This is a genomic window from Agrilactobacillus composti DSM 18527 = JCM 14202 (assembly GCF_001436375.1).
Lineage (GTDB): Bacteria > Bacillota > Bacilli > Lactobacillales > Lactobacillaceae > Agrilactobacillus > Agrilactobacillus composti.
Genome location: NZ_AZGA01000054.1, coordinates 585 through 58,255, shown reverse-complemented (window position 1 = coordinate 58,255; position 57,671 = coordinate 585). Strand labels below are relative to the sequence as shown.

59 protein-coding genes (1 of these 59 only partly in view) are annotated in these 57,671 nt (G+C 48.1%); 43 read left to right on the top strand and 16 right to left on the bottom strand.

Annotation, left to right across the window (positions count from 1 at the left end):
- Window positions 1–257 carry the final stretch of a dihydrofolate reductase family protein gene (locus FC83_RS08540; RefSeq protein ID WP_035454005.1) on the top strand. The gene continues 268 nt to the left of window position 1, outside the view, so the window shows 257 of its 525 coding nt (coding positions 269–525); its start codon lies beyond the left edge, outside the window; it ends in the stop codon at window positions 255–257.
- Between the two features lie 167 nt (window positions 258–424).
- Here FC83_RS08540 and FC83_RS08535 read toward each other — a convergent pair whose 3' ends face one another.
- The 4 genes from FC83_RS08535 to FC83_RS08520 form a co-directional block, all read right to left on the bottom strand.
- Window positions 425–775: a hypothetical protein gene (locus FC83_RS08535; protein WP_057002644.1), complete on the bottom strand. Its 351-nt coding sequence runs from the start codon at window positions 773–775 to the stop codon at window positions 425–427.
- A gap of 153 nt (window positions 776–928) precedes the next feature.
- Window positions 929–1,318, bottom strand: a complete 390-nt coding sequence (locus FC83_RS08530) for a hypothetical protein (RefSeq protein ID WP_035454006.1) — start codon at window positions 1,316–1,318, stop codon at window positions 929–931.
- A 305-nt stretch (window positions 1,319–1,623) separates the two neighbouring features.
- Window positions 1,624–2,589, bottom strand: a complete 966-nt coding sequence (locus FC83_RS08525; protein ID WP_057002643.1) for a 3'-5' exoribonuclease YhaM family protein — start codon at window positions 2,587–2,589, stop codon at window positions 1,624–1,626.
- A 79-nt stretch (window positions 2,590–2,668) separates the two neighbouring features.
- Window positions 2,669–3,202 (bottom strand): VanZ family protein, encoded by a 534-nt coding sequence (locus FC83_RS08520; RefSeq protein WP_035454014.1) that lies wholly within the window; start codon window positions 3,200–3,202, stop codon window positions 2,669–2,671.
- 268 nt (window positions 3,203–3,470) lie between these two features.
- Here FC83_RS08520 and purE point away from each other — a divergent pair, with 268 nt between their 5' ends.
- From purE to purD, 11 genes are read left to right on the top strand one after another with little or no spacing between them, the layout of a single operon-like run.
- Window positions 3,471–3,956, top strand: a complete 486-nt coding sequence (purE, locus tag FC83_RS08515; protein WP_304503435.1) for a 5-(carboxyamino)imidazole ribonucleotide mutase — start codon at window positions 3,471–3,473, stop codon at window positions 3,954–3,956.
- Complete coding sequence (purK, locus tag FC83_RS08510; protein ID WP_152537759.1) at window positions 3,949–5,103, top strand: 5-(carboxyamino)imidazole ribonucleotide synthase; 1,155 nt, start codon at window positions 3,949–3,951, stop codon at window positions 5,101–5,103. Before purE ends, purK begins: the two co-directional genes overlap by 8 nt.
- Window positions 5,078–5,812: a phosphoribosylaminoimidazolesuccinocarboxamide synthase gene (gene purC / locus FC83_RS08505; RefSeq protein WP_057002642.1), complete on the top strand. Its 735-nt coding sequence runs from the start codon at window positions 5,078–5,080 to the stop codon at window positions 5,810–5,812. The genes purK and purC overlap by 26 nt, the downstream gene beginning before the upstream one ends.
- Entirely contained in the window at window positions 5,799–6,056 is a 258-nt protein-coding gene (gene purS / locus FC83_RS08500) for a phosphoribosylformylglycinamidine synthase subunit PurS (RefSeq protein ID WP_035454020.1), read from the top strand. The genes purC and purS overlap by 14 nt, the downstream gene beginning before the upstream one ends.
- Complete coding sequence (purQ, locus tag FC83_RS08495) at window positions 6,056–6,724, top strand: phosphoribosylformylglycinamidine synthase subunit PurQ (RefSeq protein WP_035454025.1); 669 nt, start codon at window positions 6,056–6,058, stop codon at window positions 6,722–6,724. The genes purS and purQ overlap by 1 nt, the downstream gene beginning before the upstream one ends.
- Window positions 6,725–6,749: 25 nt before the next feature.
- Window positions 6,750–8,978: a phosphoribosylformylglycinamidine synthase subunit PurL gene (gene purL, locus FC83_RS08490; RefSeq protein WP_035454028.1), complete on the top strand. Its 2,229-nt coding sequence runs from the start codon at window positions 6,750–6,752 to the stop codon at window positions 8,976–8,978.
- Window positions 8,963–10,423 carry an amidophosphoribosyltransferase gene (gene purF / locus FC83_RS08485; protein WP_035454030.1) on the top strand — a complete coding sequence of 487 codons (1,461 nt, stop codon included), beginning with the start codon at window positions 8,963–8,965 and terminating at the stop codon, window positions 10,421–10,423. The genes purL and purF overlap by 16 nt, the downstream gene beginning before the upstream one ends.
- 5 nt (window positions 10,424–10,428) lie before the next feature.
- Complete coding sequence (gene purM, locus FC83_RS08480; protein ID WP_035454032.1) at window positions 10,429–11,475, top strand: phosphoribosylformylglycinamidine cyclo-ligase; 1,047 nt, start codon at window positions 10,429–10,431, stop codon at window positions 11,473–11,475.
- Complete coding sequence (gene purN / locus FC83_RS08475) at window positions 11,472–12,050, top strand: phosphoribosylglycinamide formyltransferase (RefSeq protein WP_200868865.1); 579 nt, start codon at window positions 11,472–11,474, stop codon at window positions 12,048–12,050. The genes purM and purN overlap by 4 nt, the downstream gene beginning before the upstream one ends.
- A gap of 5 nt (window positions 12,051–12,055) precedes the next feature.
- Complete coding sequence (purH, locus tag FC83_RS08470; protein WP_201782549.1) at window positions 12,056–13,588, top strand: bifunctional phosphoribosylaminoimidazolecarboxamide formyltransferase/IMP cyclohydrolase; 1,533 nt, start codon at window positions 12,056–12,058, stop codon at window positions 13,586–13,588.
- A gap of 15 nt (window positions 13,589–13,603) precedes the next feature.
- A complete protein-coding gene (purD, locus tag FC83_RS08465) occupies window positions 13,604–14,854 on the top strand; it encodes a phosphoribosylamine--glycine ligase (protein WP_035454036.1) in 1,251 nt (416 codons plus the stop codon).
- 99 nt (window positions 14,855–14,953) lie between these two features.
- Here the strand turns inward: purD and FC83_RS08460 are convergent, their stop codons facing one another.
- The 5 genes from FC83_RS08460 to FC83_RS08440 all read right to left on the bottom strand — a co-directional run bounded on the left by FC83_RS08460 (window position 14,954) and on the right by FC83_RS08440 (window position 21,818).
- Window positions 14,954–16,321, bottom strand: coding sequence for a hypothetical protein (locus tag FC83_RS08460; RefSeq protein WP_057002640.1), 1,368 nt, complete (start codon window positions 16,319–16,321; stop codon window positions 14,954–14,956).
- A 71-nt stretch (window positions 16,322–16,392) separates the two neighbouring features.
- Window positions 16,393–17,769: a hypothetical protein gene (locus FC83_RS08455; RefSeq protein WP_057002639.1), complete on the bottom strand. Its 1,377-nt coding sequence runs from the start codon at window positions 17,767–17,769 to the stop codon at window positions 16,393–16,395.
- A gap of 46 nt (window positions 17,770–17,815) precedes the next feature.
- On the bottom strand, window positions 17,816–19,033 hold the full coding sequence (locus FC83_RS08450; protein ID WP_057002638.1) for an MFS transporter: 1,218 nt from the start codon (window positions 19,031–19,033) through the stop codon (window positions 17,816–17,818).
- A gap of 24 nt (window positions 19,034–19,057) precedes the next feature.
- On the bottom strand, window positions 19,058–19,789 hold the full coding sequence (locus FC83_RS08445; protein WP_201782564.1) for a DUF2087 domain-containing protein: 732 nt from the start codon (window positions 19,787–19,789) through the stop codon (window positions 19,058–19,060).
- A gap of 100 nt (window positions 19,790–19,889) precedes the next feature.
- A complete protein-coding gene (locus FC83_RS08440) occupies window positions 19,890–21,818 on the bottom strand; it encodes a fructose-1,6-bisphosphatase (protein ID WP_236700825.1) in 1,929 nt (642 codons plus the stop codon).
- Between the two features lie 224 nt (window positions 21,819–22,042).
- Here FC83_RS08440 and aroC point away from each other — a divergent pair, with 224 nt between their 5' ends.
- The 6 genes from aroC (at window position 22,043) to FC83_RS08410 (ending at window position 27,570) form a co-directional block, all read left to right on the top strand.
- On the top strand, window positions 22,043–23,218 hold the full coding sequence (gene aroC / locus FC83_RS08435) for a chorismate synthase (protein ID WP_035454049.1): 1,176 nt from the start codon (window positions 22,043–22,045) through the stop codon (window positions 23,216–23,218).
- Window positions 23,219–23,232: 14 nt separating this feature from the next.
- Window positions 23,233–24,519, top strand: a complete 1,287-nt coding sequence (aroA, locus tag FC83_RS08430; protein ID WP_035454051.1) for a 3-phosphoshikimate 1-carboxyvinyltransferase — start codon at window positions 23,233–23,235, stop codon at window positions 24,517–24,519.
- A gap of 114 nt (window positions 24,520–24,633) precedes the next feature.
- Window positions 24,634–25,488, top strand: coding sequence for an ABC transporter ATP-binding protein (locus tag FC83_RS08425; RefSeq protein WP_035454054.1), 855 nt, complete (start codon window positions 24,634–24,636; stop codon window positions 25,486–25,488).
- Entirely contained in the window at window positions 25,485–26,135 is a 651-nt protein-coding gene (locus FC83_RS08420; protein WP_035454057.1) for an ABC-2 transporter permease, read from the top strand. Before FC83_RS08425 ends, FC83_RS08420 begins: the two co-directional genes overlap by 4 nt.
- Before the next feature lie 276 nt (window positions 26,136–26,411).
- On the top strand, window positions 26,412–26,966 hold the full coding sequence (locus FC83_RS08415) for a TetR/AcrR family transcriptional regulator (protein WP_052004801.1): 555 nt from the start codon (window positions 26,412–26,414) through the stop codon (window positions 26,964–26,966).
- 1 nt (window position 26,967) lies between these two features.
- Window positions 26,968–27,570 (top strand): NAD(P)H-dependent oxidoreductase, encoded by a 603-nt coding sequence (locus FC83_RS08410; protein WP_035454060.1) that lies wholly within the window; start codon window positions 26,968–26,970, stop codon window positions 27,568–27,570.
- Between the two features lie 48 nt (window positions 27,571–27,618).
- Here FC83_RS08410 and FC83_RS08405 read toward each other — a convergent pair whose 3' ends face one another.
- From FC83_RS08405 to FC83_RS08395, 3 genes are read right to left on the bottom strand one after another with little or no spacing between them, the layout of a single operon-like run.
- Window positions 27,619–27,828 carry a hypothetical protein gene (locus FC83_RS08405; RefSeq protein WP_035454063.1) on the bottom strand — a complete coding sequence of 70 codons (210 nt, stop codon included), beginning with the start codon at window positions 27,826–27,828 and terminating at the stop codon, window positions 27,619–27,621.
- Between the two features lie 13 nt (window positions 27,829–27,841).
- A complete protein-coding gene (cydB, locus tag FC83_RS08400) occupies window positions 27,842–28,855 on the bottom strand; it encodes a cytochrome d ubiquinol oxidase subunit II (protein ID WP_057002636.1) in 1,014 nt (337 codons plus the stop codon).
- Window positions 28,848–30,338: a cytochrome ubiquinol oxidase subunit I gene (locus FC83_RS08395; protein ID WP_057002635.1), complete on the bottom strand. Its 1,491-nt coding sequence runs from the start codon at window positions 30,336–30,338 to the stop codon at window positions 28,848–28,850. Before FC83_RS08395 ends, cydB begins: the two co-directional genes overlap by 8 nt.
- A gap of 720 nt (window positions 30,339–31,058) precedes the next feature.
- Here FC83_RS08395 and FC83_RS08390 point away from each other — a divergent pair.
- From FC83_RS08390 to FC83_RS08345, 10 genes are all read left to right on the top strand, one after another.
- On the top strand, window positions 31,059–32,177 hold the full coding sequence (locus FC83_RS08390) for a citrate/2-methylcitrate synthase (protein WP_235184313.1): 1,119 nt from the start codon (window positions 31,059–31,061) through the stop codon (window positions 32,175–32,177).
- 144 nt (window positions 32,178–32,321) lie between these two features.
- Window positions 32,322–33,044, top strand: coding sequence for an alpha/beta hydrolase (locus FC83_RS08385; RefSeq protein ID WP_057002634.1), 723 nt, complete (start codon window positions 32,322–32,324; stop codon window positions 33,042–33,044).
- 628 nt (window positions 33,045–33,672) lie between these two features.
- Complete coding sequence (locus tag FC83_RS08380; protein WP_035454066.1) at window positions 33,673–34,476, top strand: pyrroline-5-carboxylate reductase family protein; 804 nt, start codon at window positions 33,673–33,675, stop codon at window positions 34,474–34,476.
- The gene (locus FC83_RS08375) at window positions 34,476–35,243 is read left to right on the top strand and encodes a VOC family protein (protein WP_035454069.1); all 768 of its coding nucleotides are present in this window, start codon (window positions 34,476–34,478) and stop codon (window positions 35,241–35,243) included. The genes FC83_RS08380 and FC83_RS08375 overlap by 1 nt, the downstream gene beginning before the upstream one ends.
- Before the next feature lie 33 nt (window positions 35,244–35,276).
- Window positions 35,277–36,131: a transporter substrate-binding domain-containing protein gene (locus FC83_RS08370; RefSeq protein ID WP_035454072.1), complete on the top strand. Its 855-nt coding sequence runs from the start codon at window positions 35,277–35,279 to the stop codon at window positions 36,129–36,131.
- A gap of 32 nt (window positions 36,132–36,163) precedes the next feature.
- Entirely contained in the window at window positions 36,164–36,862 is a 699-nt protein-coding gene (locus tag FC83_RS08365) for an amino acid ABC transporter permease (protein WP_035454075.1), read from the top strand.
- An 18-nt stretch (window positions 36,863–36,880) separates the two neighbouring features.
- Window positions 36,881–37,678, top strand: a complete 798-nt coding sequence (locus FC83_RS08360; protein ID WP_052004803.1) for an amino acid ABC transporter permease — start codon at window positions 36,881–36,883, stop codon at window positions 37,676–37,678.
- Window positions 37,665–38,405, top strand: coding sequence for an amino acid ABC transporter ATP-binding protein (locus FC83_RS08355; protein WP_057002633.1), 741 nt, complete (start codon window positions 37,665–37,667; stop codon window positions 38,403–38,405). Before FC83_RS08360 ends, FC83_RS08355 begins: the two co-directional genes overlap by 14 nt.
- 18 nt (window positions 38,406–38,423) lie before the next feature.
- On the top strand, window positions 38,424–39,167 hold the full coding sequence (locus FC83_RS08350; protein WP_057002632.1) for an SDR family NAD(P)-dependent oxidoreductase: 744 nt from the start codon (window positions 38,424–38,426) through the stop codon (window positions 39,165–39,167).
- Window positions 39,168–39,182: 15 nt separating this feature from the next.
- The gene (locus FC83_RS08345; protein WP_035454081.1) at window positions 39,183–40,190 is read left to right on the top strand and encodes a uroporphyrinogen decarboxylase/cobalamine-independent methonine synthase family protein; all 1,008 of its coding nucleotides are present in this window, start codon (window positions 39,183–39,185) and stop codon (window positions 40,188–40,190) included.
- A 65-nt stretch (window positions 40,191–40,255) separates the two neighbouring features.
- Here FC83_RS08345 and FC83_RS08340 read toward each other — a convergent pair whose 3' ends face one another.
- Window positions 40,256–41,743, bottom strand: coding sequence for an MFS transporter (locus FC83_RS08340; RefSeq protein ID WP_082622581.1), 1,488 nt, complete (start codon window positions 41,741–41,743; stop codon window positions 40,256–40,258).
- A gap of 332 nt (window positions 41,744–42,075) precedes the next feature.
- Here FC83_RS08340 and FC83_RS08335 point away from each other — a divergent pair, with 332 nt between their 5' ends.
- Both FC83_RS08335 and FC83_RS08330 read left to right on the top strand, forming a co-directional pair.
- Window positions 42,076–42,357: a hypothetical protein gene (locus FC83_RS08335; RefSeq protein WP_035454084.1), complete on the top strand. Its 282-nt coding sequence runs from the start codon at window positions 42,076–42,078 to the stop codon at window positions 42,355–42,357.
- Window positions 42,358–42,449: 92 nt separating this feature from the next.
- Entirely contained in the window at window positions 42,450–42,896 is a 447-nt protein-coding gene (locus FC83_RS08330) for a hypothetical protein (RefSeq protein WP_035454086.1), read from the top strand.
- Between the two features lie 39 nt (window positions 42,897–42,935).
- Here the strand turns inward: FC83_RS08330 and FC83_RS08325 are convergent, their stop codons facing one another.
- On the bottom strand, window positions 42,936–43,334 hold the full coding sequence (locus tag FC83_RS08325) for a hypothetical protein (protein WP_035454088.1): 399 nt from the start codon (window positions 43,332–43,334) through the stop codon (window positions 42,936–42,938).
- A 753-nt stretch (window positions 43,335–44,087) separates the two neighbouring features.
- Here FC83_RS08325 and FC83_RS08320 point away from each other — a divergent pair.
- From FC83_RS08320 to FC83_RS08290, 8 genes are all read left to right on the top strand, one after another.
- Complete coding sequence (locus tag FC83_RS08320; protein ID WP_035454090.1) at window positions 44,088–44,651, top strand: nucleoside-triphosphatase; 564 nt, start codon at window positions 44,088–44,090, stop codon at window positions 44,649–44,651.
- 13 nt (window positions 44,652–44,664) lie between these two features.
- The gene (locus tag FC83_RS08315) at window positions 44,665–45,690 is read left to right on the top strand and encodes a FecCD family ABC transporter permease (protein WP_035454094.1); all 1,026 of its coding nucleotides are present in this window, start codon (window positions 44,665–44,667) and stop codon (window positions 45,688–45,690) included.
- Window positions 45,691–46,485 carry an ABC transporter ATP-binding protein gene (locus FC83_RS08310; RefSeq protein ID WP_035454097.1) on the top strand — a complete coding sequence of 265 codons (795 nt, stop codon included), beginning with the start codon at window positions 45,691–45,693 and terminating at the stop codon, window positions 46,483–46,485.
- Entirely contained in the window at window positions 46,469–47,176 is a 708-nt protein-coding gene (locus FC83_RS08305; RefSeq protein WP_052004804.1) for a Rossmann-like domain-containing protein, read from the top strand. Before FC83_RS08310 ends, FC83_RS08305 begins: the two co-directional genes overlap by 17 nt.
- Before the next feature lie 18 nt (window positions 47,177–47,194).
- Entirely contained in the window at window positions 47,195–47,401 is a 207-nt protein-coding gene (locus tag FC83_RS17425) for a hypothetical protein (protein WP_235184314.1), read from the top strand.
- 58 nt (window positions 47,402–47,459) lie between these two features.
- Entirely contained in the window at window positions 47,460–48,272 is an 813-nt protein-coding gene (locus FC83_RS08300) for an ABC transporter substrate-binding protein (RefSeq protein WP_236700824.1), read from the top strand.
- 319 nt (window positions 48,273–48,591) lie between these two features.
- Window positions 48,592–49,680: a prephenate dehydrogenase gene (locus FC83_RS08295; RefSeq protein ID WP_057002631.1), complete on the top strand. Its 1,089-nt coding sequence runs from the start codon at window positions 48,592–48,594 to the stop codon at window positions 49,678–49,680.
- The gene (locus tag FC83_RS08290) at window positions 49,677–50,186 is read left to right on the top strand and encodes a shikimate kinase (protein ID WP_082622580.1); all 510 of its coding nucleotides are present in this window, start codon (window positions 49,677–49,679) and stop codon (window positions 50,184–50,186) included. The genes FC83_RS08295 and FC83_RS08290 overlap by 4 nt, the downstream gene beginning before the upstream one ends.
- A gap of 70 nt (window positions 50,187–50,256) precedes the next feature.
- Here FC83_RS08290 and FC83_RS08285 read toward each other — a convergent pair whose 3' ends face one another.
- The gene (locus FC83_RS08285; RefSeq protein WP_035454100.1) at window positions 50,257–51,192 is read right to left on the bottom strand and encodes a hypothetical protein; all 936 of its coding nucleotides are present in this window, start codon (window positions 51,190–51,192) and stop codon (window positions 50,257–50,259) included.
- Between the two features lie 79 nt (window positions 51,193–51,271).
- Here FC83_RS08285 and FC83_RS08280 point away from each other — a divergent pair, with 79 nt between their 5' ends.
- From FC83_RS08280 to FC83_RS08270, 3 genes are read left to right on the top strand one after another with little or no spacing between them, the layout of a single operon-like run.
- A complete protein-coding gene (locus FC83_RS08280; protein WP_035454103.1) occupies window positions 51,272–52,603 on the top strand; it encodes a hypothetical protein in 1,332 nt (443 codons plus the stop codon).
- A 16-nt stretch (window positions 52,604–52,619) separates the two neighbouring features.
- Window positions 52,620–55,355, top strand: a complete 2,736-nt coding sequence (locus tag FC83_RS08275; protein WP_235184318.1) for a transglycosylase domain-containing protein — start codon at window positions 52,620–52,622, stop codon at window positions 55,353–55,355.
- 33 nt (window positions 55,356–55,388) lie between these two features.
- The gene (locus tag FC83_RS08270) at window positions 55,389–55,907 is read left to right on the top strand and encodes an O-acetyl-ADP-ribose deacetylase (protein WP_035454106.1); all 519 of its coding nucleotides are present in this window, start codon (window positions 55,389–55,391) and stop codon (window positions 55,905–55,907) included.
- Here the strand turns inward: FC83_RS08270 and FC83_RS08265 are convergent.
- Window positions 55,893–56,378, bottom strand: coding sequence for an HNH endonuclease (locus FC83_RS08265; protein WP_035454109.1), 486 nt, complete (start codon window positions 56,376–56,378; stop codon window positions 55,893–55,895). The two genes, FC83_RS08270 and FC83_RS08265, sit on opposite strands and share 15 nt — an antisense overlap.
- 152 nt (window positions 56,379–56,530) lie before the next feature.
- On the opposite strand from FC83_RS08265, the gene FC83_RS08260 reads away from it, so the two are divergent.
- The gene (locus tag FC83_RS08260; protein ID WP_035454112.1) at window positions 56,531–57,307 is read left to right on the top strand and encodes a DUF4931 domain-containing protein; all 777 of its coding nucleotides are present in this window, start codon (window positions 56,531–56,533) and stop codon (window positions 57,305–57,307) included.
- Between the two features lie 67 nt (window positions 57,308–57,374).
- The coding region (locus FC83_RS08255; protein ID WP_201782562.1) for a transposase at window positions 57,375–57,671 on the top strand (297 nt) is incomplete at its 3' end.

Sequence of the window (57,671 nt, the reverse complement as noted above, 5' to 3'; positions counted from 1 at the left end):
ATGACGATCCGGCGGTATTTCTCACCCAGCTAAAAGCCACTCGATCTGAGGCGATTTGGTTGGTGGGCGGCGGACAATTGCTTAAAGTCGCCACCCAAGCCAATTTGGTGGACCAGTGGATCATTCAAATCGCCCCAGTCCTGTTGGGCCAAGGTATCCCGTTGTTCCAGGATACCAGCTACCAACAGCGGCTAAAACTAACGGCGGTGAGCCGTTTTGGGGAATTCGCTGAATTGCGTTATACAGTGCCCAAATAAAGAAGCCCCTTGCCAACAGCATGGATAGGTTGCTGGCAAGGGGCTTTTTGGATGGGTAATTTATTGAGATGATACAGATGAATTCGTAATGCAATCAAAAAGCCTGTAAACCATTGATACTCTAGGCTCACAGGTTCTTATATGGTATAATTTCAGCAGCAAAGAAGTTAGAGACGGTTGGCAAATCTAATTAAGAGGGTGGTTCTTATGGGTATATAGCTCATAGTACCCAGCATTCCGATGAAAGGAGGCGCCATTTTGTTCACATTTGGGCTATTAACCATTGCCTTGATTGGTGCATTTACGGCATTCAATTTAGCAGTTGCAAAGCTGCTGAATTCAGTGACGCAGCTGATCAAAGCATGGCGAAGACTCAAAAAAAGGATAAAATAAAAGACCGCCTTCATAACTTTTGCAGAGTTAAAGCGGTCTTTTAACGCAAAATCTGTCACCGTCTTAAACGGCTTTGTGATTGGCGCTGGGTTGTTGATGCAACCTGGCGCTTTTTGTATAGCCATATTATAGCATACTATGGCTAAGATTTGTTTCTAGCAATCAAAAATCAATTCGCTTTTGGGAATTTTCTGAATGACGTTATATCGTGCCCAAATAAAGAAGCCCGACATCAGGACCCGCTGGGCTGGGTGATGTAGAGCTTTGGTTAAGTACAATTATTGAAATGATGGCGTCGGCCGGGTGGAGATCAAGGCATTTAGGCCAAAGGCGACGATAAAACCGATGGTCGTCAATAAGATGCCGAAAGTTACAAAAGTGGCGCCACGAAGGAAAAGATACGCTGCAAAGGTACTCAAAGCACCAAAGCCCAGCAGGATGTTAATGATGATGCCCGCAATTTTAGCGGCTTTGTTGGAGAATCTCAGCAATAGTAAGTTGATGAGTTGCAGACCAAGCATAAAGCTTAAGGTAACGAAGAAATTTTCGTTAAACAACTGACTAGCGCTACTGCCAATTGGGTCTAGGGATGGTAGAAAAATGAATAGGATAGCGGCTAAAGACGAGATACCAATGGCTATTTTTAAAAACCGAGTGGTACGGGACACTTTTCTCACCTCTTTCTTAATAATAATTATATCATGAGAAAATGATTAAAACTACCGTTATTTATGCTGATATAACAGTTAGAAAATGCGTTGACCTGTACTAGTACAGGGTGCGAAAATTCAGCCAAACTAAAAAATCGCCCTGCTAGTTTAGGCGAGTTAGGGACGATTTTGTGGTATTAACCAATGCCACCGTTAAATGAATGGCGTTGAGCTTAGCGCGGGGTTGTTGACGCAACCGGGCGCTTTTTATATAGCCAGATGATAGCATAACAGAGCTGAAATCTGTTGTTAGAAATCAAACATCAATCTCCATGGCGATACAGGTGAATGTTATCTAATCCAAAGATCCGGTCACTGAAGCTATCGGGTTGTTGGTCATCATAGACTTCCCGCATCATTTCCAGGCGGGAATCCATCAGGTCTAATTGGTGGAGCAAGATAGCTTCGGGAATGGCGGGTTTAATGGCCGCGCCCCATTCTAGGCGGCCGTGGTGGGACAAGACCATGTGGCGTAACAATAAGAACTTCTCATTGGCCAGCAATTGGCCATAGCTTAAGTTGAAGACTTTGACGCCCTCAGCCACCAATAAGCCGTCGACGATGGCCACGTGTTCTAAGAGCTGGCCGGCTTTACTTTCGGCGTGGTCATGGCTATTGGTGTAGGCATAGGCTTTGCCCAGGTCGTGGAGCAAGACGCCGGCATACAGAAGGCTGGGGTTGATCTGGTCTTGATAAATGGTGTTTTTCAAAATACCCTCGGCTTCAAAACACATGGATAGGGTATGGGTGTATAAACCGCCGATGAAGGCATGATGCATGCGGATGGCCGCAGGCATGTCAAACAACGGATCCACAATATCTTGAGCCACTTGTTTGTACAGGTCACTGACGATTTTTTGATAGTCCGGGTCGGTGATCTTTTTAATGAAGTAACGCATGTCTTCTTTTAAAGTATTTTTATCCCAATAGGAACTGGGCAGGTAGTTGGCCAGGGTTTGGTCGGCGGCTAACTTTAAATTTTTTTCATCTAAGACAAATTGCAGATTGTCCTGATAATCATTACGTTTGCCGCTGAAAGTCACGATTTTGTTATTGAAATGGCGCATATTTTCCGACGCATCCCAAACTTTAAAGGGGATGCGTTTTGCTTTGGTGGTCAAAAAGCCGCTGGCATAGGGCTTGCCACTACTGCCGGCCCGCAAGTCAACTTCTTGAAACAACGCCGTGCCCTGGGTCGTTTGACCATTATCGATATCATAAAAAGCCATCTTATCACCTCATTGCAACCGATTGAAGTACTTTCTTCAAAGTTACCAGTCTTTGGGGCGAGATGCAATGTGTGTTGGGTCACAGCTCAAAACTGCGGACCAATTTCGGGCTGAGTTTGGTGATGGCCACGTAGGTCCCATACCCTAAAAGCACCCCGAGACAGTTGGTGATCACGTCGTTGATATCCACCCAGCGCTTAATGTCAAAAAGGGCACCGAAGAGCAGTTGGCTGCTTTCAATGGTCACACCGCAGATTAGGCCGGCTTTGAGGCTGAGGGCTAAACTAGGTTGTTTAACCAGCAGGCTTAAATAAATCCCCAGGGGAATCGTCATCAAGATGTTTAGGAAAAAGCCCAGGTCGATTTTGTAAAAGGGGATGAAGTTGGCGGGGACCCGGCCCAGCAACCAGGTGGGCTGCAGGTCATTTAAGGCTGCCCAGCTGATTTGACTGGGGGTAAAACATAACAGGTCTAAGGCCGCCAAGTAGACCACCACCGTTGTCAAAACAAAGCGCTGAGTCCCAGTGAAGTGGGCAGTCTTCAAGCGAGTGATGGCCAAGGAGATCAATGCAAAAATCAAAATAACGGGAAAATATTGCCAAGCACTTGTCATGAAAACACAGCCTTTCCATTAGAAAATTACTAAAATATTCGGGAACTAAGTCTAATAATTAGTATATTAGGCTTTTTTAGCATTTCTGTTATGTTTTTACCGATTCAATGTGATTTTTGCGTGAATATTTATTAAGAATATGACCAAATTAGGTAAAACACGAACATTAAAATTAGAAAACGGGTAATTATATGGATTTATCATTGACATATCAGTTTGACACCGTTAAACTAAAAATACCAAATATTCAAAAGGGGAGTCGTCTACAGTGGAAAAAGTTGCCCTAGTGATGGGCTCAAAATCTGATTGGGAAACCATGAAAAATGCGGCGGACCAGTTAACCGATTTCGGAATAGCCTTTAACAAACAAGTGATTTCAGCCCATCGTATGCCAGATGAGATGTTTGATTTTGCCAAGAATGCCCGGGGAAAAGGGATTCAAGTGATTATTGCCGGTGCCGGTGGGGCTGCCCACTTGCCGGGGATGATCGCCGCCAAAACCACCCTACCTGTAATTGGGGTTCCGGTTAAAACACGAACATTAAATGGCGTCGATTCGTTACTTTCAATTGTCCAAATGCCCGGGGGGGTGCCCGTGGCCACCGTGGCCATCGGCGCTGCCGGTGCCAAGAACGCCGCCATCCTAGCCGCAGAAATATTGAGCCTCCAAGATGAGCACTTGCAACAGGTCCTAGTTGATTTCAGAGAAAAACAGGCCCAAGCCAGCCGAGAAAGTAGTGACCAACTTGTTTAAACAGCAGGCAATTTTACCACCGGCCACCATCGGGATCATCGGTGGAGGCCAATTAGGCCAAATGATGGCGCTCAGTGCCAAGAGCATGGGCTACAAGGTGGGGGTTTTAGACCCCACGCCAGATTGTCCCACCGCCCAAGTTTGCGACTTTCAAATCGTCGCCGACTACGATGACCAAGGGGCCATCAATGACCTAATCGCTAAAAGTGACGTGTTAACTTATGAATTCGAGAATGTCTCCACTGAAACGTTAAGCCAACTTTCTAAGCAACAATTACCCCAAGGCGTGGAACTCTTAGCCATCACCGGGGATCGTTGGCAGGAAAAGAACTTCTTGCACCAACAGGGCATTCCCACCGTCCCCTTTGCCAAAGTCACCGATGCCGCCAGCTTCCAAGACGCTGTGGCCACCATCGGCCTGCCGGCCATTTTAAAAACCAGTGAAGGGGGCTATGACGGCCACGGCCAACAAGACATCAACAGTGCCGCCGACTATGACGCTGCCGCCAAGCTCTACCAACAAGTTCCTTGCATCCTGGAGGGCCGCATCAGCTTTGACAAAGAAGTCTCCGTCATGGTGACCCAAACCAATGCCGGCGTGATCCGCACCTTCCCCGTGGCTGAAAATCAGCACCGCGACCACATTCTCCACACTAGCATCATCCCCGCCCGAATCCCCGACAGCGTGGTGGCCCAAATAAAAACCTACGCCACCAAGGTGGCCCAAGGCTTAGAGCTGGCCGGGGTTTTAGGCATCGAGTGCTTTGTGACCAAGGACCAACAAGTGGTGGTCAATGAATTGGCCCCTCGGCCCCATAATTCCGGGCACTACAGCATTGAAGCCTGCAATGTTTCCCAATTTGAAGCCCATATCCGCAGTATTTGTGGCTTACCGATCCCCGAGATCCACCAACTCAAACCCGCGGTGATGTTCAACTTATTAGGGGACGAATTGATTCGCGCCCGTCAGGCGTTGGTAACCCGGCCGGATTGGCATTTCCATGATTATGGGAAAGCTGAGATTCGCCCTAAACGAAAATTGGGGCATGTGACCTTAGTGGGTAATAACTTAGAGACGTTAATTCAAGAAGCACAGGATTTCGAAAATCAGGAGGGTAATTTTGAAAAAAGCAGCATTACTTTATGAAGGCAAAGCTAAGAAAATGTACGCCACCGACGATGAACAAGTTGTTTGGGCCGAATATATCGACCAGGCCACTGCCTTGAACGGGGCTAAAAAAGTCGCCATCGCCCACAAAGGTACGTTAAACAACCAAATCTCCGGTCATATCTTCAACTACTTAAAGACCCAGGGCATTGAATCAGCCTTTATCCAACAAATGTCTGAAACCGAACAGATCATGAAAAAAGTCCAAATCATTCCCCTGGAAACTGTCGTCCGCAACTTAGCATCTGGTCATTTTGAAACCAAGTTTAACGTGGCCCACCTCATGAAATTCAAACAACCCATCGTGGAATTCTATTATAAGAGTGACGCCTTAGACGACCCCTTCATCAACGATGCCCAGATCGTGGCTCTAGACATCGCCACCCCGGCCCAAATCGCGGAATTGAAACAAAAGGCTTTGACCGTCAATACCGCCTTAAAGCAATTCTTTGCTGATATTGATATCACCTTAGTGGACTTCAAGTTGGAATTTGGCCTGGACTTTGAAGGCAACATTTTACTGGCTGACGAAATTTCCCCAGACACCGCCCGACTCATTGACCAGAAGACGGGCAAGTCCTTAGACAAAGATGTTTTCCGCAAGGGCTTAGGGGACTTACGCCCAGGTTATGAAGAAGTTTTGAAACGCATTGAAGATAAGGAGCGTGCGATCAATGTACTTGGCTAAAATCTATGTGACTTATAAACCCTCGATCCTGGATCCTAAAGGCGAATCCATCAAATCCGCTTTACATCGCCTAGCTTATGAAAATGTGGCCGACGTCACCATGGGGAAATATTTCGAATTGAAATTGACCGGTGTGGACCAAGACGACGTGGCGGCCCAAGTCAAAGATATCTGTGACAAGTTATTGGTGAACGTCAACATGGAAACTTATCGCTTTGAAATTGAAGCATTGGAGGCGGTCTAATGCGCTTTGCCGTGATCGTATTCCCAGGTTCTAACTGTGACGAAGATATGTATCATGCCGTGGTGGACCAATTGGGTGAAAGTGCCCAATTATTGCCCCACACCGCCACTAGCCTTGCTGGTTTTGACGGGGTCTTGATCCCCGGGGGCTTTTCCTACGGGGATTACCTGCGCTGTGGCGCCATTGCCCGTTTCTCTCCCATCATGCCTGCCATCATCGACTTTGCCAACCAAGGCGGCCTGGTCTTAGGCGTCTGCAATGGCTTTCAAGTCCTCACCGAAGCTGGCCTCTTACCTGGGGCTTTACATGAAAACACCAGCTTAGAATTCATTTGTAAAGATACCGAATTAAAGATCACCAATCCTAACACCCGCTTTACCAGTGCCTATACCACGGACACCATTACCCTGCCCATCGCCCATGGGGAAGGCAATTACTATTGTGACCCCGACACCTTAGCCCAAATGCAGGCCAATGGCCAAATCGTGTTCACTTATACGGATAATCCCAATGGCAGTGTGGCCGACATCGCCGGTATCACCAACGCTCAGGGCAATGTGTTAGGCATGATGCCCCATCCTGAACGGGCCGTGGAAGCTTTGTTAGGCTTAACGGATGGTTTAGGACTGTTTGAAAGTATGGCCCAAGCAACTAAAACCGCTTTGTAATTTATATAAGGAGACCAATAAAACAATGATTAATCCCACAAAACTGGAACTGACACCTGAAGAAATCAAGGCTCAAAAACCTTATTTAGCTTGGAGCATGACCGATAGTGAATATGAGTTGGCTTGTACCATGTTAGGGCGCCTGCCCAACTACACAGAAACGGGTTTGTTCGCCGTGATGTGGAGTGAACATTGTTCTTATAAAAATTCCAAACCGGTTTTAAAACAATTCCATACCACCGGCAAACAAGTCCTCCAAGGGCCTGGGGAAGGGGCTGGGATCGTGGAAATTGGCGATGGCCAAGCCGTGGTCTTTAAAGCCGAAAGCCACAACCACCCGTCTGCTGTGGAACCCTATGAAGGGGCCGCCACTGGTGTGGGGGGAATCATCCGGGATATCTTCTCCATGGGGGCCCAACCCATTGCCGTGTTAGACAGCCTGCGCTTTGGGGAATTAGACAATCCCCGGACCAAGTATTTGATGTCCCAAGTGGTCAAAGGCATTGCCGATTATGGCAACTGCATCGGCCTGCCCACTGTAGGCGGGGAAACCAGTTTTGATGCCACCTACGAAGGCAATCCCTTGGTCAACGCTATGTGTGTGGGTATCCTAGACCAAAAAGACATGCAAGTGGGTCAGGCTAAAGGCAGTGACAACAGCATCATTTATGTGGGGGCTAAAACTGGCCGGGATGGCATTCACGGGGCTACTTTTGCCAGTGAAGAATTCAGTGACGACACGGAAAGTGACCGCTCTGCTGTCCAAGTGGGGGATCCCTTCATGGAAAAACTCTTGATGGATGCTTGCGTAGAAGTGGTGCGCCACCACAAGGAAGCTTTAGTGGGGATCCAAGACATGGGCGCTGCTGGGTTAGTGTCATCTTCGGCGGAAATGGCTTCTAAAGCCGGCACCGGCATGGTCTTGAACTTAGACCTGGTCCCCGTGCGGGAAAGCGGCATGACCCCTTATGAAATGATGTTATCCGAATCCCAAGAACGCATGCTGTTGTGTGTGAATCAAGGGTATGAACAAGAAATTTTAGACGTGTTCGACCGGTTTGGCCTGGATGCGGTGAAGATTGGCCATGTGACCACGGATAAAGCTTACCGCCTGTATCATCAAGGGGCGTTGGTTTGTGATGTCCCAGTGGATGACTTAGTGTCTAACGCGCCGGTTTACCATCGGCCTAAGCAAGTCCCTGCCCGCTTGGTGGCCCCAGAACCTACCCAATTCCAACCGGACGTAACTGATTTAGCGAAGACCTTCTACCAATTACTCGCTCAACCCACCATTGCCTCTAAGGCCTCGATTTATGGGACTTATGATACCCAAGTCCGGACCAATACCGTAGTGAAACCTGGTAGTGATGCGGCAGTTTTGCGGATCCGGGGCACGAAAAAAGCCCTGGCCATGGATATGGACGGTAACGCCCGTTATATCTACTTGGACCCTAAAGTCGGCGGCGCCATCGCCGTGGCGGAAGCGGCCCGCAACTTAGTGGCTGCAGGGGCTAAACCCCTAGCCATGACCGATTGCTTGAACTATGGCAATCCGGAAAAACCAGAACACTTTTATGAATTAGCAACCAGTGCCCAGGGGATGACTGAGGCTTGCAAAATGCTGGACACCCCGGTGATTTCTGGGAACGTTTCTTTATATAACGAAACCAACGGCCAAGCCATTTACCCAACACCGGTGGTGGGCATGGTGGGCTTGATCAAAGATACTAAAGATATTCAAACCTTAGCTTTCAAGGCTGCTGGAGATCTGGTTTACCTGGTGGGCCAAACCACCGCCGGCTTTAACGGCTCTGAAATCCAGAAACTACAAACTGGCAAAATTAGTGGGGCACTCTTTGACTTCGACCTCCAGGCTGAAGCCGACAACCAAGCCGTGATGTTACAGGCGATTCAAGCTGGTTTAACCCAAGGGGTCCATGATATTTCTAAGGGGGGCTTATTGACAGCCTTAGCTGAAAGCAGCTTCCAAAGTCAAGGTCATTTAGGGGCGACCATCGATTGGGATCTTGATCCCGCTTGGTTGTTTTCTGAAAGCCAATCCCGCTTCTTAGTCACCGTTAAACCCGCCCAAGCTGCTGCATTTGAAGCTTTATTGGGGGCTAAAGCCCAATTATTGGGTGAAGTAACCGCTGCGCCAACCTTAACCATTCACACCGGCAACGCAACCGAAATTATTGATTTGAACCAGGCCAAAGCCATTTGGGAGGATGCTATTCCATGCCTTATGAAGTAAAGAGTTTAAATGAAGAATGTGGTGTTTTCGGTATCTGGGGGCAACCCCAAGCCAGTGATGTGACCTATTATGGCCTCCACGCCCTGCAACATCGGGGCCAAGAAGGTGCGGGGATCACGTCTAAGGATGGGCATGAATTAAAGAACGTCCGAGGACTTGGGTTACTCAGCGAAGTCTTCAGAGACCCGGAACGCTTAGCCAGTCTCACTGGGGATGCGGCCATTGGCCACGTGCGTTACACCACTTCTGGCAGTAAGAGTTTGGATAACATTCAACCGTTGATGTTTCATTTTACCGATGGGGATATGTCCTTGGCCCACAATGGCAATCTCACCAATGCCTTTAGTTTGAAAAAACGCCTGGAAAATGAGGGGGCTATTTTCCATACCACCTCGGACACAGAAATTTTGATCCACTTATTGCGCCGCTCTTCCCATACCAATTTTTTAGATAAGCTCAAGGAATCTTTGCGCACCGTGCGGGGGGGCTTTGCCTTCTTATTGATGACCGAGACCCATTTATACGCAGCGGTGGATCCCAACGGTTTGCGGCCATTGGTGTTAGGCCAGATGAAAACCGGCGCCTTTGTGGTGGCCAGTGAGACCTGTGCCTTGGATTCAGTGGGGGCCACGTTCATCCGGGATATCCAACCCGGTGAATTGATCATCATTGATGACGGGGGCTACAAGGTGGATTACTACACCAAAGACACCCAGTTGGCGATTTGTTCCATGGAATATGTGTATTTCGCCCGGCCGGATTCCGATATTCACGGGGTCAATGTCCATACCGCCCGCAAGGAAATGGGGCGCCTGTTGGCCCAAGAACAACCTGTGGATGCCGACATTGTGGTGGGGGTCCCTAATTCCTCCTTATCCGCAGCTTCTGGGTATGCGGAAGCCAGTGGCATCCCCTATGAAATGGGTTTGGTGAAAAACCAATATATCGCCCGGACCTTTATTCAACCCAATCAAGACATGCGGGAACGCAGCGTGCGCATGAAGCTATCCCCCGTCAAAGGGGTGGTGGCTGGTAAAAAGGTGGCCTTGATCGATGATTCCATCGTCCGGGGCACCACCAGTAAATATATCGTGCGCCTGTTGTTAGAAGCTGGGGCCAAGGAAGTCCATTTGCGCATTGCCTCCCCCGCTTTGAAATTCCCTTGTTACTATGGCATCGATATTCAAAGCACCGATGAATTGATCGCCGCCCATAAGAATGTGGCTGAAATGAATGCCTTCTTTGGCTCAGACTCTTTAGGTTTCTTGAGCGTGGAAAGCTTGATCAAGGCCATTGGCTTGAAGACTGATGCGCCTAACGGTGGGCTATGCGTGGCTTATTTCAACGGGGATTATCCCACGCCACTTTACGATTTTGAAGATGAATTACAAACGGAATTAAAACGCTTGAACTTAGAAAATCACGTGACCATTAAGGAGGGCTAATTTAAATGAGCCAAGATGCTTATAAGGCTGCTGGGGTAGATATTGCCGCCGGGGATGCGGCGGTGGCTAAGATCGCCGCCTTGACCAAGGATCAAAAGGACCCCCATGTATTAGGGGGCATCGGCGGTTTTGGAGCGCTGTACGAATTGCCCACTGATGTAAAACAGCCCGTCTTAGTTTCTGGCAGTGATGGGGTGGGCACCAAGCTTTTGGTGGCCATTGCCGCCCACAAGCACGATACCATCGGCGAAGACCTGGTGGCCATGTGTGTCAACGACATTTTGGCCCAGGGGGCAAAACCTTTATACTTCCTAGATTATTTAGGGATCCACGGGGTAGACCCGGCGGCGGTGGCCGAAATCGTGGCCGGAGTACAAGCCGGCTGTGCCAAGGGGCAACTGGCCTTAATTGGCGGTGAAACCGCAGAAATGCCCGACATGTACGCCCCAGATCATTACGATTTGGCGGGCTTTGCCGTGGGGTTGGTGGCCAAGGCCAAAATGCTGACACCGGACAAGGTGGCGGCCGGCGACGTCCTCCTTGGTCTGCCAAGTTCTGGCTTACATTCCAATGGCTTCTCCTTGATCCGCCAATTGTTGTTTAAAGACCATGATTTTAAATTAGATGCCCTTATCCCAGCATTAGGCCAAGATTTAGCCAGTGTTTTATTGACCCCAACTCGGATTTACACGCCGGACTTATTGCCCTTATTGCAACAGGACCTGATTGCGGCGGCTGCCCATATCACCGGCGGTGGCTTGGTGGAAAACCTGCCCCGGGCGATCCCGGCTGACTTAGCCGTGACCATTGACTGGGATGCTTGGCAAGTGCCAGCGGTCTTTACTTGGTTACAAGCTTTAGGTCAACTGACGGCCCAAGATATGTTGCAGACCTTTAATTTAGGGATCGGCATGACCTTAATGGTCCATCCTAAAAATTTAGCAGCGGTGACCCAATGCTTCAAACAGGCCGGTACCACTTACTTTGAACTAGGTCAGGTGACGGCTCGAAATAAGTCAGCGGTTGAATTCACAGGAAAGGCTCAGGTATAATGAGAAAAATTGCCATTTTTGCTTCCGGTACCGGGACTAACTTTGTAGCCCTGGTCCAGGCAATCAAAGCCCGCCAATTACCCGCACAGGTGGTATTATTGGTATGTGACCACCAAGATGCCCCGGTGTTACAGCGGGCCCAAGCATTTAATATTCCCAGTTTTGTCATTAATTTCAAAGATTACGCTAATAAAGCCGCCGCCGAAACGGCTATTTTGGCCGCCCTGCAAGCCCGGGACGTCCAGGCCATCTTATTGGCAGGCTACATGCGCATCATTGGCCCCACTTTATTAGCTGCTTATCCCAACAAAATCATCAATATCCACCCGGCCCTGCTGCCCAAGTTTCCTGGGGCCCACGGCATTGAAGATGCTTTTCAGGCCGGGGTCAAGGAAACTGGGGTGACCATTCATTTCATCGATGCGGGGGTAGATTCTGGCCCCATCATCGCCCAAAAAGCTGTCCCCGTGTTACCCACGGATGACTTAGACAGCTTAGAAACCCGGATCCATGCCACCGAACACGTTTTATATCCTGATGTCCTGGCAGATTTACTTAAAAAAGGAGCGCTATAACGATAATGAGAAGAGCTTTGCTGAGTGTTTCAGACAAAAGTAATTTGGTTGATTTCGCCAAACAATTAGTTGCCTTGGATTTTGAATTGATTTCCACTGGGGGCACCATGAAGGCCTTGGAGGCCGCGGGGGTGCCAGTTCAAAGTGTCGAAACCATCACCCATTTTCCGGAAATGCTGGACGGCCGGGTCAAGACCTTACATCCAGCGGTCCACGGTGGCTTGTTGGCCAAAAGAGATGATCCGGAACACATGGCCATGCTAGAAAAAGAAGACATTAAGCCTATTGATTTGGTCTGCGTGAACCTATATCCCTTCAAAGCAACCATTGAAAAACCAGACGTGACTCAAGCCCAAGCCATTGAAAATATTGACATTGGCGGCCCTTCGATGTTGCGCTCCGCGGCTAAAAACTACATATCTGTTTTACCCGTGGTGGATCCAAAAGACTATCCTGGTGTGATTAAAGCGTTACAACAGCAAACGGACACGCCAGAATATCGCCTAGGTTTAGCAGCCAAGGTCTTCCGGCATACCGCCGCTTATGACGCCTTGATCGCCCAATACTTCACCACGGAACCAGAACCGGAAAAATTGACCCTGACTTATGAAAAACGACAAAGCTTGCGTTATGGGGAAAATTCCCATCAAAAAGCCGCGTTTTACGTGGAACCTTTGGCTCAAAAGTATTCCTTAGCCAATGCCACTCAAGTCCACGGCAAAGAACTGTCTTATAACAACCTGCGGGATGCCAATGCGGCCTTGCAAATCATATCTGACTTCAATGATCAACCCGCTGTGGTGGCTTTAAAACATATGAATCCTTGCGGCATTGGTGTGGCAACGCAGTTAGTAGATGCTTGGCAAAAAGCCTATGAGTCTGATCCCATCTCGATTTTTGGGGGCATCATTGCCTTGAACCGGGAAGTGGACGCGGCTACGGCCACCGAAATGCATAAATTATTCTTAGAAATCATCATCGCCCCAAGTTTTTCCAGCGAAGCCTTAACCATTTTGGAAAAGAAGAAGAACTTACGGCTGTTGACCTTAGACTTTGAAGGGGCCAAATCTGCCGCCGACCGGGAAATCACCGGGATCATGGGGGGGATTTTGATCCAATCTGGGGACCAAGTGACTGAAAGTGCCAACGACTTTGAAGTGGTCAGCCAAAAACAGCCCACACCTGAACAACTGAAGGCCCTAGCCTTTGGGCAAACCACCGTTAAACACGTGAAGAGTAACGCCATTGTAGTGACCACCGCCGACCGGACATTAGGGATCGGGGCCGGTCAACAAAATCGGATCGATTCCGTGAAGATCGCGGTGGATAAGGCCAAAACGAAACCCCAATTTAAAGATGCAATTTTAGCCTCAGACGCCTTCTTCCCCATGGACGATAGCGTGGAATATGCGGCCAAACATGGCATTAGTGCCATCGTAGAACCTGGGGGCAGTATCAAAGATAAAGATTCCATCAAAAAAGCCGACGAACTGGGCGTGGCCCTAGTGTTCACCGGCGTACGTCATTTCAAACATTAGTTTGGGGAGGCTATTATGGCAACAGTTTTAGTGATTGGTTCTGGCGGCCGGGAACACGCCATCAGCCAACAATTTCAAAAGAGTCCACAAGTGGACACGGTTTATTGTGCCCCAGGCAATCCCGGGATGTCTTTGGATGATATTCAAATTGTGGGGATCGATGAAAACGACTTTGACAGCTTGATTCAGTTTGCCCAAGACAAACAAGTGGACCTGACTTTTGTGGGCCCTGAAGTGCCTTTGAGTAAGGGAATCGTGGATGCCTTTACCCAAGCCAATTTGGCGGTATTTGGTCCCAAACAAGCCAGCGCCCGACTGGAAGGTTCCAAGTCCTTTGCCAAAGATTTCATGAAACGCCATCACATTCCTACGGCCCAATCGGAAACTTTTACCCAATTACAACCGGCTCTGGCCTATGTGGCCCAACAAGAAGCCCCCATCGTCATCAAGGTGGACGGCTTGGCGGCGGGCAAGGGCGTGACCATTGCCCAAACGATAGCTGAAGCCCAATCCGTGTTGCGGGCGCTGTACGCCCACGATGCCCAACAGGCGGTGGTGATTGAGGATTATTTGGTGGGCCAGGAATTTTCCTGCATGAGCTTCATCAATGGGGATTTGATTGTGCCACTGCCCTTGTCCCAAGACCACAAGCGCCTGTTAGATGGGGATAAGGGGCCTAACACTGGCGGCATGGGGGCGTATAGTCCGCTGCCCCAGATGCCGGCGGATTTGAGCCAGCAGGCCTATGACCAAATCGTCATTCCCACGATTCAAGGGATGGTGGCCGATGGCTTGGCTTTTTCGGGCATTTTATATGCCGGTTTGATTTTGACCGACACAGGGATCAAAGTGATCGAATACAACATGCGCTTGGGGGATCCGGAGACCCAGGTGTTGTTGCCCCGCCTGCAAAGTGATTTTTACACATTGATCACGGACCTGTTGGCTAAACGTCAGCCTGAAGTGACTTGGCGCCAAGGGGATTACACCTTGGGCGTGGTCGTTGGGGCTTCCGGGTATCCTAAACAGCCAATCAAAGGCATTGTCTTGCCAGACCTACAAAACCTCCCCGCAGCGATTCAGGTGACCTATGCGGGGGTAGAAGAAGTCGGCGGCCACTTGGTCAGCGCCGGGGGTCGGGTCTTTATGTTGACCACCACCCAGGCCAGCATCCAAGCTTGCCAAACAGTGTTATATCCTGCTTTGACGGAAAATGTCGCTGAACCCTTTATTTATCGTCATGATATTGGCAGTAAAGCCTTATAAACACAACAAGAGACAGCCCTATTTTGGGGTTGTCTCTTTTTTTGCAGATATTATGGCCGGTTTGCTGGTAATCAATGGGCCTAACAAAAGCCATAAGGGTTATTTGTACAACGGCTGTTCATCAACCTTTGGCGCCACCAAAAAGACAGCCAGGGCATCTAAAGTGATGATCAAAGCCAAGATACAGCCCATGATCAAGACCGCTGCTTGGTTGTTAGTGGTCGCTAGTCGATGCACCGTGGTCAAGGGTGCCAGAAAATGACCTTGTAACGCTAGGGCGGTGATGCCCAGGGTCAACAACATGAGAAACTGGGCGAGAATGCTGCCCAAGTAAACGTTGCGATACTTGACCATCAGCCGGTTTTGCTGGGCCCCGATGGGGAGTTGAAAGGCTGCGTGATTTAGCAAAATACTATTGGCAGTCCCCACAAAGCCAATGATGAATAGGCCTAGGGGCAACGTGAAGTGGCTCACCAACAGCCAGCTACCCAGTGTAAAACCCAAAAGCTGCAGGGTCAAGTCGGACAGGGGTTTTAACCACTTTTGCAGAGGCTTGCGCAGGACTTGCCCGGCTAAAAATCCCAGGGCGTAATAAAGATAGCCTAGGGGGATGGCCCATTTATTATCAGGGTCAGCCACGAATAAGATGTACAACATGGCAAAGGTTTCCGTGGCGCCATTTAGAAACGAGGCTAAAATATGCCACCAAGGAAAGTGGATTTTAACCTGATTTTTGAAAAGAATTCGGGCTAAAAAGGCGAAGAAGCCCAGTAAGACGATGCCCAGAAATAACAGGGCCAGCTGATTGGCAAATTGGCGTACATCCCGCAGCCCCAAGACTAACAGGGTCAGCCAAACGAAGAGTTCAATGTCGTTATTAGAGCGACTGCCAGCCCGGGTCAGGGGATGTTGGTCTTGGCGGATAAAATTGGGAAATTGCCGTAACAGCCACAGAGCTAAACCCTGAAACAGGGCCAAGCCTAAAAAGGTCCAGCGCACTTGCCAGCGGCTGATTAACACCATCAACCCCGCGGCTAACGCCACATAAAGCACTCCACTGATCAGTTCCACGGCCCCGATATTCCAATGCCACGTTGTGCGCTCCACATAATACACGGTCTGAAAGGCCACCAAGACCACACTGGCGCTCAAGCCCAGTAGTAAAGCTGTGAGGTCGTCTACAATAGGAATGTTGGTCAATCCCAGCACAAAGGCCGCCAACAGCCCCACCCCTAAAGAAAGTTGGGTCAAATGATAGGCCGCGGTGACTTTGCCCAGGCCATTGATCAATAACAACCCGGTTTTATTGCCCGCGTAAAATAACAGTAGGGGAAATGCCAACTGTAATGAATTGGTGGGGGTCACATAAGCAAACAACGCCAGAGGCAATAATTGCATCGAATTAGCCACGATAAAAACGATGCCTTGTCTGATTTTCATTTTAAAATCTAAAGGATCATTGGTCATGAACAAGCCTCCAAAGTGATAACTTTAGCTGCAGTATAAACCCCACTGCTAAAAGTGACCAGCTAGGACTGTCACTTTTTGACGTACAAGGGCTGTTCGTTGACCTTGTCAGCCAGCACCATGACAGCAATGGCCCCTAGGGTAATGAATGAAGCCATGAGCCAGCCCATGGTCAAGACCACCCCATGGGTCAATCCGGCAGTTTGCCCCTGATTGACCCTGGCCAACAATGCCAGGAAATGCCCTTGGCGTTTTAGCGACACGATACCGATTAGCAGTAACATGAGAAACTGCGCCAAAATACTGCCCAAATTGACATTGCGGTATTTGACCATTAGGCGATTTTGCAGGTCGCCAGCGGGGGCAATAAAGGCGGCATGGCTCAGCAAAATACTATTGGCAGTGCCCATGAAGCCAATGATGAATAACCCTAAAGGCAAAGTCAGTGGGAAAACCAACAGCCAACTGCCTAGGACGAACCCCAGCAGTTGAATGGTCAAATCAGATAAAGGTTTTAATAACTTTTGCAACGGTCGCCGGAAAAATTGACCCCCTAAAAAGCCTAAACCATAGGCAGTGTAGCTGACGGGGATGAACCAACTAACCTTAGGATCCGTGGCAAACAGCAGGTATAACATGGCAAAAGTGCCCACGATACCATTTAGAAAAGACGCCACGATATGCCACCAAGGCAACCGGATAGTGATACGCTGGCGTAAAATAATGCGGGCTAAAAAAGTGAAGAAGCCCAAAAGGACGATGTCTAACAATAACAAGGCACCCTGAGTCGCAAACTGCCGCACATAGCGCAGGCTAAAGACCAATAAAGTCAGCCACATAAACAGTTCCAGGTCATTTAAGGATTGACTACCGGCTCGGGTCAGGGGTTGTTTGCCTTGGTGAATGAAGTTGGGGAATTGGTGCAGGAGCCATAAAGCCAGCCCTAAAAACAAAGCCAAGACTAAAAACGACCAACGGCTATTGAAGCGGGCCACCAACCACATCAAACCGGCCATGACGGCCACATAAAGGGCGCCTCCCAGCAATTCCACGTTGCCAATAAACCAATGCCAAACAGTACGCTCCAGATAATACACCGTTTGAAAAGCCACTAACACCACACTGGCGCTTAAGCCTAAAATCAAGGCGGCAATTTCATCAATAATTGGGATTGCCGTCAAACCCAACCCCAAAGCAGCCCCAGTCCCCACCAGCAAGGCCAGTTGGGTCAAACGGTAGGCGTTGGTGACCTTGCCCAGGCCATTGATCAACAATAACCCCGTTTTGCTGCCGGCATAAAATAATAGCAGTGGTAAAGCCAGCATGAGGGAATCAGCCGGTTCGACGGCCGAAAACAAGGCCAAAGGAAGCAACTGAATCGCATGGGCCACGAAAAAAACGATGCCCTGCCGAATTTTCATATGAAAATCTAACGGATCAATTGCCATGGGACAGTCCTCCAGAAGTGCAAACTTTATTATTAGCATAGCACTTTTAGGTATCTGGTTTAGCCTTATTTTTATGAAACACAATAAGAACAATTAAGATAACCATAACGTTATTCAGAATATAGGTGCTATCTGGTCCCATTTTTTGGGAAAGTTGCCCAGTATACGCCATCCCCAAAGGCACCGCGAGTTTGGCGGTGAAAACAAAAAAGGCAAAAAAGCGGCCTTGATAGCCAAGAGGGACGTGGGCTTGAAAATAGGCAGTTAATGGGATGTTGATCAAGATGGTGCAAAAGCCTAAGAGTGCTTCTAATCCTAAGAAGACACCATAAAACAACTGCCAAGGCTGATGGATCAATAATAGCGAACTTAAACCAATGAGGATCATAATTAGGCTGTTAATGACAAACAGTTGGGCTAATTTGGCATGTAAATCAATTTTGGGCCGGCGGCTAATCAACCAACTGGCTAAAATAACGCCAGTGATAAAAGCGGTGGCAGAGAAGCCAAAGAGTTGTTTGGAAATCCCATATTTGGCCACAATGATGCCAGGATTGATGATTTCATCGGTGGCCGCCACAAAGAAATTCAAAACCATGGCTAATAAGAATAGCCGTAAAATAGTCTTTTGCGTTTTGATATAGGTGATACCAGCCTTTAGATTGGCGCCAAAACTGGTTTCTGTGCGCTGGGTTGGGGTTATTTTGCGGGTATAGGCCATTTGCGTCACAAACCAGAGGGCTAGGAGTAGTAATATCGAAATCAAGCCAACGACATATTGGCTGCCCCATAAACCGTATATGAAAGTCCCCAGCATCGGTGCAGCAAAGGTACAAATATTATCGATGAGGCTTTTTAGGCCGTTGTACCGTTCTAACTCAGTAGCTGGGACCAATTCAGAAAAAATTACCCGGGTGGCGATATCTGACACCGCACTGATCAAAGTGATGACCATGGCAATCAGGGTCAAAAGTACCAGCTGCATTAGGTTAAAGTGGTACAAGATGAGTTGGCCGCCAAAAAGGGTAAACAAAAGCAGTAAACAAATTTGAATCATTTGTTGGCGGCTGACCCGTTCAACCAGTGGACCCACAAAGGGCATCCCCAATAAACTGGGCAGGGTAATTAGGGCAAAAAAATACCCACTTTTCGCTAGAGAACCGGTCAGTTGTAAAATGATCAGGGGTAGTGTGATGGTATACATGGCCAGGGCAAATTCTGAAAAACCCCGGGCAATAAGTAAATAATTGACGCCTCTTTTCATAGGAACTCCTAACCAAGATGCGAGTTACAAATTAACCCAGTAAGTTTTGCCATCGTTGGTGCGCTTTAAAAAGCCGTATTCAATCAAATAGCGGCGCACCGTGACGTAATCGGCCACATGTTGTTTTAAAATATCGTTGACGGCGGGTTCAGCATAGTTTTTATGGGGGTCAAAATCTTTGATCAAGACACTTAGCAAGGCGATTTTACGTTTTTCTTTTCGGGGCCAGGTTTCAATCCAGCCATTTTGGTCCATGGTGGTTTGAATAATTTGGGCCCGTTCAGCGGCGGTTATTTGATAACGTTCGTCGATCATCGTGGCACCAACATGGGGGACCAACGTTGGGTCTGGTTTATCTAACAAGGCCATGGCGGCCAATAGATAACGAGCCTGGCGCGCTTTTTCCCGTAACTTAAAGCGGTGATTGCGCACGGTTGATGGGGATACTGCCAGGCGTTGGGCGATGACTTTGTCGGGTAAATCTTGGACAAAGAGCTGCAATGCCGCTAACTGAGCAGTTGAGATGCCAAATTGTTCATGGGATTCTGATAACAGGGCTAACAACGGCCCTTGATGCACAGACGTTAGATGATTTTCTATCATCCCTTTGGCCGTATAAAATTGGCCATCTAAGGGATAAACTTGATTTTCCGCAAAACTGGCGGTGCAGTAAAGGCAATGATACTTCCCGTCAGCTAGGTAATAACCCTGTTGCAAGTCAGCTATTTCGTAGACATTATCATTGTTAATCATTATATATCACAACATTTCATTTATTTGTTTACATTATAATAAACAAAACTTAATTTTGCAATCAAAAAAGCAACCATCCCGAAGATGATTGCTTAATTTAGGATTACATATCTTCCAACAATTCCTGCAGCTGGCGGACTTGGCGTTTGAGCTTAGTGCCAATGTCGGTTTCAGCCACTGTTTTGCGGGCGAGTTCTTGTTCTACCACGTGTTTGGTGGAGACGATGTCGCTGAGTTGGGCGATGGCGTTGGCCCGGGTGGTGAAGGGCTGCAGGGTGACTAATTGCAGCCCATAGGAATTATATAACAAGGTGTAACCGCCAATACCCGTGGTCTTTTGATAGGCCCGGGCAAATCCGCCGTCGATCACCAGCATCTTCCCATCGGCTAAAATCGGGGATTGGCCCTTTTTCACCGGGGTGTGGCCATTGATCACATGGCCGGTGTCCGCGTCTACGCCGAATTCCTTGAGGATATTTTCGATAAACCAAGCCTCATGGCGTAATTTATAGTAACTATTGGTGACTTCCACGTGGGTGGCTTTGTCTTCAATAAAGTAACGTTCAAAGGTGGTCATGGCCCGTTTGCCAAATAATGGCGATTCCGGTCCAGTCCAGAGATACCATAATAAGTCCGTGGACAAATCATCCCCGTTTTTAGACTTGAAATAACTGGTCCGGAGATTTTGTTCCAGGAGATCAAACAAAGCCTTACCCTTATAAAGCTTGCCATTTAACCGCAAGCCCTCCATCTCGCCCTTGGGATTCACCGGCACACAGCCGTGGATCAGGAGATTGCCGTTATAGGTTAAGTACATGCTGCCCTTTTTCATGAAGAAATCCATATGTTTGTGGAGCTTTTCAGAATTGACGAAGGCTTGGGTCAACTGGTCGATGACGTCTTGTTCCTCCGGTAGCAGGGTGTAAGGGTCTTTGGGATCAACGGTTTGGAAACAGCCGTTAATGATGGGGTAAGTTTTCCCATCTAAGGTGATGGACTGGCGGTCATCACTGAGTTTATCCAGCAATTTACGTTTAGTCATCTTGAATTCTGGGCGGCGGTCAATGGCTTGACCCTCCAGTTTGAACTGAATGATGGCAATGGCCTGGTGAATTTTAGTGAGTTGGGTGAGTTCGGCACCCACGGGCCGGCGATCTTCGTGCATGATCTTCGGGGCAAACCCCGGGTTATCTTGGTAATACTTCTCGGCCAATAAGGACAAATGGCGCAGGTTGATGCCATAAGCGTCTTCGACGATAGATAGATTATTATACCGGGCACAGATCCGCAATAAGTTGGCCACGCATAAACTAGAACCAGCGGCGCCCCCCAGCCAAAGAATGTCGTGGTTGCCCCATTGCAGATCCACAGAATGGTGGCGCATCAGGCGATCCATGATTTTATCCGGCGCCGGGCCCCGGTCGTAAATGTCCCCCACCACATGCAAATGGTCCACCACCAAGCGTTGAATGGTGTGGCACAAGGCGATGATGAATTGGTCGGCGGTTTTCAGGCCAATGATGTCATCGGTGATTTGGGCGTAATATTTATGTTTATCCTCGGTGCTAAAGTCCCCGTAGAGCAACTCCTCGGTGATGTAAACGAACTCAGGGGCCATGGCTTTACGGACTTTAGAACGGGTATATTTGGTGGCGCAATATTTCAACATGTCCAGCAAATTTTCGAAAGTATCCAGATACCATTGTTTCAAATCATCTGGATCATCGAAGCTGTTTTTAATGATGCGGACCCGTTCGGTGGGGTAGTAAATCAAAAAAGCAAATTGCTTTTGGGTTTTGGGGGTCATTTTCCCATTAAACAGGTCTTGAATCTTGATGGTGATGTTCCCAGAGGCATTTCTGAGAATATGATCAAAGGCGGCGAATTCGCCGTGAATGTCGCTCATGAAAGCTTCCGTACTTTTTGGAAGATTCAAAATAGCTTCTAGGTTGATAATTTCCGTGGTGACAGCTTCTCTGGTGGGGTACTTCTCCTGAAGTAACTCTCTTTCAAGTTCTTGCGTGATGAACACATCCTTTTCCAGTGATGGCTACATTATAACAATAAATTTGTGAAATGATAAGGCTTACATCTGCTTTTAAAGCATACTCTAATAACTGCTATGCCAACCATGACCAGATTAGACCAATTACGTGAATTTTTAGGTTATTCTCATAAAGGTCTCATTCATGGTACAATGAATCCAATCTGTATTGCAAATTGAATTGCAAAAATTTGATCTCAGGAGTGACTACTATGGAGTATGTAACTGCCGGGGAATCCCACGGACCCATGTTAACGGCCGTGATCTCAGGGATGCCCGCCAACTTAAAGCTTGATATTGACCAAATCAATCAAGATATGCTACGGCGCAAACAGGGTTACGGCCGCGGTGCCCGTCAAAAAATTGAAACTGACCAGGTGGAAATCACCGCTGGAGTGCGCCATCAACTGACCTTGGGTTCGCCCATCACCATTCAACTGCCCAATAAGGATTATGCCCACTGGCAGGGGATCATGTCTCCCACCGAAGCTGCCACGGCGGCCAATTCCGTGCGCCAAGTCACCAAACCCAGACCCGGCCATGCGGATTTAGTGGGGGGGATGAAATATCAGCACCAAGACCTGCGTAATGTCTTAGAGCGCTCCAGTGCCCGGGAAACCGCCATGCGGGTGGCCGTGGGCAGTGTGGCCAAGCAATTCTTAAAGGAATTGGGCATTGATGTTTTAGGTTTTGTGAAACAATTAGGGCCCATTGCGGCGGATACCAACAAGTTAAATGACTTTGAAGATTTAGCAGCTTTGCGGGCGGTGACGGAAAAAAGTGAGGTCCGGACCTTTGATCTCGCTGCGGAGACCCAAATCAAAACGGCCATTGATGCCGCCAAAAAAGCTGGGGATACCCTGGGGGGCATTGTGGAAGTCATCGCCACGGGCCTGCCGGCAGGACTGGGCAGTTATGTCAGTGCGGACCGGAAATTAGATGGCCGCTTGGCCCAAGCTATCGTAGCCATCAACGCCTTTAAAGGGGTGGCTTTTGGGGATGGCTTTGAACTAGCCGCCCATCCCGGTAGTGAAGACATGGACGAAATTTTTTATGATAAGAACAAGGGCTTTTACCGGCAAACCGACCACTTGGGTGGGTTTGAAGGGGGCATGACCAACGGCCAACCCGTTGTGATCTCTGCGGTGATGAAACCCATCCCCACCCTTTATAAACCCCTACAAAGTGTGGACATCCACAGTAAAGCCCCTTACAAGGCCAATGTGGAACGCTCCGATACCACGGCTGTGCCCGCTGCGGCGGTGGTGGCTGAAGCTATGGTGGCCATCACCTTGGCCCAAGCGGTTTTAGAGACCTTTGATGCCAGTGCCATGGGTCGTTTAAAGACTCAATTGGCCGATTACCGTGACGAATTAAAACATTACTAGGAGCACATTAAACTATGGATAAAACATTACAAACCGGTCCGGTTCAGCTGCAAGGCACGTGTTTGGTGCCGGGGGACAAGAGTATTTCCCACCGGGCCATCATGTTCGGGGCCATGGCTAAGGGTCAAACCACCGCCAAGCACTTCCTTTTTTCAGAAGATTGTCTGCACACCATTGGGGCTTTTAAAGCCTTAGGGGTCAACATTCAGACCACCACCGATAGCGTCACCATTGACGGGGTGGGGCTGGATGGGTTAAAACCGCCTAAGGGGCCTTTGGATATGGGTAACTCAGGGACCTCCACTCGCTTATTGTTGGGGTTGTTGAGTCGCCAGGCCTTTGATATGGACTTTATCGGGGATGCGTCCTTGAGCAAGCGCCCCATGGGCCGGGTGTTAGATCCCTTGGCCAGCATGGGGGCCAAGTTTACGGCCACAGCCGGCCATTTGCCGGTGCAAGTCGCTGCCAATGCCCATTTAAAGCCCTTAGACTACCACATCCCCGTGGCCAGTGCCCAGGTGAAAAGCGCCTTGATTTTTGCGGCCCTGCAAGCTGACGGCGTTAGTCATTTAACGGAGAAATTAGCCACTAGAGACCATACCGAGCGCATGTTGCGCTATTTTGGCGGGGATTTGACCACTGCGGGCTTGACCTTGACGGTGACGCCTAAGCAACACCTGACGGGCCAAGACTTGACGGTACCCGGGGATCCATCTTCGGCGGCTTTCTTCATTACGGCGGCCACGCTTTTGGCCGGCAGTGACGTGTTATTGCCCAATGTGGGCTTAAACACCACCCGGATTGGCTTTTTAAATATCATCGGCCAAATGAACGGGGCTATCAGTGTGGAAAAGATGACTGAAGGCTTTGAACCCACCGGCGACTTGCGGGTGAAGCACGCCCAATTAACGGGCGTCACCATCACCAAAGAAGCCATCCCCGCAGTGATTGACGAACTACCTTTAGTGGCCTTGTGTGCCACCCAAGCCCAGGGTGTCACTACGATTTCTGGGGCTGAGGAGCTGCGGGTCAAGGAAACCGACCGCATCAGCACCATCACCCAAGAATTGCGGAAAATGGGGGCCAACATTGAAGAAAAGCCCGATGGCATGATCATCACCGGCCCCACGCCGCTACATGCCGTGGACACCAACTTAGACAGCCATGGCGACCATCGGATCGCCATGATGTTGATGGTGGCAGCGTTGTTGAGCCAAGATCACTTTAAGTTACAAAACGCCGACGCGGTGAACGTATCTTATCCGAAGTTTTATGAGGATTTGTTGGCGTTAATATATTAGAACAGATATTTAACAAGCGTTCTTTCAGATTATTGCAACGACCGAGTAAGTGTAGTTTAGCTACCAACAAACAAAGTTAGAGCATAAACAATAATTTTAGAATGAGGTGAAGAGGTGGAAAATCTTTTAGAAGTTCGAAATCTAAAAAAAGAATTTAAAAATGAGCAGGTCTTAAAAAATATTAATCTGACGATTGCACCGAACGATATTGTGGCATTTATAGGGGCAAATGGTGCGGGCAAATCCACGACGCTTAAAACAATACTCGATATTACCCATAAAGATGGGGGAATGGTTGCGTTTTTCGACGACAAGGACTTACCTGCAGATGTGAAGCTAAAAGAAGATGTCGGCGTTGTTTTTGATGCTTGTAAGCTGCCGGGATCTTTAAATATCAACGAAGTGAATTTGGTTTTAAAGCAATTCTTTGCGACTTGGAACGAAGCGCAATTCTTTGAATTGATCAAAGAATTTTCGTTAGAGACAAACAAGAAACTCAAAACTTTCTCAAAGGGTATGTTGATGAAGCTGTCCATTATAATTTCTTTGTCTCATGATGCCAAGTTATTAATTTTAGATGAAGTGACTAGCGGCTTAGATGCCTACGCTAGACAAGAAATATTGTTGAAACTACGGACTTATGTGGCGGAAAGAAATGGCGGTATTTTACTTTCATCACATATTGTGGCTGATATTGAAGAAATTGCTTCGCGAATTGTCATCCTCAAAGATGGTGAAATTATTTTAAACGAAGCTAAAGATGATCTTTTGGCTAATTTTGTTATGGTCGAAGTCCAACAAGACCAACTTGACGCCATCGACCAAAGCCAAATAATCATCAAGCAGCGTTATGGCGAAATGGTTAAATTACTTATGCCAAGCAAGCATGAACTACCGGCAAGTGCACAGGTGACCGATTTATCGTTAGCAGAGCTAGGTATCATGGTATCAAGGGAGGGTGCACAATGAGAGGACTACTTTTAACAAAAACTTTATTAACCTATAAGAGTTTCGTGGGCTATTTGGCCATTTCTTTATTGATTTCGTTGGTGTTGTTTTTTATCAAAGTGGATAATGCATCCCGATTTTCTATCATGGTCATCATCTTCATGTCATCTCTACCGGCCCTTGAAGTGATCAAACAAGAAGGCACATCGAATTTTGATATCTATACGTTTACCTTGCCAGTGAAAAGAAGCACAATGGTCAAAAGTAATTATGTCCATTACCTCACTTTTGTATTGATGGGGATGCTTATTTCTTTTGTTGTGTACATAATTTCTTCAACAATTGAAACGGGACTGCAGCTTGCGAATATTTCAAGCATTTATGCGAGTACTCTTTTCATGGTGATTGTTGCTGGCGCTTTCGTCTATCCGCTGTTATATCTGTTGGGCCATGAGAAGTCTGACGGTATTATCATAGGAAGTGCTTTTGTGGGTATAGCCACATTAATAGGTGTCCAGGGTGTCATCAATTATTTCAGTAACGCTGTTGCTAAAGCAAATTTCAATATATCACTTTTTGTGGCCAGCGCATTTGTCATAGCCGCATTTTTGATCTATAGCTGTTCTTATTGTCTGTCCAGGTTCATTTTCACTAAAAAGGATTATTAAATCCTGGCTACTCGGGCGGCTGAACCCGGCAGTTAGCAGCCAAATTTAAAAGTGAGCACAATTAGGAAAGACTACTTAGATCAGATTACAGATAAAAACCAATTTCGCTGATGAAACTTTCGAAATTGGTTTTTTTATTTGACCTGAGTATAGAATATTGAACGTGTTCCAAGTCAAAAATAAAAATGTGGAAAATACCTTGACCCTAAAAGATAACAGTGTTATCTTAACCTCATAGATAACACTGTTATCCAAATGGAGGCGATTAAGATCAACGTGAATCAAACGAAAGCAAAGATTATCGCAGCAACGATTACGGCAATTGACAACCAAGGGTATCAGGACATTTCCTTACGCCAATTAGCGCAAAAGTTAGGCTTAACCACGGGGGCAGTATACAAGCATTTTGCCAACAAGGATGACTTGTTTTTTACTGTGGCCCAACAATTATCAAATGACCTCTATCAAACAATTGCCCCTCAGGTTCAGGCTGACATGAAGGCGCCTAAACAAGCGCTGGTGACGCTGGGGGTGGCCTTAATTCAGGCCTTTGAAACAGCTGGTAATAAGATGGATTTTTTGTTCTTCAATCCCAGTATTACCGCCGTTTACCAACCCGGGGCATCCCCCAAAGACTTTCCCTTGTTAGCCTTGACCAAGGATGTCATTGCCAAAATCGCCCAGGCTTATCCAACTGTTGATCCAGAGACATTATTTATCAAAGTTTGGGCCTTTCTGCAAGGCTATGCCATGCTAGTCCGGCACAATGTGGTCGCCATCGATGAAAATTTAATGATTCAGACGATTAATGACATGATTGGAGTGAATTAAAATGTCAACAACTACGAAACCAATTTTAATTATATATGCCCATCCCTATAGCGGCAGTTTCAACCATGCCGTTTTAGAAACCATTAAGCAGAATTTAACCCGGCAAAAGCAAGCTTACACGGTCATCGACTTGTATCAAGACCAATTTAACCCGGTTTACGATACCGAAGAATTACGGCTATTCCACACCGGTCAAACCCACGATCCACTAGTAACCAAGTACTTAGCCCTGCTAAAAAGTGCCGGTGAGATTATTTTTGTGACGCCAATTTGGTGGAATGCCCTGCCCGCTATGTTAAAGGGCTTTATTGATAAAGTCATGAAGGAAGGCGAAGACCTGACCCATACCGTGACCAAGACTGGGGTCAAAGGCTGTCTGACCAATTTGAAGCAGGCCTATGTCTTTACGACTTCCACTTCGCCAACACTTTATTTCAAGCTAATGTCTGGCAACAGTATTCAAAAGATTTTTATCAATAAGACGCTAAAACAACTGGGCATTAAAAAGGCCAAATGGATCAATTTCGGTGGCATCACCAATTCTACAGTCCAACAGCGGCAGAAATTTTTGAGCCGGTGTAATCAATTGCAATTTACCCACTAAAATAACGCACTCTCCCAAACTTGGGACAAGTGCGTTATTTTATTTAAATCAATGGGTTGAATTTTCCTGGCGCCCATAACCTTTGTAAGTGGCGCGGATAGCGAAGCCTAAGATAATGGCGTCAAGGGCGTATAAAATGATGGCGCCCCAAAATTTGCCAACGATTGGGACCCAGAGCAAAGGCCAAAAGACTTGATAGACCCAAAGACCAACGGCTAAGACGCCCCATAAAATATTGAGCCAAACATGTTTGGACATAGTCAAGACCCCCTTAGTACGTCATGGGTGATGCAGGTGTGTTATAGAATTTATTGATCAAGTGATAAGAGTAAGCTTGGACGATGATCATGATCGGCATGGCAAAGCCCATTAGCCAAGCAGCCCATAATAAGGATTCTCGACCACTGGCCGCCATAGGTGCGGTTAGATTAGGGCCGGTGGTGCTGATGATGAGATTTGGGAAGAGCCCCACGAAGATGGTCAACGCAAAGGCCCCCATGACCACAGCAGCCAGCCAGAAGTTGGCTTTGGGATGTTTGGTCAAAAGCCAGGTTTGTGCTACCAAAGCGACCACCATAACGATCAATAAGACGGTGACACCAGCGGGCCGATTGCTAAAGAAGTTGGTCTTAAATGGCAGCAGGATAATAAACAGCACCGCCAGTGGGTAAATAATAATGTTCACGATTCTTAAAATTGGCTGTAATTTTGCCACTAATGGGTCACTGACTTTTTTAATGACCCGACTTAAGCCGATATTGATACTTAAGACCACGGCTAAGATACCGCCTAATAAGGAGAACAAGGTGACCACATCCCCAAACCCGGCGTAGACAAAGCCGTCTTTCATGGGCACGCCGCTGACCATGGAGCTTAGGATGATGCCAAACAAGAAGGGCGGCAACAAGCTGCCTAAGAATAATCCCCAATCCCAAAAACGATTGTAGAAAGTCTTTTGCCAGGAATTGCGGTAGTCAAAGGCTACGCCTCTTAGGATGAAGAAGAACAAGATGCCAATGAAGAACAGGTAGTAGCCGGATTCTAAGGCGGCATACCAGCCTGGAAAAGTCCCAAACATGAGGGCTAAGCCCGCCACGATCCAGGTTTCATTGCCACCCCACACGGGTTCAGATGTTTTAACGATTTCATTGCGGTCTTGTTGGTCTTTCACAAAGGCTGTGGCGATACCAGCCCCAAAGTCAGTACCGTTCATGACGAAGAACAACATGATTTCCACGGCAATGACTGCCATGAAGATGACTTGTAAATGGGTAACGTTAGTCATGGTTGAAGGCCTCCTTTGCAAATGGATCGCTATTAACACGCACTTTATCCTCTGGGTATTCGTCTGCTAGATCTGGCAGGCCCCGTTTCAAAACCTTGTGGCTAGCCACGATCATGGTGGTGATCAACACGATGTCCGCGATGGCAAACAAGGTGAAGGACGTGACGACTTCTGGTAGCGTGACACTTGGGGAAACGCTATCATATTGGGTCAAAACGCCGTAAACCACGAAAGGATAACGGCCGACTTCCGCCACGATCCAACCTGCCGTGGTGGTGACATAAGGCAGCCACATGACCACGCCTAAAGTCTTTAAAGTCTTGCGATGGGCTTCAATACCCTTGTTCTTGCGATGCAGCATGATCGTCGCTAGGGCGGCGAAAATGGTAAAGAAGTAACCGGCATAAACCATCCAACGTAAGGACCAAAATAAGAGGTTAACCGGTGGATAATACTGCATATGGCCGTCATAGGACTTGGCGACAGTTTTATCGAATTTCAAATGATAAGCTTTGGCGATTTGATTCATCCCCGGCATGGCACCCGTGAACTTACCAGTACCAAAATAAGAACCCATGGCAGGAATATCCAGTGCCTTGGCAGTATGGTTGGAGTCACTGATCCAAGCTGCCGCCGCCCAAGGTGCCCCTTGTTGGGCATTGCCGGCTAAATCATAACGGGCTTCAATGGCGGCAAATTTCATCGGTTGAACCGGTGCGGAAGCCGCGCCTTGGTCATCACCTTGTAAAGGTTGAATGAAGACTGCGGGCAAAGCAATTAGCAGGCCAATTTGAATGGCGACTTTAAAGGCTTTGACATCCCGTTTGTGAAGAATCTGCCAAGCAGAAATCCCTGCGATCAAGAAGCCGCCCACGATCATGGTGGCTAAGAAGACATGCAAAGCTTCTGGCAAGTATTGCGGATTTTGTAATAAGCTAATCAGACTGTTCAAACGGGCCCGGTTGCCTTCCATGTGGAAGCCATAAGGCAATTGCATGAAGGCGTTGATGGAAATGATCCACACAATGGAGAATAAGGAAGCAAATAAAATGGCGGCCCCAAACCAGGCGTGGACTTTCTTATTGAGTTTGCCCCAAGTGAAGCGCCACATCCCAATCAAGGTGGATTCAATGAAGAAGGCCATCATGCTTTCAATGACCAGCGGCACCCCGGCAATATCCCCCATTAACCGGGAGAAAGCCGACCAGTTTAACCCAAATTGCATTTCCATAATGATCCCAGTGACCACACCAGTGGCGAAACTTAAGAAATAAATTTTACTGAAAAATAGCGTTAAGCGGCCATACTTTTCCGTATCCCCATGCCCGTAAGCATAGAGGAATTCAAAAATTAAGGTGGCTGTTAAAATCCCAATAGACGTCGGAACAAACAGAAAATGGACGATGGCGGTCAGGGCGAATTGAAAGCGCGACATGGTCGTCACCGCAAATGGCGTTACTGCGGCTCCCAACAACAGACTCATTTCTCTCACACCTTTCCAAAGCGAACTAATCCAACTATTAGATTATCCTTTGCACCGTCATTATAGAACCATTCATTGGTATACACTAGAAAAACGTCTTATTCGTTGGGTATCAATTAATTTGATAGTCTGGTAATTTGAAATTGGTCTAAGCCGTTATGTCAATGACGACCGTTAGTTTATTTATTACCACAAATGAGCCAATGAGCGGTGAAAAAGGGGTTGGCAAAGTAAGATTATTTCTAATGATACATTAATTTTACAATTGACATGAGCAGACAGCTCGGAAAATAAATAACAGCATTTTAGGATATTTATGCTTCATTTGGACTTAATATACAGTAATGATACGTATTTATGCATAAATTGGTAACATATGATGTGAGCTTGGTTTAAATGAATTCTCATAAAACTACTTGACAAACTAGCTGTCGGAGTGAGAATATCTATAGATATAATCAAATTGTAATCATATTTTAATTATGATGGTGAAAGTAACCGTATGCCACCAACTTGATTCATTTGATTTTCCAGGGCTGCCTTTTCCAAAAGGACCAAGGGTAGCCAGTCACGATACTCGAAAAGTTTGATAACGTCATCACAGGCCTAAGTTGCGCAATCCCTTACGTTGCCCGGTTTGTGAGTAGATTCCAGCACTGAAAGGAAGTGAAAGAAGCAAGCTTTGCTTTGGCTTAGGCCAAGGTGGCTTGCTTCCTCTAAATGAAACCTATCAAAGTAGCGAACGGTCTGGCCAACGTCATTTGTGCGGAAACAAAAATTAGTTCGACTAAAAATGAAATGCTGTCCTATGCGGGGTATGGCATTGATGAATTGATCGAAAATAACGTGTCTTATGAAGAAGTGCTGTTTTTATTGTGGCATCAACGCTTACCCACACCCCAAGAGTTAAAGGTGCAAAACGAAAAAATCATGGCCAATACCTTATTGGATGAGCAGTATTTAAATCGCCTGCGGACTATCAGCAATACCCACCAGCATCCCATGAGTATTTTGCGGACGGCGATTTCCATGTTAGGGACCCAAACGGATGCCACCGGGACTTCTGAACAGGTCCAAGGGCGCATGTTGACCGTCACCACGGCCATCATCAACGATTTGCGCCACCGGCCGGTTTCAACCCCACTTCTAAATCTCAGCTATGCTGAAAACTTTTATTATTTATTGACGGGCCAACTGCCCAACGCGGCCCAAACCAAGTTGGCTAACCGGGTCTTGATCCTCCACGCCGATCATGAATTGAATGCCTCCACTTTTACTGCCCGGGTGGTGGCCAGTACGGGGGCAGATCTGTACTCTTGTTTAACGGCAGCCGTCTGCGCTTTGAAGGGGCCACTGCATGGTGGCGCCAACGAAGCCGTGTTTAACATGCTGCAGGATATGGATAAACAAGACCTATCCGTACCCGACTACTTGAACCGCAAGTTGGCTAAGGGTGAGAAGATTCCCGGCTTTGGTCATCGGATTTACAAACATGGCGATCCCCGGGCCAAATACTTAAAGGTCTGTGCTGAAGAGATCACCACGGCCACGGACCAGACCAAGTGGTATACTCTGTCGGAAGAAGTCCGGGCATTCATGGCGGAAAATAAGCATTTACAACCTAATGTGGACTTTTATACCGCCACGATCTATCACTGCATGGGCTTGCCGGCCAATGTATTCACCCTGTTATTTGCCATCAGCCGGACCGGGGGCTGGTTGGCCCATATCCACGAACAACGGGATCTGCACACCTTGATTCGACCAAGCTCTGAATACACCGGCCCCATCAACCGCACCATTAGTGTGAGTGAGGCCAAGACTGACCAGGGCGCTTAATTGACATCTATTTGGGTCGCTTTAACTTTGAAAAGTTGAGGCGATTTTTTTGTTTTTTTATGGAAATAGGGTTTATTTTTCGCGGGATAACCATAGCAATTTTCAGAAATGACCCTTATCATAGACATGAGGTGATTTAATTTTATGGATATTCAAAATGTGACATTAGACCCAACCAAGGAGACATCTTTAGACATCTATCAAAGCAATACCGACGAAAAACTGCCGGGTATCGTGATTATCGGTGGCGGTAGTTACAAGAAATTAAAGGAGCGGGATACGGAAAGAGTCGCCCTGACCTTTGCCACCCACGCTTTTCAAACCTTTGTGGTGAACTATCCAGTTTTAGAAAAGAAAAACTATGACGATGCTAAAACGGCCATTGCCCAAGCTTTTTACTATGTGGTGCAACATTCACGAGAATTGGGCGTAGACATTGATAAATTAGGGATCATCGGTTTTTCCGCTGGGGGTCAATTGGCAGCGGACTATGGCAATGAAGCTGGCACCCATGCCAAGTTTGTGATGTTGGGCTACCCAGCCATCAAGCCAACTTTGGATAAAAAAATGGGTATTCAAAGCCGGGACGTATCCCAACTGGTTTCACCCCAGACCCCACCAACCTTCATTTGGGGGTCCATCAATGATGAACTGACCCCGTTCTTGGATCACATTCACGTCTACACTGCTGCTTTAGCTAAGCACAACGTTCCCTTTGAAGCCCACGAATTTGGCACCGGCAATCATGGCATTGCCCTGGCCAACAAATGGACCGCAGTGGTCAACGGGGATCGGGCCGATCGCCATATGGGCCGTTGGTTTAACTTAGGCTTAGAATGGCTCCATGAGGTCCTGGGGATTAATTAAAAGGCCTGTTTTTTAAAGCCGAAGTATACCTAAAATATTAAATTATGTTATAATGAGCATACAAAAAGACCAAACCCTCGGATAGAGTTTGGCCTTGTAAAGATGCAAAGCCGTCAAGACGGTGGCATTGTTAGTTAAAAAACCGCTTTAACTTGGCCAAAAGTTAGATGAGCGGTTTTTTATTTTGCGTGTTTGTTGAGTTTTCGCCAACCGTCTCTAACTTCTTTGCTTGGATATTATAACATATGAGAGCTTGTAAGCCTATTAATACCATGGCTTACAAGCTTTTTTAAGAACAAAGGAAATTAAGCCTACCCGCCTTGACAAACTGATATATTAATGATAACTTAATAAACAACTTATGAAGCTCTAATTTGAAAGGAGACGTCCATTTTGTTAAAGGCTCAATCATCTATGTGCAATATGTGCCAAATGCCGATGTGTATGCAAATGCCAATCGGCTTAGTTTGGTGCCCGCAAATAGATGGAGAGCCTGGACGTCACCTGGTAATTTAGTACAAGGTTTCAATAGGTGGCTACATACTCAGTCTATGCTGGATAAGGACCCCAACTAAGTCTTCGGATTTGGTTGGGGCCCTTTTTAGTTTCTTTTAGGAGGGAAGCTTTTATGACAATTTCTTTATACGCTTTTGGTGGGGGCCAAATGGTGGAAGCCATCATTCGGGCCGGTTTGAAAAACAAGGCCCTCAGTGCCGACAGTGTCTTCGTCACCGATATTGCCCAAAGTCGCATCGATTACTTACAGCAAACCTACGGTATCAAAGGGGCCACGGTGTTGGATCAACCCCAGCTTACCGCCGCTCAAATCGTGTTACTGGGGGTGCGGCCCCAAGATGATTGGGCCGGCCTAACCCAGACCATCAGCCAAAGCCAAACCCAAGCCCAAGTGGTGTCCATCATTGCCGGGGTGACCATTGCCCAACTGACCGCCACTAACGCCAATCTGCCCGTGACCCGTATCATCCCCAACACCCTGACCGATACGGGCTTTGGCTACAGCGGCGCGGCTTTGAATGACCATGCCGACCAGGCCCTGGTGGATCCTTTCTTGAAGAGTTTTGGCAAGGTGGATTACATCCCCGAAAACCAAATCGACATCTACACCGGGTACGGCGTGGCCGGCCCCAATTATATTTACAACTTCTACATCGCTCTCACCAACGCCGGCGTCTTGGCGGGCTTGTCCCGGCAACAGGCTAACGCCGTGGCTTTGGAGAATCTCCAAGGGGCAGCCAAAATGTTAGAACTTACGGGTAAAAATCCCAATGAACTCTTAGATATTAATAACTCCGCTGGTGGGGTGGGGATTTATGCCCAACATGAACTGGACGCCAGTGACTTCGCGGCGGGGATCCAAAATGCCGTGTTAGCCGCTGTTAGACGGACCACTGAGTTAGGAGCTGAAAAATAATGCCAGACTTAAACTGGGACCATTCCATGATCAATGTCCAGGACTTAGACCAAGCCATTGCCTTATTTCAAGACCATGGCGTTATTTTCAAGCGAGGGGGTCAACATGAAGCTTGGGGGACGGCTAATGCCTTAGGTTATTTTGGCATCAATTATATCGAATTGATCAGCGTCTTTGACTTAGCCAAGGCCGCCGCCGTGACCCGCAATCAAGCCGCGTCTTTATATGACGCCACCCAAGACTATGAAGCTAAGCGCCAACGCTTCAACACCGTGGCTATCCGCAGTTCAGATTTACAGGCCACTTGGGCCAGCTTAAAGGCCAGTGGTGTGCCGGTTGGCCCCATCTCCGAAGGCCAGCGGACCGATGCGCAGGACCATTTGATCACCTGGCAAATCTTTTTCATTGACGCCGACTTTGAAGGCCTGCCTTATCCGTTTTTTATCAATTGGCAAAGTACCGATGCAGACCGAATAGCTCAATTGACCCAACAAGGCTTGATCGAACCCCATCCTGCTGGGGACTTGAAGGTGATCCAAGGGACCTTTGAAGTGGTCCATCCGAAAGCCGCCGCTGAATTTTGGGCGAAGTTGGTGGGCAGTACCGCCACCGCCCAAGGGGTTGATTATGTGGTGCCCATCCATGAGCGGCAATTCAAGTTCACCCAGGGGGTTGCTAATCACTTGACCACCTTACAGTTTGCCGGGGCCACGGGAGAGTTGGCTGGGCAAACCATTCAATTGGGAGACGCTAAATTAACGTTTTAAACTAACTTTTAAATTCGAGGGAGCTTACTAAATATGACACAGACAAAATGGTTCAAACGCATCGCCCTGTTATTAGGGGGGACTGCCGCCATCGCCGCGGCCTTGACCCTGCAAAAACCCACCACGGCCCAAGCCGTCACCACCGTTAAAGTGGCCTACGCCACCACCAACTACCCCATTACTTATCAAAATAGCAAGAAACAAGGGGATGGCTACGATGTGGCCATGATGAAAGCCATCGACAAGCAATTACCCCAATATAAATTTACTTACACCGGCACCAGTGATGACGATGTGTTGATCGGGGTCAAGAGTGGCAAATACGATGTGGGGGTGAAGAACATTTTCTACACCGCTGATCGGGCCAAGACTTACCTATTCCCGAAAAATTACTTTGGGGTCAGTGACTCCGGCTTTGTGGTCCGCACCAAGGACAAAGCCAAATTTGGCGGCTTAGGGAAATTGGCTAAAAATAACGGGAAATTAGTACCCATTGCCCCACAAAATGGCCAATACGCCGTCATCGCCGACTACAATAAGAAACACACCCCTAAAATTAAGCTAGGCAGTGCGGACACCTTCGTGGTTTCCGATGCCTTGAAGTGGGTCAACGAAGGCCGCTACGATGCTTTCTTCGCCATTCGCCCCATGTTTGAAGCCAACGTTGAAAAGTCCAACGGGGCCAACGCCGATTTGAAGGGCAAGCTCACCTACGTCACCTTAGGGGGTATTAAGACTTACCCATTGTTCAACAAGAAAGAGACCAAGTTAGCCGCCGCTTATGATAAGGCCGTTAAGAAGGTCATTGCTTCTGGTGAAGCGGCCAAGTTGTCTGAAAAGTACTTCGGTCAAGACAACTTCAAATTGGTGAACAAGGCCTTTAAGTAATTGTTCCAGCACGCTGAATAGGAGGGTCAGTTATGACCACATTAGCTTTAATTTACAAATTTCTGATCCAGATTTTACCAGCCATTCAAATCACCTTGATCATTTCCGTGGCGTCGATTATCCTAGGGGGCCTGTTGGGCGCCGCCTTGACCCGGGCCAAACTCAGTAGCCATTGGTGGTGGCGGGCCATCGCCAACGTCTACATCAGCGTGATCCGGGCCACCCCGGCCATCATCATGATTTTCGTGGTGTATTATGGCCTGCCCTTTCTCATCAAGGGTTGGTTCCACGTGTCCATTGAAGGTTGGAACCGGATGTACTTTGTGGTCATCGCCTTGACCCTGCTGTTTTCAGCCCCCGTGGCGGAAATTTTCCGCTCGGCTTACTTAGCCGTTCCCGCGGGGCAAAAGGAAGCGGCGCTGATGGTGGGGATGAGTCCCTGGCAAGCCTTTATCCGCATCACCTTGCCCCAAACCTTCGTCATCGCCCTGCCCAACTTGGCCAACGCCATCATCAACCTGCTGAAAGAAGGGGCTTTGACCTTTACCATCGGGGTCGTGGACATGGTGGCCAAAGCCCAAATGATTGTGGCCAACAACTCCGGGGGCTTTGCCTTTGAAACCTACGGCGCCCTAGCGCTGATCTACTGGGTGATTTCTTTAGCCATCGACAAGCTGGTGAGCCTGGTGGAAAGCTCTTTTCAAAAGAAACGCCAAGCCATTCAGCCCTAATTCAAGGAGGTCCTCAAATTGTCCCTAGATACCAATTTCATGGCCCAAGTTTTCAAGACCGCCATCGCCGGTGTGCCGGTAACCTTGCAGATCGTGCTGGTGGCGTTGATCGTATCCTTACCTATTGGCTTCATATTTGCTTTAGTGCGGATTTATCGGGTCAAAATTTTAAGTCCCCTCGTCCGGCTATACGTGTCCTTTGTGCGGGGGACACCGTTGATTGCCCAAATCCTGATCATTTATAGCGCCTTTCCCAGCTTCTTGGCCACCATCATCGGGAAGAGTGCCTTTAGCATCGATCCCATCAATTATGCCTATATCGTGTTCACTTTAAATAGCATTGCCACGTTAACGGAGGTGTTTCGCTCCGCGCTGCAAACCGTGGATAAGGGGCAATTAGAGGCGGGGTTGATGGTGGGGATGGCCCCGCGACAGACTTTTGTCCGGGTGATTTTACCCCAGGCGTTGGTCTCGGCCCTGCCCAACATCACCAACGCCACCCTGTATTTGATCAAGAATTCCAGTTTAGCTTTTATCATGTCCGTGAAGGATATCACCGCCATTGCCAAGACCCAGGCGGCCTTTTCCTACAACTTCTTGGAAGCTTACCTGGTGGTGTGGGTTTATTATCTGATCATCGCCTACGCCGCAGAATTGCTATTCTGGTTCTTGGAACGCTACTTCAGCCGCTTTCAACGGACCACCACGGCCAAGTCGTTCAACTGGCATTTATTTAGTTTCAAACAACCTACCACCACGGTGGCAGCTGTTCAATACGACCCTAAAAAGGAGCTGGTGAATCATGCTCACAATTAAAAATTTAACGAAAAGTTACGGCCCCCAACAAATCTTAAAGGGTATCGATTTTCAAGTGAACCAAGGGGATGTGATCACCTTGATCGGCCCCAGTGGTTCCGGGAAAACCACCTTGTTGCGTACCATCACCACTTTGGAAAAGGGCGATGGGGGGACCATCGATTTCGCCGGGGTTCAAGGGGAGTTAGCCCACTTGTCGAAAAATGACATCCGCACCATCCGCCAAAATGTGGGCTTCGTGTTCCAAAATTATAATCTTTTTAATAACAAAACTACCCTGCAAAACGTCACTGAAGGCCTCGTGGTGGCCCATAAAATTCCCAAGGCCCAAGCCAAGACCATTGCCCTGGCGGCTTTGAAAAAGGTGGGGATGGCCGATTATGTGGCCCACTATCCCTCCCAACTTTCCGGAGGCCAAGCCCAGCGGGTGGGCATCGCCCGGGCCATTGCCTTAAAGCCCCAGGTGATTTTCTTTGATGAACCCACCAGCGCCTTGGACCCAGAATTAGTCGGAGAAGTCTTGAAGGTCATGCGTCAGTTGGCCGAAGAAGGGGCCACCATGGTGGTGATCACCCATCAGATGAACTTTGCCCGCAATGTGGCCAACAAAGTCGTCTTCATGGCCGATGGACAAGTGGTGGAAGCCGGTTCCCCAGCTGATATTTTTGACCATCCCCAAGTCCCCCGGACCCAACAGTTTCTAGCTGAAATTTTAAGTAATGTCTAAATTTGTGAGGTGTATTAAATGACAACAAAAAATCCTCAAGTGATCGTCACCGGGGCCAGCAGCGGTATTGGCCGAGCCACGGCCATTGCCTTAGCCCAAGCCGGTTATGATGTCCATTTGATTGGGCGTAATGCGACCCGTTTGGCCAAGGTGCAACAAGCCACAACGTTTGCGGGCGTTACGAGTCACCGTTATCAATTGGAATTGACTGATAAGGCCGCCGTGAAGACCACCTTTGATCAAATCGTGGCCGACTTCGGCCCCATCGCCGGGTTGGTGAACAGTGCCGGTATCTTTTTAACCACAGATGTCACGGATTATAACGACCCCAGCTGGGCCCAAATTATGGCGGTGAATTTCAATGGGACCTTGTATCCCACTTTAGCCCTATTGCCCCATTTGTACGCTCAGGGCAAGGGTAGTATCGTCAACGTGACCTCGGTGGATGCCTTTGATGGCATCTTAGATTATGACGCTTATGCTGCTTCTAAAGGGGCCGTCACCAGTCTCACCAAGACCTTGGCCATCGAAGGGGCGGCCCATAATGTGCGCCTCAACGCCGTGGTGCCCGGGGTCACCGATACGGAAATGACCCACGAGCGTATTCAAGCCAATTTGGCCAAATACCAAGCCAAAGTACCGTTAGGTCGGGCAGCCCAGGCCCAAGAAATCGCCCAGCCCATTGTCTTTTTGATCTCAGAGGCCGCCAGTTACATCACTGGCCAAAGTCTCCACGTCAACGGCGGTTGGCGCTTAGCCTAGGGGAAGGAAGAACCCATGACAAATAAACGTGATATTTTATTGCAAACTTTAGATAATCAACCGGCAGATACCAGTTTAGCCGGTTTTTGGCACCACTATTTAGCCGACGAACGCCAACAAGTCTTCGGCTTTCGCCAAAAGCAAAGCGTGGCCGCCGTGGTGGCCGCCCAGCAGCGGTTTTATGACGACATTCACCCGGATTTTACCAAAATCATGAGTGATAATTTTTTCCTATTACCCAGTTTGTTAGATGTGACCTTCAACAGCCCGGCCGACTTGCGCCAAATCAAGCCAGTGGCCGCCAACCACCCTTGGTATCAAGACCAAGTGGCGGCCATCAAAGCCATCGTGGACCACTATCAAGGCGACATTGGCAGCTTCTATAATATCTTTTCACCCTGGTACCAATTGCGCCTGCGTTTTGAAATTTTAGACCAGGACCCTGTGAAAATTTATGACTTCTTCGCCGCCGAACCAGCTTTATTTGGGGAAGTTTTAAACCAGTTGGCCCAAGATTTAAGTGAGCTGGTGACCCGCTTGATTCGAGAAGCGGGTATCGTGGGGATCTACTTATGTGTGCAACAACCCCAAGATTCTAGGATCACGAAAGCCCTGTGGCAACAGTACGTGGTCCCCAGCGAAAAGTTATTATTAAACGCCGCCCAAGCGGCCAATGACGGCAATATGCTACATATTTGCGGTTTTGCCGGGGCTCGGAATAACTTAGCTGATTACCAGGACTATCCGGCCAAGGCCATCAATTTTGCCAGCTATGTGGAAGGTGTCTCCTTGGCCCAGGGTAAAAAGCTCTTTGGCAATCGGGCCATTTTAGGTGGGTTTGACAACACTGAAGCCGGTTTGTATTATCGGGGAACTGAAGCCCAAATCAAGGCTGAAACCAAGCGGCTGTTGCAAGTTAACGGCCGCCAGGGGATTTTACTGGGAGCAGATTGCAGTATTCCCTTTGATACCCCCGACGCCCGGGCCAACTGGGTCAGCGCCGCGGCGAATAGCAAACAGTAAAAAACCTGCTTGATTGTTAGCAGGCAGATCTTAGACGTATAATAATGTAGCGATGACGACAGGCATTAGGTTAGATCATGACCAGATGCCTGTTTTTGGCGTTCTAACTTCTGGGCCCAGAGGTTGATACCAAGGGCCAGTAACATTAAACCTAAGGATAAAATCATAATATTATGGAGACCGGTGAATAAAATCCGGCGCATTTGCGGGATTAAATGCCGGGGGAGGGCACTTACATTTTTGGCGTCACTTAATTGGTTCATCATGGCCATGGTGATTTGGCCGGATGAGTGCTGGATCCCATTTTTTAACGCCTGATTTAAAATCAATCCGAAAATTGAAGCCGTGAAAGTCTGACTGAGCATTCGAATTAAAAAGCTAAAGGAGGTTGCGATGGGAATATCTTGGCGGTCGGCATCTTGCTGCACTTTAATTTGTAGCTCGTTAAAACAAACGCCGTTGCCAAAGCCCACAAAGGCGCCGGCCACCAGTAATAGCCAGTAGGGGGCGTTGATAGCGGCAAAAGCCATCAAGGCAAAGGCGATGGTCAATGTGATGATACCAATGGCGATGACCCGTTGTGGGGATAAAATCCGGCGCATGGGTTCAACGCTACCGGATCCTAGAAAATCGGTGACGGATCCAGGAATCTGAGTTGCCCCACCGATTAAAGCGCTGGTTCCCAGCAGGGCTTGCGCCCACATGGGGCCGTAAATTAGGAAGCCCACAAAGCTCCCCCAGATTAGGGTGAACAGTACAAAGTCGATGACTAGGGCTTTATTTTGGAACAGGCGGTGGGGGATGATGGGGTCCACGGCCTTGGTTTCTAGCCGGAACATGATGACTAAGACAAGGATGGCCCCGGCAATCAAGGCGGTGCTGGCAGGCCAAGGTGCGCTGCCGATGAATTCAATGCCCGTCAATAATGCCACTAAACCAATGGTCAATAACACGGCTCCGGTGTAATCAAAGGGTCGAACTGGCCGCTTTCGTGGGGCCAATTGATAGTAGATTTGAATCAAAACAATCGAGATCAGGCCAATGGGAACGTTTAGATAAAACACCCAATGCCAGGTAAAGGTATCCACGATATAACCCCCTACCAGTGGACCGATGATGGTGGCCATGCTGTAGCTGGCGGAAACAAAGCCTAGGACTTGCATGCGTTTGCGGGGATTGGTATACATCTGGGCATAAATGATGTAGGGCAGCGAAATCATGCCCCCATTACCCAAACCCATCAGTGCTCTGGCGGCGATCAAGAAGATGATATTAGGAGCTAGGCCTTGTAAAAAAGAACCCAGGACAAAGCAGCAGGCGGCTAATTGGTAACTCTTTTTATTACCGATATGTTCTCCCAACTTACTCCACAGCGGCGTGCTCACCGCGGTCCCCAAAAGAAATACCGCCACGATCCACCCAATCAGTTCCAGACCATGTAAATCAGCGGTAATGGCCGGCAGCGCCGTATTAATGATTGTATTATCCAGCCCGCTCATTGCGTTGGATAGCAATAAGGCACAGGTCACAATCAAAATGTTACGTTTTGACAAAAAATTTCCTTCTTCCTAAAAAAGCTATGATTCTATACTACCGCAAACGAGGGAGCTTGTGGGGGCGTCTTAAAAGGACAAAGCAAAAGACCAGCCCGCCAAATTATGGGTAGCCTGGTCTTTTGTGATGCTTATTTTGCCCGGGTTAAATGGGTCAGCGCCGCTGAGTTTGACCTTTTAAATGGTCAGAAAGAAAACGTTTACATTAATTAGCTTTGATGGTATATTAATGTTGTATAAGTGACTATTATTGTTGGAAACGCTGCCATTTTTTCTAAAAAGTTCTTGATAGATGTCGCTTTTTCTGCAACAGATGTGCAGAGGTGAGAACAATGAAAATGATTATTGTAACTATCATTCTTGGTATCTTTGCGCTTGCCAGTCTCTGGGCCAACATCGTTTATCGGCACAGTGCCAGTTTTCAACGGGCTAGATGGTACAGTGGCGTACTCGCCCTAATTTTTCTAGTAGCAGTCTTGGGTTATCAAGTGATCGTTTCCGGCGTTACACCATTGGTTATGCCAATGGCGGTAATGTTACTAGTGGTCATTGGCTTTATGATTCATATCTACCGACAAAAGAATAAGGACAAGCATGACTTGAATAATTTCTGAAACCAGTCTGTTCACCAACGTCTAAATTATCGGACGTTGGTCTTTTTGCTTTTATGAGCGTTCCTGTAATCAAGTGAAGTGAGATGACCTAAATGGCAAAGCGTGTCAAAGCTTACTTGCAGCTGTTGTTCCCGGCACTTTTGATTTTCTTGTTTGGCCACGTGCAAGCCCGAGGCGGGTTGCGATGGCAATTGTCCTGGGCAGACGGCTACTTTTTGATTAGCTTTTGGTTCACCACTATTCCCTTGAAACAGCGGCTACAACGCTATACCCAGCGCTTTTTAGACGCCAAAAGTAACGAGCAAAAAGCTTACCAACAAATTGCCCAAAATCCCAAAAGTCATTTGGAACTGCTAAATTTTGTACCCACCAGTTACCTGATGCACGTGGAAAATGGCACCGGGGAAAGCCTGCAAAAATTTGCCGTGACCGCATTTATAGATGTGATTTTGTTGGTGGTTTCGCCAGTGATTTTCCTAGGTCAGCAGGGGTTGGCTTTTTGGCACCAAAAGCACCAGCAGACCCACGATAACACGTAAAAAACCAGACATCCTTTGCAGATACCTGGTTTCTTTAGGCTATTTAGCCCGAGTTAAGCTAACGGTCAAGACGTTTTCTGTCGTTGTATTATAGCTGGCCAAAATACCATTGACCACGTCTTTGGCCGGGCCATGGGTAGAAGTGGACCGATGGTAGGTGTTGATCCAAGTACCCAGGGCATCTAGCCCAAACTCGAAACCCTCAAAGACTTGCATATAGGTGGAAGATTGCGGTGCTGGGGTGACAATGGTGATTTTTTCGACCCGTTGGTCATTGATCACCATGGTGAGCTTGATTTCGTCGGTATCAAAGAAAGTCACCTGGCCGTTGTCAGCGGTGCTGGGCAATTTGTAGTGCTTGAGCCGCATGCTGCCATTGTAAGCCTTAGATACGTAACTATATGTCCCTAAATCATTTGTGCCTAATTCTTGAGCCATGGAAAATCACTCCTTTGACCCTATTATAAGGGATACGGCACCAATCAAGACATAAATTGACTCATTTGTAATCTGAGGTCGTTTAGAAGCTATTGGATGATGGCGATCATTAAATGGCGGTTGGATTTTTAACCGACACTGCTAATTATTTGTGGTGTGCAAGACTGATTATGAATAATCCAAAAAGTAGACATGGAGATGCTGTGGTATGACCGACTAATGGTTGTGCCGCTTTTTAATTTCCGGTTGATTTATTGGCGTGCATTCCGAAATAATAGATAAATTTTGGGATGCGCTTTCGTGTTAATCGAGTTATCAATAATTTAAGTTGCTATTCTGAAACGCTGTCATCAAAACGAATAAGCATTATTAACTGATAACGAAACACTGATGTGTGAAATTAAATCAGATAGTATCCTATTGCGGTGTTACTAATGAGTTTTTGGATAGTGAGATAAATGCTGATTTTCAGCTGACTAAAGCCAGTCCTATAGTTGTATAACTAATTCAGAAGAAACTTTATATTATATGATTTAACGAAAATGTGTAAGACGACAGATGTGACTGTTAGATCGAATCAAGGAAATCTAAACGATGATATTTATTGCAAAATATTAGGTTCGGAAATACCTTTTTTTATAGCAAAAATATTTGTTTTAGTTTCCTGCCATGATAGAATTAAACTATGGTATCAGTGTAATTGTGTTGTTGTGAGCATTTTTTGGAAACGCTTTTATAATGTAGGTGAGATAAATGGCGAATATTTTATTTCTAACCGGGGCTTCTAACGTGGGGAAATCCACCTTGATCTATGAGGTCGCCCGAGCAGCCAAACTGAATATGAAGGGTTTCTTTGCCCGGGAAATCCAGCAAGCTGGGACTAATCTCGGGTTTGAATTGTGTGCAGCTAGTCAATTACAAGTGCCTCAGCCGGTGGATCCGGCTCATATTTTTATCGACCGCCGGGTACATCCCGCCCACATCAACCCCCAGGTGTTTGCCGAATTTGGGGTGGCTTTGCTGCAGGATTGTCAGCCCAAGGACGTGGTCTTGTTGGATGAGATTGGCGGTATCGAGTTGTTGGTCCCAGAATTTATGCAGGCCCTGCAGGCTTTATTTTTAAAGGATTTGACCATCATTGGCGTTTTTAAAGCCGAGGGGAACTACCAGCGGCAACAACGCCAACAACACTTTGACGTGACCGCCCAACGGCAGCAGCTGTTACAGGCCATTGCCGCACAACAAGGGCGGGTATTGCCCGTGGCGGTGAATCAAGAACAGATCCGGCAAACGATCCAAGTATTTTTAGACGTATGAAAGGACACCGACTATGGGCAATACACGCAAACGGCGCTGGGTATTATTGGGCCTCACCCTGGCTTTAGGGCTTGGGGTGTTGATTTCTGGCTACTTGGGGAAATATCCCATTGCCTTTCACCAATATCTAGAGGCCATTTCTGGCTTTTTCAAGGGCACCACCACGCCAGCGACCATGCGCATTCAAACTATTTTAATGAACGTGCGCTGGCCGCGAATTATCCTGGCTGTTTTGATTGGGGCCGGGACCTCAGTGGCCGGGGCCACTTATCAGGCGTTATTTCAAAACCCCATGGTGTCCCAGGATATTTTGGGGGCCTCCCAAGGGGCCGCGTTTGGGGCCGCATTAGGGTTGTTTTTACAACAATCCTACGAAATTGTGGTGAGTTGGTCCTTTGTTTTCGGCTTACTGGCGGTGAGCGTGGTGCTGTTTTTGAACCGGATCATCCCCGGCAACCGCTCCCGGCTCAACATGATCCTCATTGGTATGATCGTCAGCGCCCTGTTTTCCTCGGCGGTGTCGTTTTTAAAGCTCATCGGTGACCCCACCAACACCCTGCCGGCTATCACCTATTGGCTCATGGGCAGCCTGTCCGGCATAAAAATGCAAGATGTGTACTACGCCACCCCCCTGTTGATCGGGGGGATGTTGCCGATTATGCTGCTGCGCTGGCGCTTAAATGTGGTTGCCCTGGGCAACGAAGAAGCCCTGAGTTTAGGCATCAACGTGACCGTCCTGCGCTCGATCCTCATCGTGTGCGCCACGTTAGTCACGGCCACGGCGGTATCGGTCAGCGGCATGATTGGCTGGGTGGGCCTGGTAGTGCCCCACTTCGCCCGGTTATTGTTAGGCAATAACTACCGTTATACCATGTGGGCCACGGCCTTGGGAGGCGGGTTGTTCTTATTGATCGTGGATGACTTTGCCCGCTTATTGACCACCAGCGAAATTCCCATTGGGATATTAACGTCAGTGGTGGGGGCCCCGGTCTTTTTGATCTTGATCGCCCAAAATAATCGACCCACGGGAGGTTATTAGATGCTAACGTTAAAAGATGTTTCGGTGCATTTCGGTAAAAAACAAGTTTTAAAAAATATCAGTTTCAACTTGGATTTTGGCCAGTCCGTGTGTCTATTGGGGCAAAACGGGGCGGGGAAAACCACCTTGTTCCGGACGATTTTGAACACGATTGCCTATAGCGGCCAAGTCTTGATCAATGATCAGCCCACCAAGGCGCTGTCTCGGATCCAATTGGCCCAAAAAATTGCTTATATCCCCCAAAATCATGAGGTGCCGGTGGACTTCACGGTGTTTGAAATGGTGTTGTTGGGGACGACAGCCAAATTGAAAACTTTCCAACAGCCTGGCCCCAAAGAAGTCGCCCAAGCTAAAGCGGCTTTAAACCGCCTGGGCATCGCCCATTTGCAGGATATGCCCTTTTCCCAAATCAGTGGTGGGGAGCAGCAATTGGTGACCATTGCCCGGTCCCTGGCCCAAAATAGCCGGGTGATCATCATGGATGAACCCTGTGCCAACTTAGATTTTGGCAACCAGACCTTGGTCCTGGAGATGATCCGCCAGTTGACTCAACAGGGCTTGTTGATCCTCCAGTCCACTCATGATCCCAATCAGGCCCTGCGCTATGCGGACCAAATCCTATTGTTAGAGTCTGGCCATTTAAGCAGTGGGGCGCCTAAGGAAATTCTCACCAGTGCCCGTTTATCGGCACTCTATGGCATGCCCGTCCAGGTTTTTCAAGTAACAGTAGATGGGGAGGAAATTCAATTTTGTTTGGCGAAGAAGGGAGGACTACCCCATGTGGCAAATTTATGATGAACTCATTGCACAAATTCCCACGGGCTTGCGGGTGCAGCAAATCGGCCATCGTCAGCGCCGGCTATATCTGAAAAGTGATACCGGGGTGGGCACGGCCATGTTGTTTCAACCCTGGGACACCGATTTGACCCCTTGGGTGGGGCAGGATTTAAAAACCGTGGCTGCAGAAATCAAAAGTTGGGATTTTCAACGGGCCAGTATCGGCTTGGCAGCCATCAACAGCTATTTAAATCAAGCCGACCTGCGTCAAGATGCTAGGTTGAACGTGTTAGGCCAGCACGATGTGTTTGCGGATTACCAGGACCAACCGGCAAAGGTGGCCACCATTGGCCATTTTTATTATGTGGATAAGTATCCCAAGTTGGCCCAGCGCTTAACCGTTTTTGAACTGAACCCGCGGCCGGGGGATTATCCCGCCAGTGCCACGGAATTCTTATTGCCGGAAATGAACGCGGTGTTGATCACCGGGTCCACCTTGGTGAATAAGACTCTGCCCCGTTTGCTGGAACTGGCCCAACAGGCAGAAGTGGTGTTGGTGGGGGGCAGCACGCCGCTAGCGGCAAGTTTGTTAGATCATGGGATTTCAAAATTAGCGGGGGTTGTGTATCAAGACCTTCCTAAGGAGGTGGACCAACCCCGAGACCACGGCACGCCGTTGGTGGTGGGCTTGGCCGCAGATAGAACTTAATTTTTGAGGAGGATAAGCATGAAAAAGAAAAGTTTTGCCCTATTGATTTTAGGGAGTTTAATGTTGTTGTTAGCCGGTTGTGGGGGCCAGAAGAGCAATTCCCAAAGTACGTCTTCTAAGGCCAGCACCACCGCCACTACCCAGCGGACCTTCACCGATTCCGTGGGCCGCAAGGTGAAACTGCCCCAAAAAATCACTAAGATCGCTCCATCTGGTCCTTTATAGTAGCACCCCGGATAAATTGGTGGGGATCGCCGGGGACTTCCCCAGTGAAGCGGCTAATATGATCCCGAAAAAATACCAAGATTTACCGAAGTTTGGCCAATTTTATGGCAAGAGCTCTAATTTGAACATGGAAGCCTTGAGCGCCGCTGATCCCCAGGTTATCGTGGATATCGGCGAAAAGAAGGGCTCTGAAAAAGAAGATATGGATAAGTTGCAACAACAATTAAAGATACCGACCGTTTTTATCGAAGCTAACTTAGACCATCTACCCGCTACATACCAAAAACTTGGAGAACTCACCGGCAACAAAAAGGCCAATCAAGCCCTGGCGGATTATTGTACCAAGGTGTTGGCCCAGGCCAAAGCTGCCCGGCAAAAGATTGGTGACAAAAAAGCCACGGTGTATTACGCCAGTGGCAAGGCCGGTTTGAATACCAATGCCCAAGGGTCTTTTCATTCCCAAATCTTTGACACCATTGGGGTGACCAACGTGGTCAAAGACGTGCAGATTGCTTCCCAAGGCAATGGCACCACAGTTTCCATCGAACAGTTAATGCAGTGGCAACCAGAATACATCATCGCTGAAAGTGATGCGGTTTATCAAACCATCAAAACCGATCCTAGCTGGCAGCAATTGACCGCGGTGCAAAAGAACCGGGTTTATAAAGTGCCCACGGTGCCCTATAATTTCTTAGGCTTCCCGCCAAGTGTGAACCGCATCATGGGGATTCAGTGGTTGGGGAATTTGATTTATCCCGACGTCTACAAATTAGACATCCAAAAAAATGTCAAAGCTTATTACAAACTGTTCTGGCATATTGATTTGACCAAGGCCCGGTTGCAACAAGTTTTAGATCACAGCACCCGCTGAAGAGTGCCTGATTTGGGCTGAATTTGAGGCAATTGGCGCTTCATAATCAAAAATTAACGTTGACAAAGGTCATTCATCATGATATTCTCATTCTAATCTAATGATTTAGTAGTCCTCAACGTGTGAGTTCAGAGAATTGGTGGTGGGTGCAAACCAAGCAGCGTTGGGCGATGAATTACGCCGTTTCAATTTTAAAATGACAAAGTGCAGTGGTTTAAAGCCACTGAATATTGGGTGGTACCGCGTTAAAGACGTCCCGATTGCTGATGGCAATCGGGCTTTTTGTTTCTAAAAAATAATCAAGAGAGGGTGTTCAAGGATGCGTGTTTTAATTAATGGCTTAGGTTTAATTGGAGGTTCCATCGCCTATGCACTGGCCAAGTTTCAGCCCGGTGTGACCGTTATCGGCCTGGACCAAAATCCAGTGAATTTAAGACAAGCCAAACAACGGGGCATTATCGATGAAATCGGTCTTAGTCTCACCACCGACGCCCCCCGTGCCGATGTGATTATTTTGGCCACGCCGGTGACCGCCGTTGAAGCCAGTATTGACCTATTGGCCACCTTGCCTTTAAAATCAGAGGTGATCATCACCGATACCGGCAGTACGAAAACGGCTATCTGCCAAGCGGCCCAACAGCTCACGGACAAAGGCATCACCTTTATCGGCGGGCATCCCATGGCCGGTTCCCACAAATCCGGGGTGCAAGCGGCCAACTGGGACTTGTTTAGAAGCGCCTTTTACCTACTGGTCCCCGGGGCCAATACCCCAGAAACCGCATTGACCACCTTAAAAGAACTGTTACAAGTCACTAACGCCAAATTCTTGGTCCTGGCGCCCCAGCAACACGACCACATCGTGGCTTTGTTGAGCCATGTGCCCCATATTCTAGCGGCTAGTTTGGTGAATACCACCCATGAAGATTTCAAGGATTGTCCGGACATGGTGCGCCTGGCCGCCGGGGGTTTCCGGGATATGACCCGGATCGCCTCCAGTGACCCCACCATGTGGGCGGATATTTTGACCACCAACAAGACGGAAATCTTAGCGGTGTTGGCCAGCTACGAAGCCCAACTAAAGGCCTTAGAAGCCCATATCGCCGCTGGGGACACCCCGGCGTTCTTCGACTTTTTCGCCCAGGCCAAAGTCACCCGAGAACACATTGAGGCCACCAAGCGCACCGGCACCTTGCCGGGGTTCTTCGACCTCCATGTGAATATTCCGGATAAAACAGGTTCCATTGCGGCCATTACCACGAAGTTGGCCCAAGCAGAGATTAATATTATTAACATTCAAATTTTGGAGACCCGGGATGACATCAATGGCGTGCTCCAATTGACCTTTAGCAATCAACATGATTTACAACAGGCAACAGAACTCTTAGGACAAAAGGCGGTGGCTTCATGATGGCACGGTTAGTTTTAGTAGGTTTCATGGGTGCAGGCAAAACCACAGTAGGGCAGTTATTGGCTCAAAATACCGGATTCAGGTTTACGGATTTAGACCAGGCCATTGTAGAAATCGCCGGTCGGCCCATTCCTGATATTTTCGCGGCGGAGGGCGAAGCCGGTTTTCGTCGCCGGGAGACTGAAGCCTTAGCCCAAGCTTTGGACCAAGACGTGATCGTCTCCACGGGCGGTGGCATCGTGACCCAAGCCCAAAATCGGGCCCTGTTAAAAGCCGCCGGGGCCCCGGTGGTGTACTTAAAAGCTGACCCGGAAGTATTATATCAGCGGGTCTATCAAGATGAGAATCGCCCCATCGCCAATAGCTTGGACCTCTCCGGGTTCACCGCTTTAGCGGCAGAACGGGAACTGTTCTATCACGAAGTCAGTGATTTGGTCTTAACCACCGCTAACCTATCTCCCCTAGAAGTCATGGGCGGCATTTTAGATGAAATCCAAGTTAAATAACTACAAATAAAACCTCAGCTGATCCAAAGCAGCACGCACTGTTTTGGGGTAGCTGAGGTTTTTGGTTGGGTTAAATTTGCCGATCAGCACTGATCCGGCCCACCCGAAATTGGGTGAAGCCGGCTTGGGTGCGGTCATAGGTCAAGGTGAAAGTTTTAGGATGTTGGTTGGTGCCGGACACTAAAAAGAAGCGGGTGAGTCGCGGTTGGTCCGTTAATTCGTAGCCTGTGATCACGGTGTTCTTAAAATCCGTATCGCTGGCCTTTAAATAAGCCGCTAGAGCCGCCCCGCTCTTCGTATCCAAATTCAATTCCGTGGCCAGCCCCCGAAATTGGGCACTACTGGCATTCCCCCCGTTAAAGGTACTGCTTTTCCCCAAACTGTTTTTAAGCCGTTCCAAATAGTTCATGGCCGTGGACACCCCATCTTGACCCACGGGGACGTTTTCAAAGACAAATTTGGGGGGCGCCGTGTGGCTGGTGGTGGCCACATATTGGGTCTTCTCCCGGATAGGGGCTAAATTTTTGTCATAAAAAACCCGATAACGGTAGGACTTGATGCGCTTGCTGTCTTCATAGCGGTTGGCGCTGAGCAGCACGTAATCCCCCTGGGCATTTTTCCCAAAGGCCACGGGGGTGAAGTTGGCGATATACTGGTGGGGTTTATCGTGGACCCATTGCTTTAATTGTTGGGTTTGCTTGGCCGTTAAGAAGTCAAAGTTTTGTTGGCTGGTGGCAAAGTCTTGGTTTAATTTAGTCACCACCCCTAGGGCATTTTTTTGCACATCATCCATTTGGGACACGCTCAAATCCACGGCGGGGATGGTGAGGCGGTGTTGTTCTTGCTTAGGATCTACTACCAAATGGAAGGGGATCGTTTGCTGGGTTAGGAAATGCTGGGTATTTTCGGCCAGGGGTTGGCGAAAAAAGTAGCCGAAAAGCCCGCATAACGCTACAATAATAAAGACAGTACTTAATATGATGAGACGTTTATGTTTTTTCTTCAAAATAAACCTCGAAGTCACGTAATATAGTTGTATGCTTCTTAGTATAGCAAAAAACACTGGAAAGTGAGCTCATTTCAATATGTCTTCTAATTCCCACAATTCCAGACAGCAACAAACGGCCCAGCGCAAACTGGTGATCCGCCGGCGTAAACGGCGGATCGGCCTCACCCTTAGCATTTTATTGGTGGTGGTGGCCCTGGGCCTAAGCGGCTGGTGGCTGTTTAATCACAATACCGCCCAAAAAGTCCAGGCCCAATATGAAACGGCGGATGCCCAACGTTTTCTCAAGACCAATGCCTCTAAGGGCACCCTGCGCCAATTACAACAAGCCCAGGGGTTATTTGGCTGGCTGTGGCGACCGGCTGTGGCCCAACAAGTCCAGCAATTTCAAAAAGATTTCAATCAGCGCCGCCAACATGACCAGCGCTTGGCCCAGTTATTAGACGGCAAAGCCTATTACCGCAATACCGTGTCGGCCCAGGTTTTAAGTCGACTAGATCAAGCATTGTTGCAGGAAAAAAATCAAACCGTTTACCAGCGCCAGAAGAACCGTTTGGATACGGTTCAAGTTTGGTTTGCCCAAACCCAAGATGGTAATCAATTTATTGACCAGGCTTACCAGACCTTTCAAAAAGATCAAAGTCAACTGACCCAAGAACAAGTGGCCGAAGCCAATGTGTACTATAAATTATTGAAGAATCGCCAGATCAAAGCTCGCTGGCAGACCCCAATTCAGACCATGACGGCGGCTTTTTCCCAGTTACAAAAAGAAAAGAGCGCCCAGCAACAAGCTGCTGACGCCCAAGCCCTGGCAGATTTGAAGAATGCCCCCTTGACCCAAAGTTACACCCCGGCCAAGGTCACCATCAGTGACGGCACCACCAAGGATAGTACCAGCAGTGCCAGTCCAACCTCAGATGCGGATCTAACCAAAGCCCTAAAGGCAGCCGGGGTTGATGCCAGTCGGCTCTTGGTGTTAGATACCCAGGCCAATCAGGTGTTCTTAGCCCAACGCAGCGGGGATAGCTATACCGCCAGCGGCAGCCGTTACAGTTTATTGAGCAATGGCTTAAGCACGGGGACTTACACGGTGAAGGCCTTGATTCAAAGTGCCAGCGGTTATGTGGTCACCGACCCCAACAGCAGCGATTTTGGCAGCTATCACAGCGACAACACCGCCACGGATCAGCGGCCCAATAATACCACCAGTGATTTCAACGCCGCCACCCCGGTATTTTGGTTGAAGAACCAACCGGCCTTGAGTAGCGCCTTATTAGTGGCCAATGCCACCAACATCGGTTTCTTGACCCCCGGCAGTGTCACCAGTGATCACGTGAGCCGCATCAGTGCCAGCACCATGAGTGCTTTATTCAGCACCGTCAGTGCCGGGACCGTTGTCTGTGTTATCTAAGTAGGAGGATTTAATCTTGTTCAAGCGCAAAAAACAACCGCCCAAAACACCCCAACTGCCCAAAATGCGCCGGGGTTGGCGTAATTTTTGGCTCGTCTTAGCCACCTTGTATACGGTGGTGATCTTGGTGGTGGGCTGGTTTTGGCATACCCGGGGCCCGGCTTTTCAGCAAGCCATCGGGGATGGCTTTGCCCTCAGTCGCACGGTGACCAAGCAAACCTTTTATCCCAAACAACCAACAACGGTCCTGGACCGCAACAACCAGGTGATGAAAACCCTGACCCGCACCCAGTCCACTTATATTCCCTTTGCCAAAATTAATCCCCTGTTGACCCGGGGGTTAGTAGCCGTGGAGGATAAGCGGTTTTACGAACATCATGGGGTGGACCTTTACGGCATGCTGCGGGGGGCTTTGTCTTACGTGAGCACTCGCCAAGTCCAGGGGGGGTCTACGTTGACTCAGCAGTTGGTGAAAAATATCGTCTTAAAAGACCAAACCCAATCCCCCACTAGAAAGCTCAAGGAGATGGTGGTGGCCCAACAACTGGAAAAAAAGTTCAGCAAACATCAACTCCTGGAATTCTATTTAAATGATGTATATTTGGGCCATGGCTGTTATGGCATTGGCAGTGCCGCGCAGTATTATTTTTCCAAGAACCAGGACCAATTGAGCCTGCCGGAATTAGCCCTTTTAATTGGCATGCCTAATAACCAGGTCCTCTATGATCCCCTGGTGCACCCGGATGCGGCTAAACAGCGCCGGGACACGGTTTTGATGGTGCTGCACCAACAAAAGCTCATCACCAAGGCCCAATATCAGCAGGCTTTGGCCACACCTTTGGGGTTAAAGATTCATAATTTCACGTATAATAACGACATCAGTGGTAATTATGCCTTGAATTCTGCCATTAATAACGCCACGGAAGAAGTCATGCGGGCCCATGGTTTTGTACTGCGTTACAGTTTCAAAAATGACCAGGACCAGGCGGCCTACGCCCAGGCTTATACCCAGGCTTATAATACCTATCAGGGTCAGATTTTAAATGGGGGCTATACCATTCACACCACCATTGACCAGGCCCTGCAAGACCAGGTCCAAGCCCAAGTGACCAAGGCCTTTGCCGGCTATACCGCAAAAGACGCCAACGGCAAGCTCCAGCCCCAAGTGTCCACCACCGTGGTGGACAATAAGACCGGGGATATTTTAGCTGTGGTGGGGGGCCGCAGCACTGAAGGAGATTATTTGAATCGGACCTGGGCCTCTAACCGCCAACCGGGATCAGCTGCTAAACCCATCACTGCCTATGCCCCGGCTTTTCAACGGGGGTATACGCCCCAGAGTCAAATGTTAGATGGCCCGGTGAGCGGCGCCAACGTGCACAACTGGTACAACGGTTATCGGGGCAATGTGACTTTGCGCAACGCCCTGGCGGATTCCATCAATACCGTGGCCTTCAAACTGGCCGCCAGTGATCCTAATCATGACTATTTTAAAAATTTGGAAAAAATGGAATTTACCGGTCTGACCCCTAAAGATGATAACCCGATTATTGCCATCGGGGGCTTCACCAAAGGGGTGACCACCGTGGAAATGGCTTCGGCTTATAGTAGCTTTAGTCGCGGTGGTGATTTTATTCACCCCACCAATGTTTCTGAAATCTACGATGCTAACCAACACCAGGTGGTTTACCAAAATGCCCATTCCAAGGTGCCGGTGTATTCGGCCAATGCCAGTTATATGATGCTCAACACCATGCAGTCCGTGGTCAAAGACGGAACCGGCAAGGACGCGGCTTTAGATAATTACAGCTATACCGCCGGCAAGACCGGGACCACGGATAATAGCAAAGATGCTTATTTCGTGGGGATGACCCCCGACTTCACCGTGGCCACTTGGGTGGGCCATGATGTGTCCGAATATTTAAGTGACGCTGAAGTGCAGTTACCTATGACCGTCTTCAAGAACGTGGGGACTTATTTGGTACAACAATTAAAAGAGCCCAATCAAGATTTCACCCAGCCCAAAACCATTGTGAAGGCTGGCGACCGTTTAACAGCTACCCAGGAATCTAAGAAATTAACCCCGTTAGATTTAATTAAGCGGGATAATAGCAATTTTATCCAACAGCAAGTGGCTAAAAACAAGCAGCGCTTGGCGGATTTGGATTATCGCCTGGTGTATCATTTGACCAAGGGGGAAGAAGCTAAGCGCGAAGCCGCTGTCCGGGGAGCGATTACGGCGTTTGATGCCAGCAAGATGACCGGCGTGGGCCAATATACCCAGTTTATGGATCAGCTTCAAGAGATTCGCTATAAGAATCAAAAGGTCCGGCGGATGCGGGTGAAACAGGAATTTGACCGGGAAATTTTGCAGCTGCAAAAGCAGCTTACCATGCAAAAGGCCACGTTGGATCTCACCCAAGAAAACCAGCGTCAAGCGGCTTTGAACCGGCAAAAGGCCCAGATCCAGGCCCAGCGGGATGCCCAAAAGGCCCAGATTTTAGCGGGATTGAAGACCCAATATAATAGTCAACTACAAAAGACCAAGGCTGCTTATGCCAATAACAGCAGCGATAAAGCCCAACAGCGGGAAAAATTATTAGATATCATGAATCAAATTCGCAGTTATGGGGGCAGTGCCCCGGATGTGACCATTACGGAAAATGGCGCGGAAGCTAGTAGCAGTAGTGCAAATGCCAGCAGCAGTAGTGCGTCAAGTTCAAGTACAGATACTGCAACTAATGATCAATAAGCGTAACAGTACTATTAAGGAGGTTTAGTTATCATGAAATCCATTGAAATCATTCAAGGCGACATTACCAAAAGTCAGGTAGATGCCATCGTAAACGCCGCCAATACCAGTTTAATGGGCGGTGGTGGCGTGGATGGCGCTATTCATCGCGCCGCCGGACTTGAATTAGACGAGGCTTGTCGCAAGCTCAACGGCTGTCCCACCGGCGAAGCTAAAACCACCCTGGGCTTTAACTTGCCGGCTAAATACATCATCCATACCCCCGGCCCCATTTGGCGGGGTGGGCAACAGCATGAAGCCCAGCTGTTGCATAACAGCTATTGGCACAGCCTGGCAGAAGCCGAAGCCCACGAATGTGCCACCGTGGATTTCCCCTCCATCAGCACCGGCGTCTACCGCTTTCCCTTAGACCAAGCAGCCACCATTGCTTTGGAAGCCATGGTGGATTTCTTAAAAACCAGCCAGTTTGTCCAACAGATCCGCCTAGTGGCCTTTGATCCAGTGACCAAAAAGGCCTTTGAAACAGCTTATCGTAAGCTAAATTTGGCTTGAGTATAGCTTGCCGCCAAAAGCCAGCTGCCAGTTTGGGCTTTCAAATAGCTGGCGGCTAGGATAGGTGATTTTTTGCAAGTTGAATTGCTTTAGTAAAGCATCCCCTTTGGCAATAATTTGCTGGGCCCTGGCGGCGGTGATACGGCCCTGTTGTAATTGAATGCCTAATAAACCTTGATGGATATATAGATGACAGTCGTGACAAATGGCAACATAGCCAGTTAAGCTTTGAATCAAATTTTTAAAGTCATAAGCATATTGTTCGTGCAATTCTAGCCAATCACCAGGTCTGTGGGGCACATAGCGACCACAAATCATACAGTGGTGCTGGGCTTTTTGACGATAGGTCGTTTTTAACTTTTGCCAAGCAGCTGGCCCCATGATCGTCCTGGGGTTCAGGTAATGCAAGGCTAATGGGACAACCGGTTGGGTCAAGATCTGGACCCGTTGCCGGGATAATTGAGCAGTCATTGTTGTCGTCACCTCTTTAGCCTTTATTGTAGCAATATTTGCCTTTGGTATAAAAGCCCTTGCTAGGTATGGATTCGAATTGTAATTTGGCTTCAATCAGGCTAAAATTTGGTTTAAAGCATCCCCAACGAGCTAGAAAAGAGGGTTCTAAATTGATACATCCCAATGTGCCTTTGATTTTCCAACCGGAAATTGCCAAACATAAACCCGAAAATATCCGCCATCCCCATAATTACTGTCCTTTCTGTGACACGGCCCACTTGACCAATATTTTAGCCCAAAAAGGGGATAAAATTTGGCTGGTGAATAAGTATCGCACCCTAAAAGACACCTACCAAACGGTTTTGATCGAGTCAGCGAATCACAATGGGGATGCCTCCAATTACAGCGTGGCGGAAAACCGCAGTATCTTTGCCTTCGCCAATCAATGTTGGCACAACCTGATTGAAACGGGTGCTTACCGTAGTGTGCTGTTGTATAAGAATTTCGGCCCCATGTCTGGGGGCAGTTTGAAACATCCCCATTTTCAAATCGTGGGGCTAACCCATAAAGATGGTTACCAAGACATCACCCCCGATAATTTCCAAGGTTTAACGGTTTTTCAGGAACCGGGATTTACCTTGAATTTGTCCACCTATCCCATTGTGGGTTTCTTGGAATTTAACCTAATTATCGCCGACCCGGCGCAAACCACCAAGTTAGCCGACACCGCCCAAGTGGTGATCAAATACATCTTAAATGATTATTTCCACGGCATTTGTGACTCCTATAATCTGTTTTTCTACGATTTCAATGGCAAAATTATTTGTAAAATCATTCCCCGCTTTGTGATGTCGCCTTATTTTGTGGGCTATAAAATTCCTCAGTTAAATGATGAACAACGCTTGTTAGCAATAAAAAAGGAGTTATTGGCGAAATTAACCCAATGATACTATCCCTTTAGAGAGCACCAGAGAAAAACAAAAACTTCTCTGGTGTGATCTGGAGGGATTTTTAATGCCTAGGAAAAGGAAATACGATCTGGAGACTATGTTGTGGGCAATAGCTGAAATTGACAAAGGTCGAACCATTCTATCAGTCTCTCAAGAGCTTGGTATATCAAAAAAAACAGTTCGTGTTTGGCGAAACACTTGTTTAGCAGGTGGTGAGGAAGCCTTACGGCCCAATCATAAGAACAAGCATTACTCTGCAGAATTTAAGATTGAAGTCGTTACGTATTACCTTGAACATGACATCAGTGTTAGTGCTTGTGCCTTAAAGTATGGCATAAAGAGCCCACAGACCCTGTCCGAT

What these genes read in the sequence shown, in the direction of transcription:
- FC83_RS08535 (WP_057002644.1), bottom strand. Translation starts at nt 775, where the DNA reads ATGGCTATACAAAAAGCGCCAGGTTGCATCAACAACCCAGCGCCAATC.
- FC83_RS08525 (WP_057002643.1), bottom strand. Translation starts at nt 2,589, where the DNA reads ATGGCTTTTTATGATATCGATAATGGTCAAACGACCCAGGGCACGGCG.
- FC83_RS08520 (WP_035454014.1), bottom strand. Translation starts at nt 3,202, where the DNA reads ATGACAAGTGCTTGGCAATATTTTCCCGTTATTTTGATTTTTGCATTG.
- purS (WP_035454020.1), top strand. Translation starts at nt 5,799, where the DNA reads ATGTACTTGGCTAAAATCTATGTGACTTATAAACCCTCGATCCTGGAT.
- purQ (WP_035454025.1), top strand. Translation starts at nt 6,056, where the DNA reads ATGCGCTTTGCCGTGATCGTATTCCCAGGTTCTAACTGTGACGAAGAT.
- purL (WP_035454028.1), top strand. Translation starts at nt 6,750, where the DNA reads ATGATTAATCCCACAAAACTGGAACTGACACCTGAAGAAATCAAGGCT.
- purF (WP_035454030.1), top strand. Translation starts at nt 8,963, where the DNA reads ATGCCTTATGAAGTAAAGAGTTTAAATGAAGAATGTGGTGTTTTCGGT.
- purM (WP_035454032.1), top strand. Translation starts at nt 10,429, where the DNA reads ATGAGCCAAGATGCTTATAAGGCTGCTGGGGTAGATATTGCCGCCGGG.
- purH (WP_201782549.1), top strand. Translation starts at nt 12,056, where the DNA reads ATGAGAAGAGCTTTGCTGAGTGTTTCAGACAAAAGTAATTTGGTTGAT.
- purD (WP_035454036.1), top strand. Translation starts at nt 13,604, where the DNA reads ATGGCAACAGTTTTAGTGATTGGTTCTGGCGGCCGGGAACACGCCATC.
- FC83_RS08460 (WP_057002640.1), bottom strand. Translation starts at nt 16,321, where the DNA reads ATGACCAATGATCCTTTAGATTTTAAAATGAAAATCAGACAAGGCATC.
- FC83_RS08455 (WP_057002639.1), bottom strand. Translation starts at nt 17,769, where the DNA reads ATGGCAATTGATCCGTTAGATTTTCATATGAAAATTCGGCAGGGCATC.
- FC83_RS08450 (WP_057002638.1), bottom strand. Translation starts at nt 19,033, where the DNA reads ATGAAAAGAGGCGTCAATTATTTACTTATTGCCCGGGGTTTTTCAGAA.
- aroC (WP_035454049.1), top strand. Translation starts at nt 22,043, where the DNA reads ATGGAGTATGTAACTGCCGGGGAATCCCACGGACCCATGTTAACGGCC.
- aroA (WP_035454051.1), top strand. Translation starts at nt 23,233, where the DNA reads ATGGATAAAACATTACAAACCGGTCCGGTTCAGCTGCAAGGCACGTGT.
- FC83_RS08420 (WP_035454057.1), top strand. Translation starts at nt 25,485, where the DNA reads ATGAGAGGACTACTTTTAACAAAAACTTTATTAACCTATAAGAGTTTC.
- FC83_RS08410 (WP_035454060.1), top strand. Translation starts at nt 26,968, where the DNA reads ATGTCAACAACTACGAAACCAATTTTAATTATATATGCCCATCCCTAT.
- FC83_RS08405 (WP_035454063.1), bottom strand. Translation starts at nt 27,828, where the DNA reads ATGTCCAAACATGTTTGGCTCAATATTTTATGGGGCGTCTTAGCCGTT.
- cydB (WP_057002636.1), bottom strand. Translation starts at nt 28,855, where the DNA reads ATGACTAACGTTACCCATTTACAAGTCATCTTCATGGCAGTCATTGCC.
- FC83_RS08395 (WP_057002635.1), bottom strand. Translation starts at nt 30,338, where the DNA reads ATGAGTCTGTTGTTGGGAGCCGCAGTAACGCCATTTGCGGTGACGACC.
- FC83_RS08390 (WP_235184313.1), top strand. Translation starts at nt 31,059, where the DNA reads ATGAAACCTATCAAAGTAGCGAACGGTCTGGCCAACGTCATTTGTGCG.
- FC83_RS08385 (WP_057002634.1), top strand. Translation starts at nt 32,322, where the DNA reads ATGGATATTCAAAATGTGACATTAGACCCAACCAAGGAGACATCTTTA.
- FC83_RS08380 (WP_035454066.1), top strand. Translation starts at nt 33,673, where the DNA reads ATGACAATTTCTTTATACGCTTTTGGTGGGGGCCAAATGGTGGAAGCC.
- FC83_RS08375 (WP_035454069.1), top strand. Translation starts at nt 34,476, where the DNA reads ATGCCAGACTTAAACTGGGACCATTCCATGATCAATGTCCAGGACTTA.
- FC83_RS08370 (WP_035454072.1), top strand. Translation starts at nt 35,277, where the DNA reads ATGACACAGACAAAATGGTTCAAACGCATCGCCCTGTTATTAGGGGGG.
- FC83_RS08365 (WP_035454075.1), top strand. Translation starts at nt 36,164, where the DNA reads ATGACCACATTAGCTTTAATTTACAAATTTCTGATCCAGATTTTACCA.
- FC83_RS08355 (WP_057002633.1), top strand. Translation starts at nt 37,665, where the DNA reads ATGCTCACAATTAAAAATTTAACGAAAAGTTACGGCCCCCAACAAATC.
- FC83_RS08350 (WP_057002632.1), top strand. Translation starts at nt 38,424, where the DNA reads ATGACAACAAAAAATCCTCAAGTGATCGTCACCGGGGCCAGCAGCGGT.
- FC83_RS08345 (WP_035454081.1), top strand. Translation starts at nt 39,183, where the DNA reads ATGACAAATAAACGTGATATTTTATTGCAAACTTTAGATAATCAACCG.
- FC83_RS08335 (WP_035454084.1), top strand. Translation starts at nt 42,076, where the DNA reads ATGAAAATGATTATTGTAACTATCATTCTTGGTATCTTTGCGCTTGCC.
- FC83_RS08330 (WP_035454086.1), top strand. Translation starts at nt 42,450, where the DNA reads ATGGCAAAGCGTGTCAAAGCTTACTTGCAGCTGTTGTTCCCGGCACTT.
- FC83_RS08325 (WP_035454088.1), bottom strand. Translation starts at nt 43,334, where the DNA reads ATGGCTCAAGAATTAGGCACAAATGATTTAGGGACATATAGTTACGTA.
- FC83_RS08320 (WP_035454090.1), top strand. Translation starts at nt 44,088, where the DNA reads ATGGCGAATATTTTATTTCTAACCGGGGCTTCTAACGTGGGGAAATCC.
- FC83_RS08315 (WP_035454094.1), top strand. Translation starts at nt 44,665, where the DNA reads ATGGGCAATACACGCAAACGGCGCTGGGTATTATTGGGCCTCACCCTG.
- FC83_RS08310 (WP_035454097.1), top strand. Translation starts at nt 45,691, where the DNA reads ATGCTAACGTTAAAAGATGTTTCGGTGCATTTCGGTAAAAAACAAGTT.
- FC83_RS08305 (WP_052004804.1), top strand. Translation starts at nt 46,469, where the DNA reads ATGTGGCAAATTTATGATGAACTCATTGCACAAATTCCCACGGGCTTG.
- FC83_RS17425 (WP_235184314.1), top strand. Translation starts at nt 47,195, where the DNA reads ATGAAAAAGAAAAGTTTTGCCCTATTGATTTTAGGGAGTTTAATGTTG.
- FC83_RS08300 (WP_236700824.1), top strand. Translation starts at nt 47,460, where the DNA reads ATGATCCCGAAAAAATACCAAGATTTACCGAAGTTTGGCCAATTTTAT.
- FC83_RS08295 (WP_057002631.1), top strand. Translation starts at nt 48,592, where the DNA reads ATGCGTGTTTTAATTAATGGCTTAGGTTTAATTGGAGGTTCCATCGCC.
- FC83_RS08290 (WP_082622580.1), top strand. Translation starts at nt 49,677, where the DNA reads ATGATGGCACGGTTAGTTTTAGTAGGTTTCATGGGTGCAGGCAAAACC.
- FC83_RS08280 (WP_035454103.1), top strand. Translation starts at nt 51,272, where the DNA reads ATGTCTTCTAATTCCCACAATTCCAGACAGCAACAAACGGCCCAGCGC.
- FC83_RS08270 (WP_035454106.1), top strand. Translation starts at nt 55,389, where the DNA reads ATGAAATCCATTGAAATCATTCAAGGCGACATTACCAAAAGTCAGGTA.
- FC83_RS08265 (WP_035454109.1), bottom strand. Translation starts at nt 56,378, where the DNA reads ATGACTGCTCAATTATCCCGGCAACGGGTCCAGATCTTGACCCAACCG.